Source organism: Aquifex sp., assembly GCF_056494385.1.
The window spans coordinates 1-51,630 of the sequence record NZ_JBSLZM010000033.1 but is presented as its reverse complement, the minus strand read 5'-3'; the positions used below and the strand labels follow the sequence as shown (position 1 = coordinate 51,630).

Annotated in this window: 55 protein-coding genes and 1 tRNA gene; 28 read left to right on the top strand and 28 right to left on the bottom strand. The window is 44.0% G+C overall.

The features are described from left to right. Positions 1 to 1,196 (bottom strand): F0F1 ATP synthase subunit alpha (gene atpA, locus ACWB1W_RS02950; protein ID WP_479369907.1); only part of this gene is annotated, 1,196 nt, incomplete at its 3' end. A gap of 121 nt (positions 1,197 to 1,317) precedes the next feature. On the opposite strand from atpA, the gene ilvB reads away from it, so the two are divergent. After that, positions 1,318 to 3,075: a biosynthetic-type acetolactate synthase large subunit gene (gene ilvB / locus ACWB1W_RS02945; protein ID WP_479369906.1), complete on the top strand. Its 1,758-nt coding sequence runs from the start codon at positions 1,318 to 1,320 to the stop codon at positions 3,073 to 3,075. Here ilvB and ACWB1W_RS02940 read toward each other — a convergent pair. From ACWB1W_RS02940 to oadA, 7 genes are all read right to left on the bottom strand, one after another. Continuing rightward, positions 3,072 to 3,383: a DUF190 domain-containing protein gene (locus ACWB1W_RS02940; RefSeq protein WP_479369905.1), complete on the bottom strand. Its 312-nt coding sequence runs from the start codon at positions 3,381 to 3,383 to the stop codon at positions 3,072 to 3,074. The two genes, ilvB and ACWB1W_RS02940, sit on opposite strands and share 4 nt — an antisense overlap. Continuing rightward, positions 3,380 to 3,754 carry a fluoride efflux transporter CrcB gene (crcB, locus tag ACWB1W_RS02935; RefSeq protein ID WP_479369904.1) on the bottom strand — a complete coding sequence of 125 codons (375 nt, stop codon included), beginning with the start codon at positions 3,752 to 3,754 and terminating at the stop codon, positions 3,380 to 3,382. The genes ACWB1W_RS02940 and crcB overlap by 4 nt, the downstream gene beginning before the upstream one ends. Next, positions 3,751 to 4,854: a glycosyltransferase gene (locus ACWB1W_RS02930; protein ID WP_479369903.1), complete on the bottom strand. Its 1,104-nt coding sequence runs from the start codon at positions 4,852 to 4,854 to the stop codon at positions 3,751 to 3,753. The genes crcB and ACWB1W_RS02930 overlap by 4 nt, the downstream gene beginning before the upstream one ends. Next, positions 4,832 to 5,137, bottom strand: coding sequence for a DUF190 domain-containing protein (locus ACWB1W_RS02925; protein WP_479369902.1), 306 nt, complete (start codon positions 5,135 to 5,137; stop codon positions 4,832 to 4,834). Before ACWB1W_RS02925 ends, ACWB1W_RS02930 begins: the two co-directional genes overlap by 23 nt. Positions 5,138 to 5,162: 25 nt before the next feature. Beyond that, entirely contained in the window at positions 5,163 to 7,040 is a 1,878-nt protein-coding gene (locus ACWB1W_RS02920) for a vWA domain-containing protein (protein WP_479369901.1), read from the bottom strand. A gap of 70 nt (positions 7,041 to 7,110) precedes the next feature. Further along, entirely contained in the window at positions 7,111 to 7,716 is a 606-nt protein-coding gene (gene hisG / locus ACWB1W_RS02915) for an ATP phosphoribosyltransferase (protein WP_479369900.1), read from the bottom strand. Then, a complete protein-coding gene (oadA, locus tag ACWB1W_RS02910; RefSeq protein WP_479369899.1) occupies positions 7,716 to 9,584 on the bottom strand; it encodes a sodium-extruding oxaloacetate decarboxylase subunit alpha in 1,869 nt (622 codons plus the stop codon). The genes hisG and oadA overlap by 1 nt, the downstream gene beginning before the upstream one ends. A 59-nt stretch (positions 9,585 to 9,643) precedes the next feature. Here oadA and ACWB1W_RS02905 point away from each other — a divergent pair, with 59 nt between their 5' ends. The 6 genes from ACWB1W_RS02905 (at position 9,644) to ACWB1W_RS02880 (ending at position 14,643) form a co-directional block, all read left to right on the top strand. Further along, positions 9,644 to 10,870, top strand: coding sequence for a ComEC/Rec2 family competence protein (locus tag ACWB1W_RS02905; protein ID WP_479369898.1), 1,227 nt, complete (start codon positions 9,644 to 9,646; stop codon positions 10,868 to 10,870). 10 nt (positions 10,871 to 10,880) lie between these two features. Beyond that, positions 10,881 to 11,372 (top strand): hypothetical protein, encoded by a 492-nt coding sequence (locus ACWB1W_RS02900; protein ID WP_479369897.1) that lies wholly within the window; start codon positions 10,881 to 10,883, stop codon positions 11,370 to 11,372. A gap of 96 nt (positions 11,373 to 11,468) precedes the next feature. Next, entirely contained in the window at positions 11,469 to 12,623 is a 1,155-nt protein-coding gene (gene sucC / locus ACWB1W_RS02895; protein WP_479369896.1) for an ADP-forming succinate--CoA ligase subunit beta, read from the top strand. Positions 12,624 to 12,638: 15 nt separating this feature from the next. Continuing rightward, on the top strand, positions 12,639 to 13,556 hold the full coding sequence (sucD, locus tag ACWB1W_RS02890; RefSeq protein ID WP_479369895.1) for a succinate--CoA ligase subunit alpha: 918 nt from the start codon (positions 12,639 to 12,641) through the stop codon (positions 13,554 to 13,556). A 64-nt stretch (positions 13,557 to 13,620) separates the two neighbouring features. Continuing rightward, on the top strand, positions 13,621 to 13,851 hold the full coding sequence (locus ACWB1W_RS02885; RefSeq protein WP_479369894.1) for a ferredoxin: 231 nt from the start codon (positions 13,621 to 13,623) through the stop codon (positions 13,849 to 13,851). A 36-nt stretch (positions 13,852 to 13,887) separates the two neighbouring features. Then, the gene (locus ACWB1W_RS02880) at positions 13,888 to 14,643 is read left to right on the top strand and encodes an MBL fold metallo-hydrolase (protein WP_479369893.1); all 756 of its coding nucleotides are present in this window, start codon (positions 13,888 to 13,890) and stop codon (positions 14,641 to 14,643) included. On the opposite strand, the gene ACWB1W_RS02875 is transcribed toward ACWB1W_RS02880, so the two are convergent. Both ACWB1W_RS02875 and mqnC read right to left on the bottom strand, forming a co-directional pair. Then, the gene (locus ACWB1W_RS02875) at positions 14,626 to 15,513 is read right to left on the bottom strand and encodes an AEC family transporter (RefSeq protein WP_479369892.1); all 888 of its coding nucleotides are present in this window, start codon (positions 15,511 to 15,513) and stop codon (positions 14,626 to 14,628) included. The genes ACWB1W_RS02880 and ACWB1W_RS02875 overlap by 18 nt on opposite strands. Beyond that, positions 15,514 to 16,599 carry a cyclic dehypoxanthinyl futalosine synthase gene (mqnC, locus tag ACWB1W_RS02870; protein WP_479369891.1) on the bottom strand — a complete coding sequence of 362 codons (1,086 nt, stop codon included), beginning with the start codon at positions 16,597 to 16,599 and terminating at the stop codon, positions 15,514 to 15,516. Positions 16,600 to 16,640: 41 nt separating this feature from the next. On the opposite strand from mqnC, the gene leuD reads away from it, so the two are divergent. Continuing rightward, positions 16,641 to 17,141 (top strand): 3-isopropylmalate dehydratase small subunit, encoded by a 501-nt coding sequence (gene leuD / locus ACWB1W_RS02865; RefSeq protein WP_479369908.1) that lies wholly within the window; start codon positions 16,641 to 16,643, stop codon positions 17,139 to 17,141. A gap of 2 nt (positions 17,142 to 17,143) precedes the next feature. Further along, the gene (locus ACWB1W_RS02860) at positions 17,144 to 18,898 is read left to right on the top strand and encodes an ATP-dependent DNA ligase (protein WP_479369890.1); all 1,755 of its coding nucleotides are present in this window, start codon (positions 17,144 to 17,146) and stop codon (positions 18,896 to 18,898) included. Positions 18,899 to 19,063: 165 nt separating this feature from the next. Here the strand turns inward: ACWB1W_RS02860 and ACWB1W_RS02855 are convergent, their stop codons facing one another. Genes ACWB1W_RS02855 through ACWB1W_RS02840 form a run of 4 tightly spaced genes read right to left on the bottom strand, consistent with a single transcriptional unit; the run spans position 19,064 to position 21,754 of the window. Then, positions 19,064 to 20,629: a sigma 54-interacting transcriptional regulator gene (locus tag ACWB1W_RS02855; protein WP_479369889.1), complete on the bottom strand. Its 1,566-nt coding sequence runs from the start codon at positions 20,627 to 20,629 to the stop codon at positions 19,064 to 19,066. Positions 20,630 to 20,642: 13 nt separating this feature from the next. After that, positions 20,643 to 21,029: an SCP2 sterol-binding domain-containing protein gene (locus ACWB1W_RS02850; protein WP_479369888.1), complete on the bottom strand. Its 387-nt coding sequence runs from the start codon at positions 21,027 to 21,029 to the stop codon at positions 20,643 to 20,645. Between the two features lie 33 nt (positions 21,030 to 21,062). Beyond that, positions 21,063 to 21,398: a DUF2173 family protein gene (locus ACWB1W_RS02845; protein WP_479369887.1), complete on the bottom strand. Its 336-nt coding sequence runs from the start codon at positions 21,396 to 21,398 to the stop codon at positions 21,063 to 21,065. Positions 21,399 to 21,412: 14 nt separating this feature from the next. After that, on the bottom strand, positions 21,413 to 21,754 hold the full coding sequence (locus ACWB1W_RS02840) for a DUF2173 family protein (RefSeq protein ID WP_479369886.1): 342 nt from the start codon (positions 21,752 to 21,754) through the stop codon (positions 21,413 to 21,415). A 159-nt stretch (positions 21,755 to 21,913) separates the two neighbouring features. On the opposite strand from ACWB1W_RS02840, the gene ACWB1W_RS02835 reads away from it, so the two are divergent. Both ACWB1W_RS02835 and ACWB1W_RS02830 read left to right on the top strand, forming a co-directional pair. Further along, complete coding sequence (locus ACWB1W_RS02835; RefSeq protein WP_479369885.1) at positions 21,914 to 23,419, top strand: NAD(P)H-hydrate dehydratase; 1,506 nt, start codon at positions 21,914 to 21,916, stop codon at positions 23,417 to 23,419. A gap of 3 nt (positions 23,420 to 23,422) precedes the next feature. After that, positions 23,423 to 23,512 (top strand) — tRNA-Ser (locus ACWB1W_RS02830). 2 nt (positions 23,513 to 23,514) lie between these two features. Here ACWB1W_RS02830 and ACWB1W_RS02825 read toward each other — a convergent pair. The 5 genes from ACWB1W_RS02825 to ACWB1W_RS02805 are packed head-to-tail and all read right to left on the bottom strand — an operon-like array spanning position 23,515 to position 27,730. Then, positions 23,515 to 24,642 carry a pyridoxal phosphate-dependent aminotransferase gene (locus ACWB1W_RS02825; RefSeq protein WP_479369884.1) on the bottom strand — a complete coding sequence of 376 codons (1,128 nt, stop codon included), beginning with the start codon at positions 24,640 to 24,642 and terminating at the stop codon, positions 23,515 to 23,517. Between the two features lie 21 nt (positions 24,643 to 24,663). Further along, complete coding sequence (locus ACWB1W_RS02820; RefSeq protein ID WP_479369883.1) at positions 24,664 to 25,377, bottom strand: DsbC family protein; 714 nt, start codon at positions 25,375 to 25,377, stop codon at positions 24,664 to 24,666. Further along, complete coding sequence (locus ACWB1W_RS02815) at positions 25,374 to 25,637, bottom strand: hypothetical protein (protein ID WP_479369882.1); 264 nt, start codon at positions 25,635 to 25,637, stop codon at positions 25,374 to 25,376. The genes ACWB1W_RS02820 and ACWB1W_RS02815 overlap by 4 nt, the downstream gene beginning before the upstream one ends. After that, complete coding sequence (gene leuA, locus ACWB1W_RS02810; protein WP_479369881.1) at positions 25,637 to 27,211, bottom strand: 2-isopropylmalate synthase; 1,575 nt, start codon at positions 27,209 to 27,211, stop codon at positions 25,637 to 25,639. The genes ACWB1W_RS02815 and leuA overlap by 1 nt, the downstream gene beginning before the upstream one ends. Positions 27,212 to 27,253: 42 nt before the next feature. Then, on the bottom strand, positions 27,254 to 27,730 hold the full coding sequence (locus ACWB1W_RS02805) for a hypothetical protein (RefSeq protein WP_479369880.1): 477 nt from the start codon (positions 27,728 to 27,730) through the stop codon (positions 27,254 to 27,256). Positions 27,731 to 27,807: 77 nt separating this feature from the next. On the opposite strand from ACWB1W_RS02805, the gene rplM reads away from it, so the two are divergent. Genes rplM through tilS form a run of 8 tightly spaced genes read left to right on the top strand, consistent with a single transcriptional unit; the run spans position 27,808 to position 33,844 of the window. Further along, positions 27,808 to 28,242, top strand: a complete 435-nt coding sequence (gene rplM, locus ACWB1W_RS02800) for a 50S ribosomal protein L13 (protein ID WP_459774618.1) — start codon at positions 27,808 to 27,810, stop codon at positions 28,240 to 28,242. After that, the gene (gene rpsI / locus ACWB1W_RS02795; protein WP_479369879.1) at positions 28,239 to 28,682 is read left to right on the top strand and encodes a 30S ribosomal protein S9; all 444 of its coding nucleotides are present in this window, start codon (positions 28,239 to 28,241) and stop codon (positions 28,680 to 28,682) included. Before rplM ends, rpsI begins: the two co-directional genes overlap by 4 nt. Next, positions 28,667 to 29,689, top strand: a complete 1,023-nt coding sequence (argC, locus tag ACWB1W_RS02790; protein WP_479369878.1) for an N-acetyl-gamma-glutamyl-phosphate reductase — start codon at positions 28,667 to 28,669, stop codon at positions 29,687 to 29,689. Before rpsI ends, argC begins: the two co-directional genes overlap by 16 nt. Positions 29,690 to 29,711: 22 nt before the next feature. Beyond that, positions 29,712 to 30,803 (top strand): DNA polymerase III subunit beta, encoded by a 1,092-nt coding sequence (dnaN, locus tag ACWB1W_RS02785; protein WP_479369877.1) that lies wholly within the window; start codon positions 29,712 to 29,714, stop codon positions 30,801 to 30,803. 2 nt (positions 30,804 to 30,805) lie between these two features. Next, positions 30,806 to 31,021: a hypothetical protein gene (locus ACWB1W_RS02780; protein ID WP_479369876.1), complete on the top strand. Its 216-nt coding sequence runs from the start codon at positions 30,806 to 30,808 to the stop codon at positions 31,019 to 31,021. A gap of 6 nt (positions 31,022 to 31,027) precedes the next feature. Next, positions 31,028 to 31,780 (top strand): LOG family protein, encoded by a 753-nt coding sequence (locus ACWB1W_RS02775; protein WP_479369875.1) that lies wholly within the window; start codon positions 31,028 to 31,030, stop codon positions 31,778 to 31,780. Continuing rightward, a complete protein-coding gene (sbcD, locus tag ACWB1W_RS02770; RefSeq protein WP_479369874.1) occupies positions 31,758 to 32,894 on the top strand; it encodes an exonuclease subunit SbcD in 1,137 nt (378 codons plus the stop codon). Before ACWB1W_RS02775 ends, sbcD begins: the two co-directional genes overlap by 23 nt. Next, complete coding sequence (gene tilS, locus ACWB1W_RS02765) at positions 32,891 to 33,844, top strand: tRNA lysidine(34) synthetase TilS (protein ID WP_479369873.1); 954 nt, start codon at positions 32,891 to 32,893, stop codon at positions 33,842 to 33,844. The genes sbcD and tilS overlap by 4 nt, the downstream gene beginning before the upstream one ends. On the opposite strand, the gene ACWB1W_RS02760 is transcribed toward tilS, so the two are convergent. From ACWB1W_RS02760 to ACWB1W_RS02750, 3 genes are read right to left on the bottom strand one after another with little or no spacing between them, the layout of a single operon-like run. Then, positions 33,828 to 34,874, bottom strand: coding sequence for a succinate--CoA ligase subunit alpha (locus ACWB1W_RS02760; protein WP_479369872.1), 1,047 nt, complete (start codon positions 34,872 to 34,874; stop codon positions 33,828 to 33,830). The two genes, tilS and ACWB1W_RS02760, sit on opposite strands and share 17 nt — an antisense overlap. 23 nt (positions 34,875 to 34,897) lie before the next feature. Continuing rightward, positions 34,898 to 35,614, bottom strand: coding sequence for an LPS export ABC transporter ATP-binding protein (gene lptB, locus ACWB1W_RS02755; protein WP_479369871.1), 717 nt, complete (start codon positions 35,612 to 35,614; stop codon positions 34,898 to 34,900). 3 nt (positions 35,615 to 35,617) lie between these two features. Continuing rightward, a complete protein-coding gene (locus tag ACWB1W_RS02750) occupies positions 35,618 to 38,095 on the bottom strand; it encodes a CBS domain-containing protein (RefSeq protein WP_479369870.1) in 2,478 nt (825 codons plus the stop codon). 76 nt (positions 38,096 to 38,171) lie between these two features. Here ACWB1W_RS02750 and ACWB1W_RS02745 point away from each other — a divergent pair, with 76 nt between their 5' ends. Next, a complete protein-coding gene (locus ACWB1W_RS02745) occupies positions 38,172 to 38,507 on the top strand; it encodes a (2Fe-2S) ferredoxin domain-containing protein (RefSeq protein ID WP_479369869.1) in 336 nt (111 codons plus the stop codon). On the opposite strand, the gene hfq is transcribed toward ACWB1W_RS02745, so the two are convergent. The 4 genes from hfq to ACWB1W_RS02725 are packed head-to-tail and all read right to left on the bottom strand — an operon-like array spanning position 38,504 to position 41,658. Beyond that, positions 38,504 to 38,746 carry an RNA chaperone Hfq gene (hfq, locus tag ACWB1W_RS02740; protein ID WP_479369868.1) on the bottom strand — a complete coding sequence of 81 codons (243 nt, stop codon included), beginning with the start codon at positions 38,744 to 38,746 and terminating at the stop codon, positions 38,504 to 38,506. The genes ACWB1W_RS02745 and hfq overlap by 4 nt on opposite strands. A 27-nt stretch (positions 38,747 to 38,773) precedes the next feature. Then, on the bottom strand, positions 38,774 to 39,742 hold the full coding sequence (locus ACWB1W_RS02735) for a KpsF/GutQ family sugar-phosphate isomerase (protein WP_479369867.1): 969 nt from the start codon (positions 39,740 to 39,742) through the stop codon (positions 38,774 to 38,776). After that, entirely contained in the window at positions 39,732 to 40,265 is a 534-nt protein-coding gene (ppa, locus tag ACWB1W_RS02730) for an inorganic diphosphatase (RefSeq protein ID WP_479369866.1), read from the bottom strand. Before ppa ends, ACWB1W_RS02735 begins: the two co-directional genes overlap by 11 nt. 19 nt (positions 40,266 to 40,284) lie before the next feature. Continuing rightward, complete coding sequence (locus ACWB1W_RS02725; RefSeq protein ID WP_479369865.1) at positions 40,285 to 41,658, bottom strand: phosphoglucomutase/phosphomannomutase family protein; 1,374 nt, start codon at positions 41,656 to 41,658, stop codon at positions 40,285 to 40,287. Between the two features lie 16 nt (positions 41,659 to 41,674). On the opposite strand from ACWB1W_RS02725, the gene murB reads away from it, so the two are divergent. The 8 genes from murB to ACWB1W_RS02685 all read left to right on the top strand — a co-directional run bounded on the left by murB (position 41,675) and on the right by ACWB1W_RS02685 (position 48,014). Further along, on the top strand, positions 41,675 to 42,562 hold the full coding sequence (murB, locus tag ACWB1W_RS02720) for a UDP-N-acetylmuramate dehydrogenase (protein ID WP_479369864.1): 888 nt from the start codon (positions 41,675 to 41,677) through the stop codon (positions 42,560 to 42,562). Further along, positions 42,543 to 43,412 carry a D-alanine--D-alanine ligase family protein gene (locus tag ACWB1W_RS02715; protein WP_479369863.1) on the top strand — a complete coding sequence of 290 codons (870 nt, stop codon included), beginning with the start codon at positions 42,543 to 42,545 and terminating at the stop codon, positions 43,410 to 43,412. The genes murB and ACWB1W_RS02715 overlap by 20 nt, the downstream gene beginning before the upstream one ends. A gap of 62 nt (positions 43,413 to 43,474) precedes the next feature. After that, positions 43,475 to 44,050, top strand: coding sequence for a cell division protein FtsQ/DivIB (locus ACWB1W_RS02710; protein ID WP_479369862.1), 576 nt, complete (start codon positions 43,475 to 43,477; stop codon positions 44,048 to 44,050). Beyond that, positions 44,047 to 45,294 (top strand): cell division protein FtsA, encoded by a 1,248-nt coding sequence (gene ftsA / locus ACWB1W_RS02705; RefSeq protein ID WP_479369861.1) that lies wholly within the window; start codon positions 44,047 to 44,049, stop codon positions 45,292 to 45,294. Before ACWB1W_RS02710 ends, ftsA begins: the two co-directional genes overlap by 4 nt. Before the next feature lie 14 nt (positions 45,295 to 45,308). Further along, complete coding sequence (ftsZ, locus tag ACWB1W_RS02700; protein ID WP_479369860.1) at positions 45,309 to 46,418, top strand: cell division protein FtsZ; 1,110 nt, start codon at positions 45,309 to 45,311, stop codon at positions 46,416 to 46,418. Then, positions 46,415 to 47,176 (top strand): cyclic pyranopterin monophosphate synthase MoaC, encoded by a 762-nt coding sequence (gene moaC / locus ACWB1W_RS02695; protein WP_479369859.1) that lies wholly within the window; start codon positions 46,415 to 46,417, stop codon positions 47,174 to 47,176. Before ftsZ ends, moaC begins: the two co-directional genes overlap by 4 nt. Next, positions 47,164 to 47,733, top strand: a complete 570-nt coding sequence (locus ACWB1W_RS02690; protein WP_479369858.1) for a UbiX family flavin prenyltransferase — start codon at positions 47,164 to 47,166, stop codon at positions 47,731 to 47,733. Before moaC ends, ACWB1W_RS02690 begins: the two co-directional genes overlap by 13 nt. Further along, the gene (locus ACWB1W_RS02685; protein WP_479369857.1) at positions 47,721 to 48,014 is read left to right on the top strand and encodes a cupin domain-containing protein; all 294 of its coding nucleotides are present in this window, start codon (positions 47,721 to 47,723) and stop codon (positions 48,012 to 48,014) included. The genes ACWB1W_RS02690 and ACWB1W_RS02685 overlap by 13 nt, the downstream gene beginning before the upstream one ends. A 23-nt stretch (positions 48,015 to 48,037) precedes the next feature. Here ACWB1W_RS02685 and ACWB1W_RS02680 read toward each other — a convergent pair whose 3' ends face one another. Together ACWB1W_RS02680 and accC are read right to left on the bottom strand one after the other, a co-directional pair. After that, positions 48,038 to 50,002: a pyruvate/oxaloacetate carboxyltransferase gene (locus ACWB1W_RS02680; protein ID WP_479369856.1), complete on the bottom strand. Its 1,965-nt coding sequence runs from the start codon at positions 50,000 to 50,002 to the stop codon at positions 48,038 to 48,040. Positions 50,003 to 50,050: 48 nt separating this feature from the next. Next, positions 50,051 to 51,469 carry an acetyl-CoA carboxylase biotin carboxylase subunit gene (accC, locus tag ACWB1W_RS02675; RefSeq protein ID WP_479369855.1) on the bottom strand — a complete coding sequence of 473 codons (1,419 nt, stop codon included), beginning with the start codon at positions 51,467 to 51,469 and terminating at the stop codon, positions 50,051 to 50,053. Between the last annotated feature and the right edge of the window lie 161 nt (positions 51,470 to 51,630).

Here is a 51,630-nt window from a genome sequence, read left to right as displayed (position 1 = left end):
AACTGAACGAAAGCTTCAAGCTCTCTGAACTGAGCGAGTTCAAGCCTCAGGGTTCCCGCAACCTGTTTCATAGCCTTAATCTGTGCCGCACCACCGACACGGGAAACGGAAAGCCCTACGTTTATTGCGGGCCTTATACCCTTGTTAAAGAGGTCCGTTTCAAGGTATATCTGTCCGTCGGTTATTGAGATAACGTTCGTGGGAATGTATGCCGCAACGTCACCCGCTTTTGTTTCAATTATGGGAAGTGCGGTAAGTGAACCGGCTCCGAGGTCGTCGTTTAGCTTTGCAGCTCTTTCAAGTAATCTTGAGTGGAGGTAGAAAACGTCACCGGGGTAAGCTTCCCTTCCGGGAGGCCTTCTCATGAGAAGTGAAAGCTGTCTGTAGGCTTCGGCGTGCTTTGATAGGTCGTCGTAAATGATGAGGGCGTGCTTTCCGTTATCCCTGAAGTACTCACCAATAGTACATCCTACGAACGGTGCAAGATACTGTAAGGATGCAGGGTCCGATGCGGAAGCGACAACCACGCAGGTGTATTCCATAGCGCCTTCTCTTTCAAGGAGCTCAACCAATCTCGCTATAGCGGCTCTCTTTTGTCCAATAGCTACGTATATACAGTAAACGTCACTGTTCTTTTGAGCAAGAATAGTGTCTATTGCAACTGTAGTTTTACCCGTTGCCCTATCACCTATTATGAGCTCTCTCTGTCCCCTTCCTATGGGTATCATTGCGTCTATAGCCTTGATACCCGTCTGGAGGGGTTCGTGAACGGGCTTCCTCTTTACAACACCGGGAGCAATTTTTTCAACGGGAGAACGGTATTCGTACTGAATGGGCCCTTTCCCATCAAGAGGATTTCCAAGGGGGTCTATAACCCTTCCTATTAGTCCCTCACCGACGGGAGCGTCAAGAATTCTTCCCGTCCTCTTTACTATATGTCCTTCTTCAATTCCTGTTTCAGAACCGAGGATAATTATACCTACGTTGTCCTCTTCAAGGTTAAAGGCTATTCCCTGCTGACCTCCCTGGAACTCAACTACTTCCATAGCCATTACGTTTTCAAGACCGTAAGCCCTTGCAACACCGTCACCGACGTAGTAAACAACCCCGACCTCTTCCATTTTGGCTTCGGGTTCAAAGTCCTTTATCTGTTGCCTTAGTATCTCAAGGGCTTCCTCATAGGTCAGTGTAGCCATACCTTACCTCCTACCCTTTAATCACTCAGTATTGTATCACAAAGATGCTCTAAACTATTGAAGTTTAAATAAAATTTAACAAATTTATTATTTACCATTATTCAGGAGGTTTTAAGTAAAAATGGCTGCAAAAAAGGGAGCTGATATAGTAATTGAGGTTTTAAAAGAGGAGGGTGTTGAGGTAATATTCGGTCTCCCCGGCGGTGCAATAATGGAAGTATACGATGCCCTCTACAGAATAGGCGGAATAAAACACATTCTCGCAAGACACGAACAGGGTGCCGGTCATATGGCGGAAGGATACGCAAAGGCAACGGGAAAGGTTGGCGTCGTTATGGTAACGTCCGGACCGGGAGCCACGAATCTCGTAACACCTATAGCGGACGCATATATGGACTCGGTTCCAATAGTAGCGATAACAGGACAGGTTCCGACCCATCTCATAGGGAACGATGCTTTCCAAGAAGTTGATATCGTAGGCATAACGAGGCCTATAACGAAGCATAACTTCCTCGTTAAAGATATTAAAGAGCTTCCCCTTATCTTGAGGGAAGCTTTTTACATAGCACGAACGGGAAGACCCGGACCGGTTTTGGTTGACCTTCCGAAGGATATAACTCAGCAGATTGCGGATGTAAGCATACCCTCCGAAGAGGAGGTAAAGAGAGCCCTGCCCGGATACAATCCCCATACGGAGGGAAACCCCGTTCAGATAAAGAAGGCTGCAGAGCTCATAATGTCTGCGAAGAGACCCGTTCTTTACGTTGGCGGTGGTGCGGTAAACTCCGAAGCCCAGGAGGAACTAATAGAACTTGCTGAACTTATGAAAATCCCTGTAACTACTACGACACAAGGAAAGGGGGCATTCCCCGAAACTCATCCCCTTTCTTTGAGAATGCTCGGAATGCACGGAACCTATTACGCAAACATGGCTGTTTACAACTCGGACCTTCTCATAGCGGTCGGTGCAAGGTTTGATGACAGGGTTACGGGTAAGATAGACGAGTTTGCTCCCGAAGCTAAGATAATACACATAGACATAGACCCGGCATCCATATCAAAGAACATAACCGTTGACGTTCCCATCGTAGGAGACGTTAAGGTTGTTCTTAGGAAACTTATAAACGAGTTAAAGAAGAGGGGGGCTAAGATACTTTACCCGGAAGAAAGAAAGAAGTGGCTTGAACAGATTGAAAAGTGGAAGAAACTTCACCCGCTGACCTACAGGAATTCAGATAAAGTGATAAAGCCCCAATACGTTATAGAACAGCTCTGGGAAGCCACAAACGGAGATGCCATAATCGTTCCCGGTGTTGGACAACATCAGATGTGGGCGGCTATGTTTTATAAGTTTAAGTATCCGAGGCAGTTCATAAACTCGGGTGGCCTCGGAACTATGGGATTCGGTCTTCCCGCAGGCATAGGGGCTAAGATAGGAAGGCCCGATAGGGAGGTGTGGGTTGTTGACGGAGACGGCTCTTTCATTATGACGATGCAAGAGATTATAACCGCTGTCCAGTATAAGGTTCCCGTAAAAGTGGCAATAATAAACAACGCTTATCTGGGTATGGTAAGGCAGTGGCAGGAGCTCTTTTACGAAAAGAGGTATTCCGAGGTTGACCTAAGCGTTCAGCCCGATTTTGTAAAGCTCGCAGAGGCGATGGGTGCTGTAGGGCTGAGGGCTAAGAAGCCGAAAGAAGTCAGGGAAGTGATTGAAGAAGCGAGAAAGGTTGAGGACAGACCCGTTATTGTAGATTTCTGGGTTGACAGGGAGGAGAACGTTCTACCTATGGTTCCCGCAGGAAAGTCTTACAGAGATATGATACTTGAAGACGGAAAAGGCAAACACGATGCGGAAACTATGTATCTCGTAGGTTAAAGGTATATAACCTCAACATCCTCCAGGGTTATCAACTCCCCCTCTTTCACTTCTTCTAAAAACTTTTTTATCTTTTCCTCCTCGTCTATTATCTCTATTACTATAGGAAGACTTGAACGAAGTTTAAAAAAACCCTCTTCCCTTAATCTTCCCGTTCTCCCGTATCCCCCTACTCCTCTGAATACGGTCGCACCTTCAAGCCCCTTTTCCTTTGCCTTTTCAAGAACATACTTGTAGTAAGATTTTCCTTCCTTCCTTTTGTCTTCTGAGGTAAATATCCTTAAAAGCTTCTTTTTAACTATTTTCATGATACTTCCCCCACCTTGTAACCTATAAAAACTGCAAGCATTCCAAGTATGTTAGTTCCTAAAAAATAAATAAGAAACCTTATATTTTCCCCTTCTCTAAGGAGCGTTAAACTTTCGTAGGTAAAGGTTGAAAACGTTGTAAACCCTCCCAGGAATCCCGTTATAAAAAGTAACCTATAAACAGGATGAATTCCCAACCTTTCCACAAAAAAGGAGAAGGAAAAACCTATAAGGAAAGCTCCTAGGATATTCACAAGCATAGTCCCTAAGGGGAAACCGAGACCGAGATGCACCTGAACCGTTTTTGAGAAAAAATACCTCAATACGGAGCCGGCAGCACCGCCCAAAGCGACTGCTAAAACGCTCTTCACCTTTTCTTTTCCTCCGTTAACTCTTCAAAGTATTTTAAGAGCTTGTCAGCTACCTTTTCCACCGAAAACTCCGAGGCTTTCTTTAAGGCGTTCCGCCTTATGGTTTCGTAGTATTCCTTATCAGTTAGGAGTTTTATAAGTTCTCTTGCGTAAGCTTCTTCATCGGGATAATCTATGACGGGACAGCATCCGGGAAGTATTTCGGAGGGACCACCTTCTACTTTAAAAGCTACCGGAGGCGTTCCAAGAGCCATAGCCTCGTTAAGGACAAGACCGTACCCCTCCCACAGTGATGTCATGGCGAGAACTTTTGCTTTCCTTACGTAAGGGTAAGGATTCTTTTTCCACCCTAAGAGGTATACACTTCTCTCGAGTTTTAACTCTCTTATAAGTTTTTCAACCTCACCCCTCAGTTCCCCGTCCCCGAGTATAACGAGTTTTGCATCAAGCTCATCTCTTACTCTTCTGAATATCCTTATTAGGTGCGGAAGACCTTTCTGCTTTACGAACCTTGATAGGTTAATTATTACGGGCTTCTCAAATATGCTTTTCTCCTCTTCCGGTATTTCCTCCATTGATAACTCTTTGAGGTTCTCGGTATACACCGGATTGTAAAAAACCTTTACCTTATTCTTTATGAAGTAGGTTCTCTTTAGGTCCTCCTTCACCCCGTTTGAAACTGCAACAATTCCATCAAGCCTTTCAAGAATGAACTTCAGTAAAACCCTGTAGGGAATATATAAAGCTTTCCCGTACTTTATGTAGTTATCGTTATTGCGAATAGAACCTACGAAAATAGTTTCGTGAGAGGGATAAAAGAGCTTGGTTAATCCCATTACCACGGACATCGGTCTCATAAAGCCAAAACAGACATCCGCGTCAATCTCTTTGAGAACCTTTCCGAGCTCAAGGGCCCGCGTTATCTCGTTTTTTCCTTCCAGAAGAATGATTGGAAACTCTTTAGCCCGCTCTATTAAATCCTTCTGGATTATAAAAAATACCTCATTATCTCTCTTTTTGAACTCTCTTGCGAGCATTTCCGCTATTTTTGGTCCGGAGCCCACACTCCAGAGATAATTAAGGTAAAAGGCTATCCTCATAAACCTGTACCTTTTCAAAGGTTATGTAACATTCTTCAAAAAGTTCCGAATTTTCTTCTAGAATACTCAAAAGTTTTTCTCTCTCCCCTACAAGCTCAAGAACTGCGGGAAGTTCATACGAAAGAACCTCTATATCTTCGGAATGGAACTCCCGACCCTTTCCGAAACCGGCTATGCCTTGTAGAACCGCACCTATGTATACTTCCTCATTTTTCAAAACTTCAAGGTAGTTCTTTATGTGTTCCTCCCTTGAGGAGTAAACCCTGAGGAGAACTTTCTCCATAGGGTTTATTTTATAAGGTGTAAGTTCACTTTACGGAAACGAGTCTCTTGAACTGATTCTCCATTACGAAGGAAAAGGTAGACGGTAGTTTTTTAATATCGTCAACGCTTATACCGGTCTTATCAAAATACTCTTTTACCATCCTTGTCGCTTGCCCGACACCTATGGCAACTATCGGGATTCTTAACTTCATCTGTGAAATCATATACCTTAGCTCCTCTCCTTTCAGTCCCTTCGTGGGTTGTCCGTCTGTAAACAGGATTAAAACTCCCTTCTTGTGTTCCTTCTTAGTTATAGTCTCAAGACTTTCAACACCGACGCTTATAGCCTTGCTTAGGTCTGTGCTTCCACCGAGGTTGTTGAGAAGCTCAAATATCCTTCCCTTGGCTGTCTTGTAGTCTTCCTCAAAATCCTTCACCGTGTAAACGTTTTCGTTGAAAGCTTTTACGGAGAATTCCATTCCAAGTTTATCAAGAACCTCGGAAAAGAGTATTAGGGACTTTAGAGCGTTCAGAATCTTTTCTTCCTTCTTCATTGAAGAAGATATATCCATAAGGAGTTCAAAGACAAGCTCCTTCCTCTCGGGAACCTCCCTCTTCATAAATATCCTTCCCCTACCTATGGGAACTTCTGTAGCTATTCTCCTTACGTTTATCCTCTTTCCCCTGTAATATTTTCCGTCCCAGAGCTCGTCCTCCCGAGGTAAGAAGTTGTCAAACTTCCTTTTGAAATGTTCAACGTAGGGGAGAACACTCTTTAAAATAAGCCTGTACCTTTGGAACTCCTTCTGAGTAAGTCCGTGCTCTTTCTTGAACTTCTTATCAAGGTCGGATAACTCTTCTTCCTCTTCTTTTTGTTTCCTTGACTTTAGACTGCTCCCTGCGGATACTTCTTCCCATGCCTTGAATATGAAGCTTACGAAACCTCTATGTTCAACGTCAACCTCCAGGGTTTTAGGAAGAAAGTAATTAAGGAAAGCTATATCTTTTTCAAGTAGGTCTATATAACTCATCTGTTTCATGTAATCCTTCATCCAGTCCGGGATAGAGTCAAAGGCTTTTAGTATGTTCTTTATGACTTCCTTCGGAAGTTCGGAAGCTTTTTTATCTTTATTTTCAATTATGTAGTTCCTTATGTTTTCGGGAAGTTTTGAGAGAATATCCGTCATTATACGGGCTTTATGGCCGTCTTCCCTCTTCCTTCCCTTTGCCTCTTCTATCAGGAGGTCAACGTAGTTAAGTTCCTTTGAGTAATCAACGAGCACACGGAATTTCTGCCATAGATCTTCCATAACTATGTCGTAGGCACTCTGGGGATTTTTCTCCTTAAGGTATTCGTAGAAGCTTTTTTCCATTGTGGTGTGGTAATGCTTTACCTCTTCATCTGCCTCAAACTCTTCGTTTATCCAGGCGTATATAAAAGAGAGGGCAAGCTCGTGGTAAGGGTATGCGGGCTTTATATCCGAGAGTATTTCCTTGTAACGTTTCTTTAAGGAAAGTAGTGCAGAAGGGTTTTCTTCAACTATGTAGTTATCAACCTTAAGGCTCTCAAGAACTGCAAATAACACGAGAAAGGCGGTTGGAACGTATCCCGCTCTGAATACCTCTCTCTGGCCGAACCTCCAGTGCGGGAAGTATGTATGTAGGAGTAGAGTTATCTCGTGTCTCACGCTGTTTACCGTGTAGTCTTCACTTTTTCTCATAAAGTCAACTACGTTGTATAGGATACCCCTCGGTTTTCTTACACCGGGGGGAACTTCCTCAACCTCTCCCTTTGACCACATCTCAAGGAGGGGAAGGTATTTGGGGTCGTATCCTGCTCCCCATCCTTCGTAGGAGGGACTTACTTCTATGTCAAACTCCTCTTCCAATAAGTTTGCTATAGCTTTCCACTTCTCCTTCACAAGATTTGAAACTATTGAAGATTCAGTATCATTTGCAATATAAATTTCTTATAAAGATTTAATGATATTCTTATGAAAGCCTTTTTAGGAAATCAAGCACTTCTTTATTCTTTATTCTGTAACTGTCCCTGTTGGATATAAGCCATGCTGTTGATTCCCCAACTTCTTCTATAACAACCAGCCCGTTTTCCTTCAGGGTTCTTCCCGTCTGAACAAGGTCAAGTATGAACTCGGAAAGTCCCACAAGGGGGGCGAGCTCAACCGAACCGCTAAGATAGTATATCTCAGCCTTTATTCCCTTCCTCTTGAAAAAGTCATAGGCTATGTTGGGATATTTCGTAGCTACGCTTATACGAGTTGAAGAGAAATACTTCTCCTCACTCTCGGGTTTTCCCGCTATCGCTATCTTACAGTATCCTATCCCGAGGTTAACGAGTTTATACACATTGGGTTTTCTCTCAAGGTAAACGTCGTAACCGCATATACCAAGGTCCGCAACACCCCTTTCTACGTAGACGGGAACGTCGGAGGGTTTCACAAGGTAAAAGGTGTAACCGTTCTCCTCAAGGATTAACTTCCTTCCCTCCTTTAGCTCCCTCTCTATAATCCCTTTTTCCATAAGAAGGTTTACACTTTCCCCGAAGAGCCTTCCCTTTGGTAATGCAATCTTCAGCATTACTTTCTCTTCTTTCTCCTTACCTTCTTGGGCTTAATTCTTATAAGGACCTCGTCGGGATTCACCGTTTCACCTACCCTTACGAATATCTCTTCAACAATACCGTCAATTGGGCTGTGTATCTCGTTTTCCATCTTCATGGCCTCAACGACCAGAAGAACGTCCCCTTCCTTTACTTCGTCTCCTACGTTCACTTTTATATTTACAACCTTACCGGTTATGGGTGAGGTAACGTCCCCTACTCCCTTGGGTTTAGGTCTCTTGCTTACTACTGTTCCCCCTTCCGTTGCCTCGGTTGTAAACTCTTCCGATACAGCCGCCTCCCTTATGGGCTGGAGATGAACCTCTTCAAGTTGTCCGTCAAGCCTTATGAAGAAGGTTCTCTTATTGGGTTCTTCTTCTCCTTTACCCGCTATCTGGACGTGATACTGTTCTCCGTGAACGGTTATATAAAACTCTACCGGGGCCTTGCACTCTCTTGTTTCAACCGGTTCCTCAAGGGGAACGGGTGGAACTTCTCCTTTTTCAACCTTTTCCCTCCATTCAAAGAACTCTTTTGCAACAACAGGGAACAATGCGTAAGAAAGTATGTCCTCCTCGCTTCTTGCTCCCGCTTCTATCGCCTCGTCCCTTATCTTATCAAGCTCCGGCTCAAGGAGGTCAGCAGGCCTAATATCGTAAATAGGCTTTTCATCTCCGAGAATCTTCCTTATTATTTCCTCCTTTATCGGTGCGGGAGGTCTTCCGTATAGTCCCTTAACGTAGTCCTTTGTTTCCTTTGTAACGACCTTATAACGTTCCCCGTGAAGAACGTTTAAGAAAGCCTGGGTTCCTACAATCTGACTTGTAGGTGTAACGAGAGGAGGATATCCCAGGTCTTCTCTTACCCTCTTTACCTCTTCAAGAACTTCCTCAAGTTTATCCTCAAGATTCTGCTCCCTCAGCTGGGAGATGAAGTTAGATATCATCCCGCCGGGGATTTGATGTATCAGAACCTCAACGTCGGGATAAGGAGGAAGAACGTCATACTTCTTGTATTTCTTCCTAACCTCCCTCATCACGTCTCCCGCTTTTTTATACAGCTCCGTATTTACGTTTACCTGATAACCGAACTCCCTCAGAACGTATATCATCGTCTCCCCGGGCGGGTGGGATGTTTGTCCCGAAAGGGAGTAACAAGCGGTATCAATCATCTCCGCTCCTGCTTCTATGCCTTTTAGCTGTGCCATCTCAGCAAGGTCGGCGGTGGTCTGGGTATGAAGATGAACAGGGTGTTTAGGAAACTCAGACTTCAGAGCGGAAACAAGTTCGTAGCATACCTTCGGTGATAAAATCCCCGCCTGGTCTTTTATGGAAATAATATCAACTCCCATATCAACGAGTTCCCTTGCCACGTTTACGTAATACTCAACGGTGTGAACAGGGCTAATCGTGTAGGAGAGAACACCCTTAACTATAGCTCCCACCTTCTTTGCAGTTTCTATAGCCTTTCTCATATTGCGGGTATCGTTAAGGGCATCAAAAATCCTAAAAACTTCTATACCGTTGTCGTAAGCCTTCTTTACGAAAGCCTCAACCACGTCGTCCGGGTAGTGCCTGTATCCTACTACGTTTTGACCTCTTAAAAGCATCTCAAGTTTTGTGTTCTTAGCTCTGTCCTTGAACTTTCTAAGTCTTTCCCACGGGTCTTCTTTCAGATATCTAAGGCAAACGTCAAAGGTTGCCCCTCCCCAAACTTCCAGAGACCAAAAGCCGCACTTATCAAGTATTTCTATAGCCTCAAGCATATCCTCGGTTCTTACCCTCGTAGCGAGGAGGCTCTGAATTCCATCCCTGAGGGATACGTCAGTAACTTTAATCTCTTTCATAGTTTCACCTCGCTTCCTAAAAAACTTAATAATATAATAACGAACCTCTTCTTGGAAGCATGTTTAGGGGGAAAGTAATTATACACTTTCTCTTTTTTCTCCTTTCCCTTGTATATGCTTATAAAAAAGCTTACCTTCCCAACTTTAAGGAATATACCGTTTATTTAAAACTTGAAATCACCGGCCAGTGGGAGATTGAGGGAAACAAAGCAGTGGCAACGGTAAGGATTGAAAAATCGGAAATTAAAGAACTTGAAGGAAGGAACGGAGTAATTATCCTAAGGAAACCTTTTTACATTCCCGAGTCAAGGAGGATAGAAATTTTCGGAAATGTCAGCGTTAAGAATAACAGCATTTTTGTAACAACTTACCCCTGGGAGGTTGAGGAACTACCTCCAAAAAATGAAATTAGGGAGTTATTCATAAGACGCTTTGAGAAAGTTGTAAAAGACGAAAAGTTAAGAGCATTGGGACTTGCCTTTATATTCGGTGAGAGTAAGAGAAACCTACCCGTTGAACTTGAAAGGGCCTTCTTACATACAGGCTTAATTCATGTTCTCGTTGTTTCAGGGCTCCACGTAGGACTCGTCTTTCTTATTCTCTCAAAACTTCTTCCGAAACTAAAGGGGGAGTTTATAGGCCTATTAGGCGTATTACTTTACGCTTACTTTCTCGTTCCCCACAACCCTCCCGTTCTAAGGGCTACACTAATGTTCACACTTTACGTTTTTTCTTTACTCTCCTTCAGAAAATACTGCTCCCTCTGTTCCCTCTTTTTCGTTTCAACACTTTTATTAGTCCTATTTCCCCATTTTGCATTCTCCTACTCCTTCTGGCTTTCCTTCTTTGCGGTTCTCTACATAATTCTCATTCTGAAAGAGCTTGAAACCACTAATTTAGTTAAGGGGTTCCTGGTTTCCTTCTCAGCCTTCACCGGGACAGCTCCGCTCGTAGGGAGTTTTTCCTTCATAACGCACTTTTCCGTTTTGCTCACGCCTATTCTTTCTCCGCTCATACTCTCTTATGCCTTGTTTTCCGTATTGTCGCTTATAACCCTTTTTAGCTTTCCTCCGAGCGTTATATTTATGGACCTGAGCGGAAAGCTAATACTTCTCATAGTTCAGAGTTTTTCTGAATTCTCACCCTTAATACTTACGAACTTAAGTAAAGAGGAAGCCTTTATTTTAAGCGTAGCGGGTGCGGTAGGTTTAGTTTTAACAAGAGGTTACTACAGGCTAATTCCTTTAATCCTTGTAAATATGTATCTTTTAGTTAAAAGCCTTTAGAATAAGAGGTATGGAAGGAGTAAAGTTTTTAAGCGGAGAAATAGAAAATCTGAGGGAGAGAATAGAAAAGATTGAGGAAGGTCTAAGACACATACCAAGGGAACTTGGAGAGCTTGAGAGGGAGCTTGAAAAGGTAAGGAGGGAGCTAACAAGGAAAGAGGAGGAAGCCCTTGCAATCGCAAGGAAGATAAGGGAAAAAGAACATGAGTTTACAGAATTAAAGCAAAAGATATCCTATCACGACAAGTATTTGAGAAGAGCAGACTCCCCCAGGGAATACGAGAGATTGATGGAGGAAAGAAATAAGCTTGTTGAAAAAGCCTTTAAACTAAGTGAAGAGATAAATAACCTAAGGAGTGAATACGAGAAGGTAAAGGGGGAGGAAATAGAACTCTTTAAGAAAGAGCAGGAGCTTGAGAGGGAGATACACAGACTGAGGAAAGATACAGGGCTCTCCTTAACGAGCTCAGAGGTCTTATGCAGCTACTTGAGAGGAAGATAACGGAAGTGGAAGAGAAGTACGCTCTCTAATCTCTTCTCTTTTTTTATTTAAAATAAAATAAACTTTTGTTTTATTCATAAGCACAGGAGGTGCTCTATGAAGCTTCACGAGCATCAGGCTAAAGAGATATTTGCAAAATACGGAATACCTGTTCCCGAAGGAAAGGTTGCTTTTTCCCTTAAGGAGGCAAGAGAGGTTGCAGAAGAACTGGGTGAATTTCCACTTGTCGTGAAAGCCCAGATTCACTGCGGAGGAAGAGGTAAGGCGGGAGGTGTTAAGGTAGTAAAGGATATGGATGAGCTTGAGAAAGCTGTTGATGGAATGCTCGGAAAGGTTTTAAAGACTTTCCAGTGTCCTGACGGAAAACCCGTAAACAGGGTTCTCATAGAAAAGGCTACGAACATAGATAAGGAGTATTATCTTGCGATAACCCTTGACAGGTCAAAGTCAAAGCCCGTGATAATGGTTTCAGCAGCCGGAGGGATGGAGATAGAAGAGATAGTTAAGGAAAATCCTGATGCGATAATCATAGAAACGGTAGACCCGGAACTCGGCCTTATGCCTTACCAAGCGAGGGAGCTTGCCTTCAGGTTAAACCTTCCGGTTAAGGAGTTTGCAAACATAGCCTTAAAGCTTTATAAGATTTACTCGGACCTTGACGCTTCCCTCGTTGAGATAAATCCCCTCGTTCTCACAAAGGAAGGAAATCTAATAGCCCTTGACGCAAAGGTTGACATAGATGATAACGCCCTATTTAGACACAAGGACCTTGAAGAAATGGAAGATGAGAGCCAGATTCCCGAGCTTGAAGCTGAGGCAAGGAAATACGGCCTCAATTACATAAAACTAAACGGAAATATAGGTTGTATGGTAAACGGAGCGGGGCTCGCTATGGCAACTATGGACATAATAAAGCTTGCGGGAGGTGAACCTGCTAACTTCCTCGATGTGGGTGGAGGCGCGAACGTAGAACAGATAGCCAACGCGTTCAGAATTCTAATGGCTGACCCCGACGTTAAAGCGGTGTTCATAAACATATTCGGTGGAATACTGAGGGTTGACAGGCTCGCCCAGGGACTCATAGAGGCGTCAAAGATGGTTGAACTGAAAGTTCCCGTAGTGGTAAGACTTGAGGGAACAAACGTAGAAGAAGGAAAGAAGATGCTCCAAGAGTCCGGACTAAACTTTATCACCGCAGAAGATATGTGGGACGGCGCTAAGAAAGCTGTTGAACTTGCGAATAAACAGTAAGGGAGGTTATTAAGTATGGCTATACTGGTGAATAAAGATACCAAAGTTGTAGTTCAAGGTATTACGGGAAAAGAAGGCTCTTTTCACGCAAAGCAGTGTAAGGAATACGGAACAAAGATTGTAGCAGGAGTCACGCCCGGTAAAGGTGGACAGGAAGTTGAGGGTATACCCGTTTTTAACACCGTAAAGGAGGCGGTAAGGGAAACGGGAGCGAACTGTTCCCTCATATTCGTTCCCGCTCCCTTTGCGGCGGACGCTATAGTTGAAGCACTGGATAGCGGTATAGAGCTTGTCGTGTGCATAACTGAGGGTATACCCGTTAAGGATATGATGATGGTAAAGGACTACATGGTAAAGAACTATCCGAACGCCAAACTTATAGGACCGAACTGCCCCGGAGTTATAACCCCCGGAGAAGCAAAGGTAGGTATAATGCCCGGACACATATTCAAGAGGGGAAAGATAGGTATAGTCTCAAGGAGCGGAACACTAACCTATGAGGCCGCACACCAGCTTACGAAATACGGACTGGGACAATCAACGGCGGTAGGGATAGGAGGGGACCCCGTTCACGGACTTACCCACAGGGACGTAATAGAGATGTTTAACAAGGACCCCGAGACCGAGGCCATACTCATGATAGGTGAGATTGGGGGAACGGAAGAGGAAGAGGCTGCGGAATACATAGAAAAGGAAGTTGAAAAACCCGTTTTCGCCTACATTGCCGGAATTACCGCACCGCCCGGCAAGAGAATGGGACACGCGGGAGCAATAATCACGGGAGGTAAGGGAACCGCAAAGGCCAAGATGGAAGCCCTTGAAAAGGCAGGAGCTTACGTAATAGAAAACCCCGCAAAGATTGGAGAAACGGTTGCGAGGATTCTGAGGGTTGTTGAACTTGAAGAGGAAGAAAGAACATACGAAGCTGAGTAAGATTATATTAATATTTTCTTATTCGCATTATCTTTAAGAAAAACTCTTAAAGGAGGTAAGTGCCATGGGACTGAAGGTTAGAGTAGACCAAGATACTTGCACCGCTTGCGAGCTTTGTTACGATAGAATTCCCGAAGTCTTCAAGAACGCAGGAGACGGCATAGCGGACGTCGTAAGGTGCGACATAGAGGACGACGAAGGATGCTGGATGAGGGTTCCCGAAGGACTGGAAGATGAAGTCCGGGAAGTCGCAGACGAATGCCCCAGCGGTTCCATAATCGTAGAGGAAGAATAATCCCCTTCCCTTTCCTTTTTATAAATTTTTTTTGCCTTGGCTGAGAAGCTTATCTTTCTCGGAACGGCCGGCGGAAGAATTGTAACCTTTAACCTCATAAGACGCTCCGGGGGTTTCCTTATAGAAAAGAACGGCGGTTATCTTCACGTAGACCCGGGACCCGGAGCATTTGTATACCTACACCAGTTGGGTATAGACTACAGAAAGATAGACCTGGTTATTCTATCTCACTACCATTTGGACCACTCCGCTGACCTCAACACCGTTCTTGAGGCTGCAACAAACGGCGGGAAGTATAGGAACGTTTCCCTGTTTGCACCGAAAAGTGCGGTTATAGGAGAGGATAGGGTTTTACTCCCTTATCTCAGAAAGAGGCTCGTTAAGGAGGAGTTTTTCTCTGAAGGTTCGGAACACACCTATAAAGACTGGAAGGTTAAAGCGGTAATAAGGCATAAACACCACGGAACGGAGACTTACGGTCTCTTCATAAACGATAAAGTTGTTTACGTCTCCTGTGCGGGATTCGAAGAAAGGATGCTTGAGCTATACCCGAAAGAACCGGAGGTTATGATAATAAACACAACTTTTTACAAAAAAAGAAACCATATAGAACATCTCTCCGTGGAAGATGCGGAGATACTCATACGTGAGTTAAGACCCAAAAAAGCTGTAATAACTCATTACTCCATGGAGATGCTTGAAATGGACCCCGAAAAAGCGGCAAAGGAGCTTTCGGATAAAACGGGGGTTAAAGTAATTTCCGCTAAAGATAACTTAGTTATGGAAATTTAGAAGCTTCACAAAAAGGGGGACGGTAAGAAAGCTGAGCATTATACCGAGCGTTATTGAGGAAAAGGCTAGTTTGTAGTTTAGCTCGTATTTAAGAGCCAATACACCTGCAAAAACCATGGGAGGCATGGCTGTTTCCATTAAAGCTACCCTGTAGGGAAGGCCTTTAAGATTAAGAGCTTTAAACAGGATAAGAAGAATAAATGGAGTTAAAACCATCTTTATAAGAAGGGAGAGAAAAAGTGCCTTAATGTCATAGGACATACCGCTAAAATTAAGACGAAGTCCCAGAGAGAACAGAATTACGGGAATGAGAGAAAGGGAAACAACTTCTATACTGTATTCAAGAAACTCGGGAAAATGCCTATTGTGAAAAATAAGAGAAAATATAAGGGCTATGAAGGGCGGAAAGGTAATAAGCTCCCTTATACTCATCCTTCCTATCGCTATAAATAAACCGACGGTTATTACCATAAGGAAAGAACCGAGTTGGTCGTAAATAATTGCATACTTGAGTCCCTCCTTTCCTTCAAATACAAAAACGAAGGGATATCCCATAAAGGCTGTATTTCCGAAGGTTGATACCAGGAGAAAAGCCTTAAAGCTCTTTTTATCAAGACCGAGAAGCTTTCCCGTGAGAAATGCCAAGAGAAGGGCTGTGATTATTGAAAACCAAGCGATTAGAGGTATTACAAGAGTATCACTGTTTATCTCTGTGAACCTTAAGTTCTGAATAACCGCAGAGGGAAGTGCAAAGTATATAACGTAGTTTATAAAAGCCTTTGAGTCTTCTTCTTTAAAAAGGTTTAGGCGTTTAAAAAAGTAGGCGGAAAAGAGAACGAGGAGTATAAAGAGGGTTTTTTCTAATAACATTCAGTTGAATATCTTAATAATGTTGTAGTAGGTGTCCCTCTGGGCAGGAATAAATCCGGCGGACTTAATAGCCCTTACCATATCTTCAACCTTCGGAATTCTAACCTTAAAGCTCGTTGAGGATATCACGTTTTCCTCTATCATGACACTACCCAGGTCATTAGCTCCGAAGTGAAGACCTATTAGACCTACAGGCATAGTCTGGGTTACGTGAGAAGACTGAACGTTTTTAAAGTTATCAAGGTAAATCCTTGAAAGAGCAAGAACCTTAAGGTAGTAAGTGGTCGTCGCTTCCTCAACGTGGTCAAGCTCCGTATTTCCCTTTTTAAAGGTCCAAGGTATGAACGCTGTAAAGCCTCCCGTTTCGTCCTGAATTCTCCTTACCCTATCAAGGTGTTCAACAATGTGTTCAATACTTTCAACGTGTCCGAACATCATCGTCGCCGTCGTTGTCATACCGAGCTTATGGGCTGTTCTGTGAACCTCTTCCCATTCCTCAACGGTGCACTTACCCGGAGAGATTATATCCCTCACCTCTTGGGACAGTATCTCGGCACCCCCTCCCGGAACCGACATAAGCCCTGCTTTTTTAAGTCTTCTTAAAACCTCCTCAACACTCAGTTTTTCTTTCTTTGCTATGTAAGCTATCTCCGGTGCGGAAAAACAGTGAATCTGAACTTGAGGAAAAGCCTTTTTTATACGGGATATCATATCCTCGTAGAACTCTAAGGGAAGGTCGGGATTTATCCCACCCTGCATAAGAAGGGTCGTTCCTCCCCACTCAACAAGCTCCCTGACTTTATTAAGAATCGTGTCCATATCGAGGACGTAAGCGTCCTCGTCGGATTTTCTCCTGTAAAAGGCACAGAACTTACACCCAGCTATACAAACGTTCGTGTAGTTAACGTTCCTGTCTATAACAAAGGTTACAATGTTATCGGGATGTAGCTTCTTCCTTACATAGTTTGCAAGGTTTCCGAGAAGGACGAAATCGGCATTCTCCCAGAGATAAAGGGCTTCCTCCGGATAAATTCTTTCTCCCCGGAGGATTTTAGTTTTTATCTCATCTATAGATAAAGTTTTCATTCTAATACCTCCTCTAGAGGTTAATATTAAATATTATGCAGATGAAGATTAGAGGTAGGGTTTGGAAGTTCGGAGACAACGTAGATACCGACCAGATAATTCCCGCAAGGTATCTCAACACATCCGACCCCTACGAGCTTGCGAAGCACGTTATGGAAGACAGCGAACACCCCAACTTTGCAAATGAACACAAGGAAGGGGATATAATCGTAGCCGGAAGGAACTTCGGTTCTGGCTCTTCAAGGGAGCACGCACCCATAGCGATAAAGTATGCGGGCGTTCCGGTGGTGGTTGCAAAGTCCTTCGCCAGGATATTCTTCAGAAATGCGATAAACATAGGTCTTCCCATAGTTGAAGCTCCGGAGGCGGTAGACGAAATACAGCATGGTGATGAGATAGAAGTTGACCTTGAGAAGGGGATAGTTAAAAACTTAAGAACGGGTAAGGAATACAAAGCTACCAAGTTTCCCGAAACCCTTCAAAATATCCTTAAGGCGGGAGGCCTCATGGCTTACGCTAAAGAGAAACTCGCAAAGAAGTAATCATGGAATATAGACTCCTCGCGGAGTTTTACGAGAGGATAGAGAAAACAACAAGCAGACTTGAAATGGTTAAACACCTAGTTGAACTTTTCCGCAGCACCCCTAAGGAGTTAATAGATAAGGTCGTTTACCTCTCAACAGGTAAGATAGCTCCCGAATACACGGGGCTTGAGTATAACTTCGGGGAAAAGCTTGCCATACGTGCCCTATCAAGAGTTTTAAAGATTCCCGCATCTGAAATAGAAGAGAAAGTCAGGGAGAAAGGAGACCTTGGAGAGGCGGGAAAAGAACTTTACGAACAATTGGGCTTTAAACCGGAAGGTAAGCTTACCGTTGAGGAGGTTTACAAGGGACTTCTCGGTATAGCAAAAGCTGTAGGGATAGGCTCCCAAGAGAGGAAGATAAGGATATTTACAGAGCTCTTGAAGAAGGCAACACCTGTTGAGGTTAAGTATCTTCTCAGGACTATAACCGAGCGGTTGAGATTGGGGATAGGAGACAGCACAATCCTGGATGCCCTCGCTCAGGCTTTTACGGGAAGCTCCTTAAACAGGGAGCTCCTTGAGAGGGCTTACAACCTGTGTTCAGACCTCGGATACGTCGCAAAGGTCCTGGCGGATAAGGGCCTTGAAGGTGTAAAGGCTATAAAGATAGAAGTCGGAAGACCTGTTAGGCCTATGCTCGCTGAAAGAATGTCAAGTTCCGTCTTAATCCTTAGAAAGTTGGGAGGAAGGTGCGGAGCAGAGTATAAATACGACGGGGAGAGGATACAGGCTCACAGGAAAGGAGATAACTTTTATCTCTTTTCAAGGAGACTTGAGAATATAACTCACCAGTATCCGGACCTTATAGAGTTCCTTAAAGAGGCAATAGACCGCGACTTTATTGTAGAACTTGAAGCAGTTGTTATAGACCCTGTAAGCGGTGAGATAAAGCCCTTTCAGGAACTTATGCACAGGAAGGTGAAATACGTAACGAGGTATCACCTCCGGAAGTATCCCGTTGCCGGCTACCTTTTTGACATAATATACCTTGACGGTGAAGATTTGACTCTCAAGCCCTACCCCGAAAGGCGGAAAATACTGGAGGAAGTTGTTAAAAGAACAGAGCGCATAGACCTTGTTCCGAGAAAGGTAGTCCGGACTCCCGAAGAGCTTGAGGATTTCTTTTACAGTGCCATTGAGGAAGGTTGTGAGGGACTCGTTTGTAAGTCCCTTGCTCCCGATTCCGTATACCAGGCGGGAAAAAGGGGCTTTCTCTGGATAAAGTATAAGAGGGATTACAAGTCCGTTCTTGCGGACACCCTTGACCTGGTGGTTGTAGGCGGATTCTGGGGTAAAGGGCAGAGAAAGGGAACTTTCGGAGCCCTCCTTATGGCCTGTTACGACCCCGAGAGTGATACCTTTAAAACCGTTACGAAAGTTGGAACGGGGTTCACCGAAGATGACTTCAAGAAACTTGAGGAGATACTTATGCCCAGAAAACTTGACCACAGACACCCGAGAATCAACTCCATACTTGAGGCTGATATGTGGTTTGAGCCTTACCTCGTTCTTGAGATAGCTGGAGCAGAGCTTACCTTAAGCCCCGTTCATACCTGCGGTTGGGGAAAGGTAGCGCCGAGCAGGGGAATAGGTTTAAGATTTCCCCGCTTTACGGGAAGGTACAGGTTTGATAAGAGACCCGAAGATGCTACAACGGAACAGGAAATAATAGAGATGTATAAGATACAGAGAAAGGTAAGGGTTATCTCCTGAATTTCTTTTAGAAAGGGCCTCCCGGGCGGGAGGCCAAAAATCGGTGGAGGGAGGTGGGGGGAGGGAGGGGCTTTCTCAACTCCTTCCTTCTTTTTTTCCTCCATCCCCGTTTCTTTATAATTATATTATTATATCCTTCACAAGGAAATAGGATTTAAATCATATTTACGAGAGCCCGTATTCCTTTAGCTTTCTCCATAGGGTGGTTCTGTGCATACCGAGAAGTTTCGCGGCTAAACTCTTGTTTCCCTTAGCTTTCCTCAGTGCTTCAAGAATTCTTTCCTTCTCACCGATTTCCTCACTCTCTATCTTACACCTTTTTACGTCTTGGGGTAAATCCTCTTCCGTTATAAATCTACCCTCGCAGGTAACAACACAGCTCTCAATTATGTTTTCCAGCTCTCTTACGTTTCCCGGGTAGTCGTATGAGAGAAGAACTTTCATAGCTCCCGGTGTTAAGCCCTCAACTTTCTTGCCGTATTTCTTAGTAAATTTCTTGAGAAAGTAATCAACAAGGTGAGGGATATCCTCTTTCCTTTCCCTTAAGGGGGGAATTTCAACGTTAACAACGTTAAGCCTGTAGTACAGGTCTTCCCTGAACTTACCTTCTTTAACGAGCTTTTTAAGGTCTTTATTGGTTGCGGCGATTATTCTCACATCAACCTTTCTCGGTTTCAGGTCTCCTATTCTCTCAAACTCTCTTTCCTGTATGAAGTGGAGAAGCTTTACCTGAAGGTGTAACGGAAGTTCCCCTATCTCATCAAGAAAAAGGGTCCCTCCGTTTGCGAGCTCAACCTTTCCCGGTTTGTCCCTTACCGCTCCCGTAAAAGCACCCTTGTTATACCCGAAAAGCTCTGCTTCAAGTAGGTTCTCGGGTATAGCACCGCAGTTTATCTTTACGAACGGGTTATCCCTCCGCGGTGAAAGGAGGTGAATATACCTGGCCAGTAGGGTTTTTCCCGTTCCGGTCTCTCCCGTTATGAGTATATTCACATCAAGTTCGGCAACGCTTTTTATTTTCTCAAGAACCTTTATAAACTTAGGACTTTTCGTTATTATTCTGAAATCTTCCTTCTCCGTTATAAAGAGTTCAGGGACAACGTAAAAAGATAAAACGTATCCCTTTCCTACGGAAAGCCGTGATACAAGAACGGAAGCCTTTTGCTTACCGCAAGGAGTCTTTACGTAAATGTCTACCCGTTCTCCTTCGGAAGGAAGCTCCGTAACCGATAACCCTATTATCTCCTTTATATTTTTCCCTTTTATCTCGCCCAGCTCACTGCATAAAACCCTTTTTGCGGAGCTGTTGTGCTCAAGAACGTTTCCCTTTTCGTCTGTAACTATAACCGCTTCAACGATAGAGTTAAGTATAACCTCTACGAACTCCTTCTGTTTCTTTACTTCTTGCATGTAATGGATTACCTTGCTAACATCCCTGAATATCTCAATTACTCCCGAAAAGCTTCCCTTATCGTAGTTAGGGGACATACTGAGACATACGTGCTTTCCGTTCTTAGTAATAACGTCGTATACCTGAACCCCCCTCTCTTCTTCTTCAACAAGTTCAAGGGGGCAGTTTTTACATATGGAGAAGAGGCCATAACAAGAAGCCCCCTCCTTTACCTCCTCCCCGAGCATCTCACGGGCTTTCTTATTTGCATAAACAATTTTTCGCTCCTTATTTATAACGAGAACGCAATCAAAAAAATTGTCAAAGAGCCTGTAATCCATTTCTGTAATTAAGTTAATCCCAGTTTGTAGGAACTTTTCCCATCAGCCTTAAGGACTCTTCAAAGGCACCCATATACCTCATTGCGGTTATCATAGACCCCTTGAACTTCAGCCTTTTTGTAAGCATAGCTGCTCTTGGGCCCATCTCACCGCTTGCGAGCTTTTTCCAGTTTTCAAGACTGGCCCAAAGCTCAAAGTCATACCCGTCTTTAGAAGCCTTTCCGGCGGATACCGCTTTTCCGTTCTTTACTATAAGCTCAACCGCTTCCTCAGGATTTCCTTCTACATAATACTTTATGGAAGCGGAAAAATCCTTAAGGCTATTCTTTAACTTCTCGTTTTCGTTCCAGAGCTTTGCATACTCTTTAATCCATTCTTCCGAAAGAAATCTGTATCCCATAAGCCAACTCCGGAAAAGGTATAAAAAGAGGGCTTAAAGCCCCGCTTCTTCTCTTAGAGCTTTAAACACTTCGTTGAAGGATACTTCGTCGTTTTTAACGAAAACACCCACGTTTCCCACAACGCATACGGAGAACTTAGGTCCCGTAAGTGCCCAGCCTATTAAAGGTGTCCATTCCTGTCCCGAGAAAGCGGTATAACCGTCACACTGCATCTTTGCCATTGCGTTATTTGCCGCACACATCTCCGCAGCCATGGCCGCCTCTTCTTCCGTTATATCTCCTTTGTAAGCTACGAGTTTTCCGTCGTCCGAGAACTCACCCGCAGCAAAAACTCCCTTGATTTGTAAAAGCTTATCAAGGTTCGCCATATCACCACCTCCTCTTAGATGTATTTAGAAAGGGTTTCAAAAATCTTGTCAAAGTCCGCCTTCTCAAGCTCAACGAATACACCGACGTTTCCCATTATGCATGCAGCGTATTTACCGCCCGCAACCGCAAAACCTACGACGGGGTAAAAGCCGTCTTTACCCGTATAGGCACTCCATCCCTTCGCCTGCATATTCCCCATAAGCTTATTTGCGGCACACATCATAGCGGCTATTTCCGCAGACCTCTCGTCAATGTTACCGTAGTAAGCAAGTAGTCTCCCGTCGTCCGAAAACTCCCCCGCGGCCACAGCACCGGGAATGGACATAAGTTCTTTTAGCTTGCTAAGGGTAGCCATCTTCTCACCTCCTAAGTGGTTTTTTCGTAAAAATTCCTTGCAAACTTCGTGCCGGAATACCTGCGTGTTAATCAGCGGGGTTATTAAAAAGGAAGTGTTGCATGTTGCAACACTGTTGCATCGTGTGTTTCAACACCGAAAAAAATAGAATGTAAGAGTATGAAGGTTCTGAAAGCCGAAGAAATGGCGAAGATTGACAGAATAACTATAGAAGAGATAGGTATTCCCTCCTTGGTTCTTATGGAGAACGCAGGAAGGGGGGTTTACGAGGAGATTCTTAAACACTTTCCCGAAATTAAGAAGGTTTTAATAGTTGCGGGAAAGGGGAATAACGGAGGGGATGGGATAGTCGCGGGAAGGCATCTATTTCTGAATGGATACGAGGTTGATATCTTTCCCGTCTTCGGAGAGGTTAAAGGAGATGCTAAGGTTCAGCTTGATATAGCACAAAGGCTCGGGATAAGAGTTCTGAAGGAAAAACCCGATTTTAATAAATACGACCTCATAATTGACGGCATTTTCGGAACAGGATTTAAGCCTCCCGTGAAGGGAAGCACAGGGGAGATAATTAAGGAAATTAACAAAAGCGGTGTAAGGGTTGTTAGCGTTGATATACCTTCGGGTTTAAGTGCTGATACAGGGGAGATTTTTGAACCGTCCGTAAAAGCAGACCTCACGGTTACCTTCCAGTTTCCCAAGGTTTGCCACGTTATCTTTCCCTCTGCAAAGCTGTGCGGAAAGATTGTCGTTAAGGATATATCAATTCCCGAGTTTCTTGCAAAGGATATAAAAAGAAACCTGCTCTTTGATAAGGAGCTAAAGCTATACAGAAGGGAAGAAGACACTTACAAAACGAGAGAGGGACACGTCTTGATAGTGGGGGGGAGTGCGGGAAAGACGGGAGCGGTTGTTATGTCTGCAAAGGCAGCAACGAGAACGGGAGCGGGACTCGTGAGCGTAGGTGTTCCCGAAGGTTTGAATCCCATCGTTGAGAGCTTGATAATTGAGGAGATGAGTATACCCCTTAAGGGGAGGGATAGACTCTCTGTTTTCTGTGTGAAACAAATTCTTGAGCTTCAGGATAGACACCATATCCTCGCTCTCGGTATGGGTATGGACAGGTATGAGGAGGGACAGGATATTGTCATAACCCTTCTTGAAAGGTGGGAAAAGCCCTTACTTCTTGATGCAGACGGATTAAACAACCTTGCGGATTACGGAGACTACACACCCCTGAAGGAAAGGAGGATTCCTGCTGTTCTCACACCTCACATAGGCGAGTTCTCAAGGCTTACTGGCTATGATACCAAAACAATAACCTGTAATCAGATAGACCTCGCATCCGAGTTTGCCGATAAAAATAACTGCTACGTTGTCCTTAAAGGCGGAAGAACGGTTATATCAACTCCCTCGGGTGATGCTTACGTATTTACAGAGGGAACACCGGCGCTCGCAAAGGGCGGAACGGGGGACGTTTTATCGGGCATACTTTCAGCACTCATCCCTAAGATGGAAACCCTTGAAGCCTTAAAACTCGGTGTCTTTCTTCACGGAACCGCAGGAAAGTTGGCGGAAACTAAGTTTCACAGGGAAAGTGTTAAAGCCCTTGACGTGGTTGAGTGTATACCCGAGGCTTACAGAGAACTTGAAGCTAAAATTAATTAATTAGACGGGGTGGCCGAGCGGACTAAGGCGGGGGACTCGAAATCCCCTGGCGGGTTTACCGCCCGCCCGTGGGTTCGAATCCCACCCCCGTCGTTCTAAGAGATACTCTCAAGAAACTTCTTTATCCTCTCTACACCCTCTTTCAGTTCCTCAACACTTCTCGTATACGCAAACCTTACGTATTTTTCCGTTTTGTTCTTTCCGAAATCAACACCCGGGGTTACAGCTACCTTAGCCTTTTGCAAAAGTTCAAGAGAAAACCTGTAAGAATCCTCTGAGAAATCACTTATATCCGCCCAGATGTAAAAAGCTCCTTGGGGTTTTGCCCTTATCTTGAAAAGTTTTTTTAGCTCACCGTAAAGGAAGTCTCTTCTTTCCTTAAAGACCTTCTTAACGTCCTCAAGGTATTCATAGTCAAAAGCTCCGAGTGCCGCATACTGGCTCAGTGTCGGTGCCGATATAAAAACGTTTTGAATAATAATTTCAGCCTTTCTCACGAGATTTTCGGGGAGTATCATCCATCCTATGCGGAAGCCCGGCATACAGAAGAACTTTGAAAATCCGTTTATAACTACTACGTTATCCGAAAACTCAAGGGCTGTATGTTCCTTTTCTTCGTAAACGAGTCCGTGATATATCTCGTCCGAGATGAGGGCTATACCTCTTTCTTCGCAAAACTCAACCAGCCCTTTAAGGCTTTCTTCCGAGTAAAGGGTCCCCGTTGGGTTTTGGGGTGAAGAAATGTGAACGGCCTGAGCGTTTAAACCTTTAATCATCTCGGGTATTATCTCGTAATTTGTTTCCTCATCAACGTTTACGAAAATGGGATTCACATCAAGCAGGTAGGCAAAATTCTTATAACAAGGGTAAGAGGGGTCCGGAAGGATTATTCTATCCCCTTCGTTCAACAGAAGCGCGTAAGCAACGAGAAAGGCTCCGGACGTTCCCGTAGTTATAGCTACCCTCTCGGGTGAAACCTCAACTCCGTATTTTTTATAGTAAAATTCGCTAACCTTTTCTCTTAGTTCCCACAGTCCAAGAGCAGGAGTGTAAAAGAACTTTCTCTCTTTTACAGCCCTCTCAAGCTCCTCAATCACCTTCGGTGATGGGTCAAGGTCCGGCTCCCCTATCTCCATATGTATTACGTCTTCATACTTCTTTGCCTCTGATAATATGTCCATAACGATGAAAGGGGATAGTTTATCAACGCGGTTCTTTCCCATAAGGAAAATTTTAAGAAAGGCTCATTTTATGAGTCTGTCTAAATCCTTCTCACTCCTGGGAAGACCCACCTGAACTTTTCCGTTCATACCTATAAGCGTAGGTGTTCCGCTAACACCCAGCTTGGAGAGAAACTCTATGTTTTTCTCAACCTTTTCTTTCCCCTTTTTACACAGGTTCTTAGGTTCAAAGTCCTTATGAACGTATTCGTAACCCTTACCGCTACATATTATGTCTATAGCCTTATCCTTAGCCTTGGGGTGTATCGGAAGGGGATAGAATATATGCCTTATCTGAACATCGTTTTTATTTGCCCACTCCTTTAAAATGGGCTCAAGCCTTCTGCAGAAGGGACAATCGGGGTCCGAGATAAAGTAGACGTATTTATCCCCCTCTCCGTATATTAGGTCCGTTAACTTCTCAAGCTCCTTAAGGGTTTTTTCGTCAACCTTTGCAAACTTGTCCTGAGCTTCCGCGGTTAGGTTCTTCATATTTTTTAGGTCAAAAACGTTTCCGATAATTAGGTAGTTCATATTCTCGTTAACGTATAAAACCACGGGTCTCAATCCGTTCTTAACGACTACTTGGCATAGATTTAGGTCCTTAACGGGGGATACGTTAATCACTTCCATGTTCTTTCTGAATAGTCTGTCTACCAGGTTTTTAATGTCCTTTTCGGGGGGACAAGTTGCGAAAACAAAGCTTCCGATAAGACCCAAAAAGAAAAGCTTTTTCATACCACCCTCCTGAAAAACACCTTTAGTTTTTCAAAAGCTCTATTCATAAGTATACCTATAAAGATTAATATAAGGATTTCCAGAAAAACCAAGAAAACACCCAAAAGCGGGTTTTCCTTTAGAAGCTTTAGAGTGTTTACGAAAACCCAGGTGTAAGTTATGCCAAAGAGAGCCCAGAGGACGAAAAACCCGAAAACGAGAGCCAGAAGAGGAACGAAAATAAAGCGCCAGAAAAATCGGGTTATGAAAATTCTCCACATTAAACGGTTCCCTCTTCCCTAATCTCCTCTCTCTGGAGTATGTATTCCTTTCTAACTATAGCCCTGTTTAGAGCATCCGTAAACGCTTTAACACTCGCCTTAATTATGTCCGTATCAACTCCCATTCCCGAGGCCTTCACACCGTCAAGCTCAAGAACCACACGTGCTTCCGCTTGTGCATCCGTATTCGGTGTAAGAGCTTTTATGGAGTAGTCAAGAAGCCTCGGCTCTATACCGAGGGCTTTCTGTATGGCCTTTATTGTTGCGTCAACGGGTCCGTTCCCCGTAGAGGTTGCTTCCCTTTCCTCCCCTTTGAAGAGGAGCTTTACCGTAGCGGTCGGTATCATGTTATCCCCGCTCTGAACTTGGAAGTGGAGAATCTTTAAAGGTTCTTGGTCTTCTATCTTCATAAACTCCTGGTATATGAGGGCTTCAAGGTCCTCGTCGTAAACCTCTTTCTTCCTGTCCGCGAGTTCCTTGAACTTCTCAAATATCTTGTCAAGCTCTTCCTTTGTAAACTTAAAGCCGAGTTCCTCAAGCCTTCTTTTGAGTGCGTGTCTTCCGCTGTGTTTCCCGAGAACTATCCTGCTCATGGGGAATCCCACGTCCTCGGGGTTCATAATTTCGTAAGTCATCCTGTGGCTAAGGACCCCGTGCTGGTGTATTCCGCTCTCGTGGGCAAAGGCGTTATCCCCGACTATTGCCTTATTGGGCTGGACAAAGTTACCCGTAATCCTGCAAAGGAGTCTTGAGGTTTTGTATATCTCCCTTGTATTTACTTCGGTGTATAGGTCCCCGAAGAAGTCTTTCCTTACCTTTAATGCCATAACTACTTCTTCAAGGGCAGCGTTGCCCGCCCTTTCACCTATTCCGTTTATGGTGCACTCAACCTGTCTCGCTCCGTGTTTTACCGCGGTTAGTGAGTTTGCGGTTGCAAGTCCAAGGTCGTCATGACAGTGAACGCTGAGTATAACCTTGTCTATGTTCGGAACGTTGTTCATTATATCCTCTATGAGCTGTCCGAACTCCTCCGGGATTGCGTAACCCACCGTGTCGGGTATGTTTATAACGGTAGCTCCGTGCTTAATGGCGGTCTCTATAGCTCTGTAGAGAAACTCCCTCTCGCTTCTCGTTGCATCTTCACAGGAAAACTCAACGTCATCGGTGAAGTTTCTCGCAAAGGATACAGCTTTCCGAATTCTCTCCAGAACCTGGTCGGGTGTCATCCTGAGCTTATACTCCATGTGGATAGGGGAGGTTGCTATGAAGGTGTGAATCCTCTTTTTTTCGGCCGGTTCAAGGGCTTTTGCAGCAATCTCTATATCACTTTCAAGTGCCCTTGCAAGGGAGCATATAACGGGACCTTTTACCTCGCTCGCTATTCTCCTTACTGCTTCAAAGTCTCCTTTTGAGGCTGCAGCAAATCCGGCCTCTATTATATCAACACGGAGTTTTGCAAGCTGGTGTGCCATCTGGAGTTTTTCCTCTGTCGTCATGGAGAATCCCGGTGCCTGTTCTCCGTCCCTCAGCGTGGTGTCAAATATGTAAACTTTTTCTCCCATTCTTTCCTCCATAATGAATTGAAAATAATTCTCAAATAAGAAAAGTCAACGAAATTACCCTACCTTCTCCTTTACCCTCCTCTCAAGGTATTTCTTGTAGGGGTTGCAATTCTTCACATAATCCTCAAGGGTAAGCTTTCCATCCTCGGGATACTTAAGGTTGTTAAGTGCGTTCTCGAGTCTTTTCTTAGTTTCTTCCGAGGGGAACTTCTTGTATACATTCGTTGCAGCTTCAAACTCTTTGACCCTCTTTTTTATCTCCAGACCTTTGGATAGGGTTTCTTCCGCACTCTTTAAAGCTTCTTCCGCTTTTGCCTTTACCTCATCGGATAGTTTTTTTACGTTAGGAAGAACTTCTTTTAACTCCTTAATCTTCTCTTGGAGCTTGTTTGTCGTCTTTAAAACGAGGCCTCCGCTTGCACATATCTCTTTACCCTCATAAAAAGCTTTCTTTATGTAGCCTTCAAGTGCCTGGGTGAGGTTTCTAACGTCGTTTGTGAGAACTTTTACCTTCCCTTCTGTGAATTTCATTCCTCAACCTCCTTCTTTAACGCTGAAAATATTTTATAGTATAATTACTTATTCGCTAATACGGAGAGGTGAAAGGGATGAAAACTTACAGGATTAAGCCCAACGAGGTAGAACGCAAGTGGTGGGTTGTTGACGCCACGGGTAAAACCCTCGGAAGACTTGCAAGCGAGATAGCGAAAATTTTAAGGGGAAAACATAAGCCCTATTATCAGCCCGACGTTGATTGCGGAGACTTCGTCATAGTAATTAACGCGGAAAAGATAAGGGTTACGGGCAAAAAACTGGAACAGAAAAAGTATTACTGGCACAGCAGGTATCCGGGAGGACTGAAAGAGAGAACACTAAAGTGGATGCTTGAGAACAAGCCCGAAGAGGTTATAAGACTTGCGGTAAAAAGAATGCTTCCGAAAAACAGGCTCGGCCACAGGATGCTTAAGAAGTTAAAGGTTTACAGGGGTCCCGAGCATCCCCACCAAGCTCAAAAACCCGAACCTCTGGAGGTTGAAGCATGATGGAAAAGTTAAAGGACTTTAAGATAACCCCCGAGAATTCCTATTACGCAACCGGAAAGAGAAAAGAAGCGGTCGCAAGGGTTTGGCTTCTCAGGGACCACCCTAACACCTTCATAGTTCGTTCCGACAAGACGAAGAAGGAGTATAACTTAAGGGACTACGTTCAGAGGGAAACACTCTTTAACAAGATTATGTATCCCTTCAAGCTCACGGGGCACGAGGGTAAGTTCGGCATATACGCAACCGTAAGAGGAGGAGGCATATCCGCCCAAGCGGAAGCTATAATGTACGGCATTGCCAAAGCACTTCTCCAACACAACCCCGACCTCCGACAAACCCTTAAGAAGGCAGGACTCCTCACAAGGGACGCAAGGGAGAAGGAAAGGAAGAAATACGGTCAGATGGGTGCGAGAGCAAAATACAGATGGAGCAAACGTTAAGGATTGTTGTATTCGGTGCCACCGGTTATACCGGCATAGAACTCCTTCGTTCCCTTCTTTCCCACCCCTACGTTGATATAAAAGCCCTTGTTTCCCGGACTTATAAGGGAAAGAAGGTAGGAGAGGTTCTCCCTTTCTTGGGTGACACCTACATATCGGAGCTTGAGTTTACCGATAAGCCCCCGGAGGATTACGAACTTGCCTTTTTATGCCTGCCTCATGAGGTATCCTACGAACTGGTTCCCGAACTTTTAAAAAAGGGAAAAAAAGTAATAGACCTTTCGGGTGCATACAGGATAAAGAAACGTGAGGTTTACGAAGAGTTTTACGGTTTTGAACACCAAAGGGAGGATATTTTAAAAGAGGCGGTTTACGGTCTTACTGAAGTGTTCAGGGAGGAGATAAAGAAAGCTTCCTTGGTTGCAAACCCCGGTTGTTATCCTACAGCTACCCTTCTCGCGGTTTACCCTTTCCTGAAGGAAAATTTAAAGCTTGAAAACGTAATCGTTCATGCCCTTTCGGGAGTAAGCGGTGCGGGAAGAAAGCCGAAACAACACTTTCACTTTCCCGAGATGACCGAAAACTTCTTTAACTACGCTGTAGAAAAACACAGGCACATCCCGGAGATGGAAGACGTAATAAGTAGGATAACGGGAAAGGAGTTAAAGCTTCGTTTCACCCCTACCGTCGTTCCCGCATCAAGGGGAATGATATCCACCGTTTACCTGAAATCCGAAAAGGTTAACGTAAGGGAGCTTTTTGAGGAAACTTATAAAAACGAGATATTCGTAAGAATTTTAGACGTTCCGCCCCACACCAAGTGGGTTCTCGGGACGAATTACTGCCTCATACATCCCCATTACGATGAGAGAACGGATACATACGTGATAATATCCTGTATAGACAACCTCGGTAAGGGTGCCTCCCTTCAAGCGGTTCAGAATATGAACGTAATGTTCGGTTTTGAGGAGAATGCCGGTCTCTTTCACACTCCATTGTTTCCCTGAGGTGTTATACTAAATTATCAACATGAAAGTTAAGGTGGACAGGGAGGAGCTTGAGGACGTCCTAAAAAAAGCAAGGGAAAGCACGGAAAAGAAAAGTGCCCTCCCTATACTCGCAAACTTCCTTATAGAAGCCTCGGAAGATAAACTCACGGTTAAGGCAACAGACCTTGAGAACTACCTCGTAGTTTCCCTAAAAGTGGATGTTGAAGAGGAAGGGGTCATTTGTGTTCACTCTCAGAAACTTTACGATATAGTTAAGAACCTGAGTTCCGCCTACGCATATCTAAAAACCGAAGGTGAAAAGCTCGTTGTTGAGGGGGGAAGGAGCGTTTACAAGCTCCCCGTAGCCCCCCCCGAGGATTTTCCCGAGTTTCCCGAGTTTATGGAAGAAGGGGAAAGCCTTTCGGGAACTTTCCTGCTTAACGGTATAGACAAGGTTGAGTATGCGATATCAAAGGAAGAAGGAAATATAGCCCTTCAAGGTATGTATATGAGGGGATACGAAGACAGGATTCACTTCGTGGGTTCCGACGGACACAGGTTAGCCTTATACGAACCCGAGGGAAACTTCTCCTCAGAGCTCTTAATTCCGAGAAAGAGTTTAAAGGTTTTGAAGAAGCTCGTTACCGGTATTGAGGACGTTAAGGTGGCAAAGTCCGAAGAAGAAAGTTTCGGATACTTTATAACCTCCGAGTGGAAACTTGCGGTTAGACTCCTTGAGGGGGAGTTTCCCGACTACATAAGCGTAATTCCTCAGGAGTTTACCGCAGAGGTTCTGTTCGCAGCTGAAGAGGTTTTAAAGGTGTTGAAAAGACTAAAATCTCTCTCGGAGGGAAAGGCCTTTCCCATAAAGATAACCCTTACCGATAACCTTGCCATCTTTGAGTTTGCGGACCCCGAGTTCGGTGAAGCGAGGGAAGAGCTGGACGTTGAGTATACCGGGGAACCCTTTGAGATAGGCTTTAACGGAAAGTATTTAATGGATGCCCTTGACGCCTTTGACAGCGAAAGGGTCTGGTTTAAGTTCACTTCTCCCGATACAGCAACCCTTATTGAGGCTGAAGAATACGAAAAAGACCCTTATAAATGTATAATTATGCCGATGAGGGTATAAGTATGAGGAGGTGGGTTTTATTACTTCTTTTAGGTGTTTTAATGCTCCCTCTTTTCTCCGAAGCAAAACCCAAGAAGAAGAAGTATTACGCCTACAAAAATAAGTATTACAAGAAGTATAAGAGAAAGTATCGCATAAGGAGGTATCCCTACAAGGCTAACATAAGGGTTAACGCGGAAAAACTAAAGCTCAAGGAGATGATGGAGGAGTTATTTTAAGAGAGTATGGATAAAGACAGCTTAAGGATTATAGAAGAGCTAAAGATTAGACAAGGGGATACCTGGAGAGTATTCAAGATAATGAGTGAGTTCGTTTACGGATTTGACGAACTTGCAGATGTAGGTCCTGCGATAACGTTCTTCGGAAGCTCCAGGGCTAAGGAAACCGACAAGTATTACAGACTTGCCTACGAAACCGCATTTAATTTGGGAAAGCTGGGTTTTACCATAATAACGGGGGGAGGTCCGGGCATAATGGAGGCGGCAAACAGGGGGGCATACGATAGCGGAACCGAAAGCATAGGCCTTAACATAGACATACCCAGGGAACAAGTTCCCAACAGATACCAAACTAAAAACCTTAAGTTTAAATACTTCTTCGTAAGGAAGGTTATGCTCCTGAAATACGCTATGGCCTACGTTATATTTCCGGGAGGTTTCGGAACCTTTGACGAGCTCTTTGAGGCCCTTACACTTATACAGACGGGAAAGAGTCATAAATTTCCCCTTATACTCTTCGGAAGTGAGTATTACTCAAGACTTCTTGATTTTATGAAGGAGGTTATGGTCGAACACGGAACTATAAACCGGGAGGACCTTAACCTTATGGTTCTCGTTGATGAACCGAAGGAGGTGATAAAACACATAATGGAGAAGGCAAGGGAGAAGTACAACATCCTCAAAAGGTTCGGGGAGACACCTTTCCTTCACAAACTTGAGAAAATAATTAAGAGATATGAGACTGTTACATCTCTCTGACGTTCACGCAGGGAAAAGTCTTGGAAGAATATCAAGAAACGAAGACGTATCTTACGCACTCTCCCAGGTTATTGATTTTTGTAAGGAAAGCAGACCGGACCTCGTTCTCGTAGCAGGAGACCTCTTTGATAAGGCAAATCCCGATAACGAGGCTAAGGAGGTAGTCTTTGATTTCTTCCTGAAACTCCACTCGTTGAACGTTCCGACTGTGGTAATATCGGGAAACCACGACAGTTACGAGTTTATGAAAAGTATAGGAAAGCTCCTTAAGGTTATAAACGTTCACGTATTCCACAAGCCTGACCTTGAGAACGGTGTATTTGAGTTCGGAGACCTAAAAGTAGCTTGCCTTCCTTACCCCTCCGAAAGGGTTATAACAACCGCGGGGAGCGAGTCAAAACTCTCTTACGCCCTTGCGGTTGAGAAGGCGATTAAGTATTTATACAAAAAGATTATAGACGCAAAGTTTAAGGTTCTCCTTTCCCACCTTTTCATAGCAGGTTCAAAGTTTACAAAGACGGAAAGAGAAGCGAGTATATCCCGGTATTACGCTGTTGAGCCGAGTTCCATACCTGAGGGATTTGATTACGTCGCTCTGGGACACGTCCATAGATACCAGAGAGTAGAGAAAGTTCCAACATATGCATACTATACAGGCTCTCTGTTCCAGCTTGATTTCTCGGAAGCGGGAAGTGATAAGTTTTTTAACTTCGTTGAGCTGAAGGAAAACTCACCTCCCCGCATTGAAGCGATAAAGCTCACCCTGAAAAATCCCCTTCACGAGGTTGAGATAGACCAGGGGGACTACCTGAAAAGCTTAGATGAGTTAAGAAGTATACAGGGATACCTTAAGGTAAGGATAAAGGTGAGAGACAAAACCAGGTTAAACTTCGTTATGGAAAGGGTAAGAGAAGTTCTCGGGGATAAGTTAATAAAGATTGAGTTAATAGAAAGCCTAACGCTTAATAGACCGCAATCTCCGAGGAAAGAGGAATCTTTAAACATCCTTGAGCTTTATAAAAGCTACTTCAAGGAAACTTATAAAAAGGATGCTCCCGATGAGGTTTTAAAAACCCTTATCGGCCTATACGAAGCGGTTCACGGGAAAGAATGAGTCCCGAGACACTCGTTATAAGGAAGGTTTTAAAGCTCCAGAACGATGAGAAAATATTCTCAGGAGAAAGACGCATCCTTATAGCCTTTTCCGGGGGAATTGACTCGGTAGTTTTAACGGATATTCTCTTAAAGCTCAGAGATTACTTCGGCTTTGAGGAATTGTCCCTTGCCCACTTTAACCATATGTTAAGAGAGACCGCAAAAAGGGATGAGGAGTTTTCAAGGGAGTTTGCGAAAAAAAGGGGGTTGAAGATTTTTGTTGATAGGGAAAACGTTAAAGATTTTGCGAAAAGGGAAAAGCTAAGCGTTGAGGAAGCGGCAAGACTTCTCAGGTACAAATTCCTGAAGGAGGTAAAGCAAAAGGAAGGATACGACGCAATAGTTACGGCACACCACCTTAACGACCTGGTTGAGACGATTATTCTCTTTCTTACAAGGGGAACGGGAACGGAGGGATTAACAGGCTTTCTGCCCAGGGAAGGGGATATAGTTAGACCTTTATATTACGTAAAGAAGGAAGAGATAATAAACTACGCGAAATTTAAAAATCTATCCTGGGTTGTAGACGAAACGAATTACGACATTAACATACCGAGAAACAGGATAAGGCACAGGGTTATTCCCGAGCTAAAAAAAATAAACCCGAGCCTTGAAGAAAATGTTCTCACAACCGTTAAGATTTTAAGGGATGAGAATAAATACCTTAACGAGGTAAGCGAAAGGGTTCTCTCTTCATCACGTGAGGGAAACTGCTTAAGAGTTGAGCTCCTTATAAAAGAAAATGTTGCGGTTCAGAGGAGAGTCCTCAGAAAGTTTATAGGGGAAAAGGACTTCAAGAAGGTTGAACTTGTTAGAAGACTTCTTTATAAGGGAGGAGAGGTAAACCTGGGAAAGGGAAAGATTGTAAGAAGGAAGGGAAAAAAACTCTGTATTACTCTTGAGGCTTGAACTCACAGGTTTCCGGGTCAATCGTTCTGTAGAGAGGCTCAACCCTTCCGCCGGGCGTTGTGTCTTCAAAGTCCCTCGGAACTCCGAGCTCCTCTATGCAGTTAACGAGGTCGTGGTAAAACTCCGCAACCTTTACGAGGCCCGTTTCCTTTCCGACCTCGTTGAACATCCTTATCTTATCGGTTGCCTTACCCTTACCCCTCTCAACTATCGCACCCGCGTGTCCGAAGGATACACCTTCCATCTTTTCCTGGAACTTACCCGCAACAAAAGCCGCAACCGGCTTGTTCCACCTTCCCTCCTTGTAAAGTCTTAGGATAGTTTCCGCTGCTTGTTCTTCGTAGGTTCCTCCCACCTCTCCCTGTATGACAACCCCTTTCACGTTGGGGTCATCCGCTATCTCCTCAAGAACGTCCGCAAAGGTTGTGCAGGATATGACGTCTCCTCCTAGTGCCAACGCCATGTAAACACCCCATCCCCTCCTTTTGAACATTTCCGCCGTGGTCGTTGTAAGACCTCCGGATTTTGAGAGTATTACGAGACCTCCGTCCGCGTAAGCTATTGAGGGATTCTTACCCCCTATCGCTCCTATTCTCGCCGGAATTCTGGGAACTATACACCCGAGGGATGTAGGTCCTACAATTGTAACACCCCTTTCTTTTGCGTAGTGGTAGAAGTAAACTGTATCCCTTATAGGAACGTGCTCCGTAACTATGTAGATTAGCTTAATTCCCGCATCAATGAGCTCTATTACCGCGTCTTTAACCGATGCAGGAGGAACGTAAACGAGACCGGTGTTAACGTCCTTCCCTTCGGGTGAGGATAAGGCTTCCTTTACCGTGTTGAATACGGGAATGCCCGCTACTTCCATGCCCCCTTTCCCGGGTGTGACACCGACCTTTATGAACCCCGGGTAGAGGGCTTCACTTTCCGCAACTACCTGAGAAGCTTCCCTTCCCGTGATACCAACGACAATTATGCGGGTTTTATCGTTCAGGTATTTCGTTCCTACACTCCAGTTCTTTTCCATAATTTGGATATTATAACAAGGTTTTAAAGCTCAAAATCCTCTCCGAGGTAGTTCTTTTTAACCGCTTCAACCTTAACAACGTCTTCGGGATAACCTTTCGCTATTATCCTCCCTTCGGAGATTATGTAAACCCTGTCAACCATCCTTATGGTTTCCCTTACGTTGTGGTCCGTTATGAGTATGCCTATGTTGTTTCCCTTGAGTCTTAAAATGAGTTTCCTTATTTCGGATACGATTATAGGGTCAAGACCCGCAAAGGGTTCGTCAAAAAGTATATACTTGGGATTAGTAATAAGGGAACGAGCTATCTCAAGACGCCTTTTCTGTCCTCCGGAGAGTGCGTAAGCCTTTTGGTCCTTAAGTTCTATAAGTCCAAAGTCCTTAAGAAGGGTTTCCGCTTTCGTTAACGCTTCGTTTCTGTCCTTCGTAAAGAATTCAAGGAATATTAGGAGGTTTTCAAGAACCGTAAGGTCCTCAAAAAGAGAGTGTTCCTGAGGAAGAAAGGAGAGCCCCTTTTTAGCCCTCCTGAAGGGAGGAAGATGTGTAACGTCTTCACCGTTTATCTTTATGCTCCCTCTGTCCGTGCTTACAAACCCTATTATTGTGTTAAATAGCGTCGTTTTTCCTGCACCGTTCGGCCCCAGAAGCCCCACAACTTCCCCGTTATTAACCTCAAGGGATACCCCCTTAAGGATTTGCCTCTTTTTAAAGCTTTTAAAAACTTCTTTTACTTCAAGCATACTTCACTCCATGAGAGCTTTTTTTAGCTCCTCTATCTTCTTTCCGAGTTTCTTGCCCGTGAAACCCATTTTCTTGAGCTCCTCAACTTTCTCCTTCGGAATCTTAACGTATCTCAGCTTTTCCATAAAGGTTCTTACCCTTTCCCTTACCTCTTCATCAAGCATAAGAAGGAGTAAAACCGAAGGGTGAAGTCCTTTTAACACTTTATAAACCTCGTAATTGTTCCTTGCTTCTTTCAGGGATTTCACTACGCTGTGTTTCTTGAAGAACAGGAACTTGAATGCTTCTCTCACCCAAGAGGGTGCGGATATCTCCTCCAGGAACGTTCTTCCCGTTTCGTAGTCAAGGCCGGAAAGTATAAGGAGGAGATATATCCATCCGTAATCTATCTTTTCTTCTTTAAACTCAAGGGAGTGCCAGTTTACAATCTTCCTGAGTTCTTCCAGTTTCTGGTATAGTTTCTCACTCCACCTAAATCCGTGAATTATTTCCTCAAGTATTCTGTACTTTCTGTATAACTCAAGTATCTCAAGGAACTTCTCTTCCCTTAGGGCTAACTTAACCTCGTTCACGAGCCTCCCGCGGGGTGCTTCCGAAAGAACTCCCATATTCACAGCCTGTTTTAGAAGTTTTTCCGTGCTTCTTGAGAGCTTAAATCCGAGCCTTCCCGCAAATCTGAGAGCTCTAAGTATCCTTACGGGGTCTTCTACAAAGCTAACAGGGTGAAGAACTCTTATTATCCCCTCCTTCAGGTCGCTTAAACCGCCGAAGTAGTCTATAAGGGTTCCGAAGTCTTCGGGATTTACGGATATAGCCATCGCGTTTATGGTGAAGTCCCTTCTTACGAGGTCCTCCTTCAAGCTTGCAGGTTCAACCTTCGGGTATGCTCCCGGCCTGGGATAGGTCTCCCTCCTTGCGGTTGCAAGCTCAACCTTCAGCTTACCTATCTTTAGGTGTGCTGTTCCGAACTCGGGAAAAGGGTGGAGGTTAACCCCGTGTTTCTTTGCGAGTTCCTCTCCCAGCTTTATGGCATTTCCCTCAATTACGAAATCAACATCCCACACCTCTTTACCCAGAAGAATATCCCTAACAACCCCTCCGACTATGTAAGCTTTGTAACTAAGGCTTTTTGCTATTCGGCCAACCTCCAGAGCTAACTCCCTTATGTTCTCCGGAAGCTTCAGCTTCCTTCTTTTTTCTTTTAGCTTAGTCAGGTCCTCCCTCAACGCTTGAATGAGATCAAGCCTTGTGATAACACCTACTACAGTTCCATCCTCAACCACGGGGATAAGTTTCTGGCCAAATTTCGTGAGTATCTCCTCAGCTTCCCATACAAAAGCGTCGGGTGAGAGGGTAAGGAAATCTCTGTTCATAAAGTCCTCTATGGGTCTATCAGGAAAGTGTCTTACTACCTTAAGCAATGACTTTTTTGAAACTATTCCTACGAGCTTTCCTTCCTTGTTTATAACAGGAGCGTTGGCTATTCCCCTCTGGCTCATTTCGTAAAGTGCATCCTTCACACTCAGGTGTTCCGATAAAACGAAAGGCGGAGTGCTCATGATATCTCTAACCCTGAGTTTAACAAACTTTCTCGTGAGAAGGCCTTTCAGTATCTCCTTCACCCTTTCCGCCGGAACGTTCTCAAGCTTTGCAGCTCCCGCTTCCCTGTGGCCTCCCCCTCCTATGTATGAGAGTATTTCTCCTGTGTCTATATCCTCACTCTGGGAACGCCCGAAAACGTAAGTCTTCCCCTCCGCTTCAAGGATTACGAAGAAGGCGTCCGATTCCTTTAGGTCCTTTATCTCGTAAAGAAGAGTGTTTATATCGGGCTGGTATTTCTCAAGAACCGCGGTTGCTATACTTATCCTCTTCCCGTTTAAAAAGAGCTTTTCTATGGAGTTAACTATCTTGCTTACCGCTTCTATCTGCTCCTGTGTGTAAGTTTCCATAACAACCTCTCTTATCTTCCTCAGGGTTGCCCCTCTCTCAAGAAGCCAGGCGACAGCCTTTGCATCTCTCGGTGTAGTCCCCTCGTAAGTTAAGTTTCCCGTATCCTCGTATATCCCGAAGGCGAGAAGAGTTGCCTCCTCGGGTGTAAGGGAAACGTTGCTCTTCATCAGCTCCTCAACAACGAGAGTTGTTGCAGCACCCACCTTCTCTACCTTTCCCTTGAAGTTTTTAACGTCACCCATGGGGTGGTGGTCGTAAACGATAATCTCCCTTATCTTTTCTTTTGGGATGTTTTCGGGCATGTAGTGGGTATCAACGAGAACCAGGTCAAAGCATTCGGGAAGCTCCTCGGTTATCCTGAAAAGTTTCCTGAACTCTTTGAAAACTTCTCCTGCTTTTTTTGAAAGATATCTCGGCTTTAAGAGATATGCATCAGGGAAGAGCTTGAGAACTCCGAAGGCTGCGGAAAGGCTGTCAAGGTCCGCACCTTCAGATAGAACCACGAGCTTTTTACAATTACTATTCCTCATTCTTGATATACTTCATTTTAAGCCTGTAAAAGATTGTGTATGATTGTGAACAAAACTTTAAAAGGAGGTAAAGGAAATGGCGGAGTTCAAACACGTGTTTGTATGCGTGCAGGATAGACCGCCCGGACATCCTCAGGGTTCTTGTGCTCAAAGGGGTTCAAGGGAAGTCTTCCAGGCCTTTATGGAGAAGATTCAAACCGACCCCCAACTCTTTATGTCAACGGTAATAACACCTACGGGTTGTATGAACGCCTGTATGATGGGCCCTGTAGTTGTTGTTTATCCCGACGGTATCTGGTATGGACAGGTAAAACCCGAGGACGTTGATGAGATAGTTGAGAAACACCTGAAGGGTGGTGAACCCGTTGAAAGACTGGTTATATCAAAGGGGAAACCGCCGGGAATGCTTTAACCCTGTCCCGGCACCCCTGCCTCTTCAAACTCTATCTCAAGTCTTTCGTGGGGAACTATGGTTGTAATTGCGTGCTTATAAACTAAGGTTTGTTGTTTTCCATCTTCCAAAAGAATCGTAAATAAATCAAAGGATCTAATTTTTCCCTGAAGCCTTACTCCATTCACAAGGTATATGGAAACCTTTACCCTTCTTTTCCTCGCTGTGTTGAGAAAGCTCTCTTGCAGTTTGTAAGGCATCTTCTACCTCCTGTTTTTCATTCAATTTTAAACGATTTCCGCCTTAAGAATGTCGTGCATATGTATTATACCTACTGGTTTGTTCTTTTCGTCAACGACAATGAGCACGGTTATATTATGGTCCTCCATCTTCTTAAGTGCGGAAAGGGCAAGCTCATCGGGGGAGATAGTTTTAGGATTTGTGGTCATTACGTCCTTTGCCCTTGTATTCTCAAAACTCCCTCCCCTGTTTACAAAACGTCTCAGGTCACCATCGGTTATTATCCCTACGAGCTTTCCCTCGTCGTTCACAACCGCGGTTGCACCAAAACCTTTTGCGGTCATCTCTATTATCACTTCCTTCATGGGTGTTTCTTCCCTTACGACGGGAAGTTCCTCGCCCGTGTGGTAAAGGTCCTTAACGAGCCTCAATTTTCTCCCAAGTGCTCCCGCGGGATGTCTGAGGGCAAAATCCTCCTTTGTGAACCCCCTCAGCTCCATAACCGTCATTGCGAGAGCATCTCCCAAAACAAGTGTAGCTGTTGAACTGGTCGTAGGTGCAAGCTCAAGAGGACAAGCTTCCCTTTCAACGTTAAGATCAAGAACAACGTCGCTATGCTTTGCAAGTGTAGAACGAGGGTTGTTCGTTATTGCTATTATGGGAACTCCCTGGAGCTTTATGTAGGGGATTAACGCGAGAACCTCACCGCTCTCCCCGCTGTTTGATATGGCTATAACGATATCCTTCTTATCCACTATACCGAGGTCACCGTGGAGGGCTTCAGCCGGGTGTAAAAAAACGGAAGGGGTTCCGGTACTTGAGAATGTTGATGCTATCTTTCGGGCCACATGTCCCGATTTCCCTATCCCCGTGAGTATTACCTTACCCTCACAGGAAAGGATAAGCTCAACAGCTTTAGAAAAGTTTTCATCAAGGGAGGAGAGGAGCCTCTCAAGCCCCCTTATCTCCTCGGATATAACCCTCTTTCCGAGCTCTAATACTTTTTTACTTTCCACCTTTTTTGTAGTTCTCAATACCCTTCTTTATCTCCTCTATTGCGTCTTGGAGACCTCTCCAGTTTTCAACCTTAACCCACTTTCCGGGTTCAAGCTCCTTGTAGTGTTCAAAGAAGTGCTTAATCTTCTCCCTTATAATTTCGGGAAGCTGGTCAACTGTTTTTATATCGCTGTAGGTAGGGTCAAGCTTCTCGTGAGGAACCGCTATAAGTTTCGTATCTATACCTTCCTCGTCCCTCATCTCAAGCATGCCTATTGGTCTACACCTCATAACGCTTCCGGGAGCTACGGGCTCCCTTGATATAACGAGAACGTCAACGGGGTCACCATCGTCCGCAAGGGTTTGAGGAATAAACCCGTAGTTGAAGGGGTAATACATAGCGGTGAATAAGAAGCGGTCCACAAATATAACACCGGTATCCTTGTCAAGCTCATACTTAATTCCGCTACCCTGGGGAATTTCAATCACTACGTATATATCCTCCGGGGGATTCTTTCCCGGGGGTAAATCCTTGTATCCCATCATTCACCTCCGGCTAAATTTATTTTAAAAGCTCAACACCCGCCTCAAGAAGCTTTTTAACCTCTTCCTCGGAAGGAGCTTCCGCGTACACCCTTATAAGGGGCTCCGTTCCCGAGGGTCTCATCAAGAGCCACGAGTCATTCTCAAATACAAACTTAACCCCGTCTATCCTCTTTACATCCCTAACGCTCATACCTTTTAACTTCTCGGGGGGATTTTCCCTCAGCTCTTCAATCTTTTTCTTCACCTTTTCCTCAACCCTAAGGTCTATCCTTTTGTAATAGGCTGTTCCGAATCGTTTGAATATCTCCTCTATCACACCCGAAAGGGTTTTATCCTTAAGGTATAGGAGCTCGAGGATGTTCAGTGCGGAGAATACTCCGTCCCTCTCGGGAAGGTATTCGGGTATGCCGTAACCTCCCGACTCCTCACCCCCGAATATAACACCCCCTTCTTTAAGAATTATCTCGTTTATGTTTTTAAAACCTACACCTACCTCTATCAAGGGAACACCGAACTCCTTACATATGCGGTCCGCAAGGTATGTTGTTGAGACCGTTTTCACAACCTTTCCCCTTTTTCCCTTGTTTTCAAGAATGTGAAGAAGTAGCATAGCGTATATGAGCTGGGTGTTAACGTAGTTTCCCTTTTCGTCAACGAGGGCTATACGGTCCCCGTCCCCGTCGTTTGCAACTCCAAGGTCCGCCTTTAGGCTTCTTACCTTTTCCTTCGTTATCTCCATATATTTTTCTATGGGCTCGGGAGGATTTCCACCGAAAAGGGTGTCCCTGTTTTTCCTTATGTTTACAACGCTGACCTTTGTATCCCTCAAGACGTATTCAAGGAGTCCGGAAGTAGTTCCGTGCATTGAATCGTGAACGATTAAGGTTTCCCTCTCCCTCAAAAGGTCAATGTTTATGAGGTTTCTTAACTTCTCAACGTAATACTTCCTAACCTCTCGGAACTCGGGTTCGTATTCCTTAAAGTCTATCTTCTCGTATTTTATTCTTCCCTCAACTTCCCTCACAAACTCGGGAGTTGCAGAACCCCCGAAACTTTCCTTAATCTTATACCCGTTGTATACCGGTGGGTTGTGGGAAGCGGTTATCATAACTCCCCCGTCGTATCCCATATACTTTACTCCGAAGGATACCATAGGAGTTGTGCACGCACTACCAACGAGTTTAACTTCAAGCCCCTCCGTTTTCATAACGTCGTAAACGGCCTTTGCAAAGTCCTCGGAACGAAATCTCCAGTCGTATCCTATGAGGACTTTATTTAATCCTTTTTCTTTCAGAACTTCCGCATGGGCTTTTGCAACTCTTCTTATGTTCTCAAAGTTAAACTCCTCGGCTATCCTCGCCCTCCACCCGTCCGTTCCGAACTTTACCATAATATTAAAGGTTAACATGGAAGTTTATAGGGATTTTCCTCTAAGGGAGCTAACAACCATAAAGGTAGGGGGAAAAGCTCTCTACTACGTAGAACCGAGAACATTTCGGGAACTGAGGGAAGCGATAAAGCTTTCGAGGATTAACGATATTCCTATTTTCATCCTCGGAAACGGCTCAAACACCATTTTCGGAGAGGTTAAGGGAGTTGTTTTAAACACATCAAGACTGAGGGGAGCAAGTGTAAGAAATAAAGGGGAGTTCTTTTTTATTGAAGCCCTTTGTGGAACACCTCTTAAGGAAGTTATAAGGGTTTCTCTTTCGGAAAATCTCGGAGGTATTTATAAGCTTTTGGGATTCCCTGCAAGCGTTGGGGGAGCTGTTTCTATGAATGCGGGAGCTTTCGGTGTGGAAATATCTGATTTCCTTGAAGAGGTTTACGTTCTGAACTGGGAAGGGGAACTCGTAAGGTATAAAAGGGAAGAGATAAATTTTTCATATAGGAAGTCTCCCTTTCCCGAAAAGGGAGTAGTGTTTAAGGCTGTCTTCCGCTTAAAAAAGTCAGATGAGGACATAAAAAAGGAGTATTTACGAATAAGGAACATAAGGAGACGTAAACAACCTATAAACCTTCCGACCAGCGGTTCAACCTTTAAAAATCCAAAAGGAAGCTATGCGGGAAAACTCCTTGAAGGGGCAGGGCTGAAAGGTTTTAAGCTGAAAAATGCGGGATTTTCAGAGAAACACGCAAACTTCCTTATAAATTACGGGAACGCAAGTTTCTCCGAAATTAAAGAATTAATAGAAATAGGCAAGGAAAAAGTTTACGAGCGGTTCGGTATAAAGCTTACGGAGGAGGTGAAATTAGTTGAAAGTTGCGGTAATAATGGGTGGAAAATCCTCTGAAAGGGAGATATCCCTGAAAACGGGGGAGGCGATAGTAAGAGCTCTAAAAGAGCTCGGGCATAAGGTTTACACCTTTGACCTATCTTCCGACCTTCCCTGTAAGCTCCTTGAGTTAAAACCCGATAAGGTTTTCATAGCACTTCACGGAAGACCCGGAGAAGACGGAACAGTTCAGGGTATGTTGGAGCTTCTCGGAATACCCTACACGGGTTCTGATACCATAGCTTCTGCAGTATGCATAGACAAAGACTTTACAAAGAGAATTCTCCAAAAGGAAGGTGTAAAAACACCAAGATGGAAAGTAGTATATGAAAAAAATGACTTAGAAAACTTCAAGTGGGAAAAATTCCCTGCGGTCATAAAACCTGCGAGGGAAGGTTCAAGCATAGGGCTAAAAGTTGTGGATAGTTTAGAAAACCTGAAGGAATACGTAGGAGAACTTCTCAAAAGAACGGATAAGGTTATGGTTGAGGAGTTTATAAAGGGAAGAGACATAACGGTGGGAATTCTTAAGGGAAAACCCCTTCCCGTGATAGAGATAAAGCCTAAAAAAGGTGTATACGATTACGAGAGTAAGTATACGAAAGGAATGAGCGAATACGTAATAATTGAAGATGAAACTTTAACCGAAAAACTTCACAAAATCTCAAAAAAAATATACAAAGTTTTATCCTTAAAAGATTTTGCACGCATTGATTTTCGCCTTTCAGAAGAGGGAGAAATATACTTTCTGGAGGTGAATACGATACCCGGAATGACAGAACTTAGTTTACTTCCCATGGCTGCAAAAGCAGAGGGGATGAACTTTCGGAAGTTGATAAATATAATTATTTCAGAGAGGGGAATTTGAGGAGTTTATTAAGTGGTATCTTAGGAACACTCATCCTTATATACATATTATCAATAGGAGTTATGAAACTACCCTTTCTGACGGTTCATTCTGTAACACTTGAAGGAATAAGGGAAGGTGAATTTAAAAAGATAAAGCCTGTTATTACTTCCCTCGGAAAAAAACTTATTTTCGTGGGGGAAGGGGAACTACTCACTCAGATAAACCGGCATCTTGGGAACAGATTCAGGAAGCTTGAGATAAACAGGGAGTTTACGAAAGAGGGAATAAACCTAAGTATACGCCTTATAAGGAGAAAAGCGGTAGCAAAAGCTTTCATTGATGGAAAGGCATACCTTTTGAGTGAGAACGGAAAACTATTTTGGGATGAGAACCAAAAGGTTAATAAATACGTTTACTTCAGAGGTATTAATCGCGTTAATAAAAAGGTTATAAATCTACTAAGGTATGCGGATAAGATATACGTTTACAAAAACGGCTTAAAGTTAAAACTGGGGGATAAAACGGTTTTCCTTCCGCTGAATTTTTCCCGGAGGGAAATAAGCTTACTTGAAAGTATTATAAGAAATGATGAAAGTAATTATAAGGAGGTGGATTTAAGGTATAAAAGATTTATACTTTTAAGGAAGAAGCTATGAATAGATTGGCTGCTTTGGATGTTGGTTCCGAAAAAGTTGTATACCTAATCGGAGAAAGGGATAGTTACGGGGATATCCACGTAATAGGTTTCGGAGAAGTTCCATCAAAGGGAATAAAAAAGGGAATTATAAACGACCTCGGGGAGGCTAAAAGGAGCATTCTCGCGGCGGTAAGAGAAGCAGAAGAAATGGCAGGAGTAAAGGTAAGGGACATCATATACGGGGTTTCCGGCGGAACGACAAAAGGAGCGGGAATTAAAAGCCAGAATGTAAAGGACACCATAAGTATACCCTCAACAGCCAGGGAGATAGACGAGAGTCACGTAAGCAGGCTCATAGACAGGTGTTTAATGAAGAGTAAGGAAGACGGTTATGAGATTATATACTACACTCCCAGAAAATACGTCCTCGATGAACATATGGAGGTGGAAAGTCCTTTAGGAATGGAAGGCTCAAAACTTTCTGTGGAAGTTCATGTAGTAAAGGCAAGCCTCACAATATTGAGAAACCTTGAGAAAGCCATAATGGAGATTGGTTTAAACCCCGTAATGAGGTCGTCAAGTGCTATAGCCTCCGCGGAGGCGGTTTTAACGCGGGAGGAAAAAGAGGAAGGAGTTCTCCTCATAGATATGGGAGCGGGATTGACAGACTACACGCTTTACTTGGAAGGGAGTCCTTACATAACCGGTGTTGTTCCCTTCGGAGGAATGAATATAACAAAAGACCTTAGCTTTATGCTCAAAATAAATGTAGAAGCAGCGGAAAAGTTAAAAAAGGAGATAGGGGAAGCCTTCCTTAAGAGTGAAGAAGACGAAATTATAAACATAAAGCCAAAGGGAGAGGATACGGAAATACCTAAGAGTAAAAAGGAAATAGTTGAGATAATATACAGCCGGGTTGAGGAGATAATTGAATACGTAATAAAAGATGTGAAGGGAAAAGGGGGAAGATTAGAACTTATCAACAACGGGATAGTCATAACGGGGGGAAGTGCTAAGTTAAAAGGGCTTCGTGAGGCGGTAGAATACATAACGGGTCTTCCGGTAAGGATAGCCTTACCCCAGGGAATAATAGGCCTAAAAGAGAAGATTAACGACCCTAAGTATTCTACTGCGGTAGGACTCTTAAAGCAGGGGCTACTTTCTCGTGCAACGGACGTAAGCCCGGAAACGAATGCCAAACAGAACGGCTTTTTTGAAAGTATTAAGACGAAGATAAAGAACCTCTTTGAGGAACTTTTGTAAGGGAGGTTATAAACATGGAAAGTGTTTTAAACAATCCCTGTAGGATAAAGGTTATCGGTGTGGGAGGAGGAGGAAGTAACGCGGTAAATAGAATGTATGAGGACGGAATAGAAGGGGTTGAACTTTTCGTAGTCAATACAGACGTTCAGCATTTAAACAGTCTAAAGGTTCCCAATAAGATTCAGATAGGGGAAAAGGTAACGAGAGGACTGGGAGCGGGAGCGAGACCGGAAATAGGAGAAGAGGCTGCCCTTGAGGATATAGACAAGATTAAAGAAATGCTTTCCGGTGCGGATATGGTGTTTATCGCTACTGGTCTGGGCGGCGGAACGGGAACGGGAGCGGCTCCGGTTATAGCAAAAACAGCAAAGGAAATGGGCATTCTTACGGTGGCGGTTGCAACCCTTCCTTTCAAGTTTGAAGGAAAAAGAAAGATGGATGTAGCACTTAAGGGGCTTGAAAGACTAAAGGAGTCTGCAGACGCATACATAGTTATTCATAACCAAAAAGTTAGCGAACTATCCAACAAAATGCTCAGTATAAAAGACGCATTTAAGGAAGTTGACGCTGTTCTCTCAAGGGCGGTAAGGGGAATAACGAGTATAGTTGTTACGGAAGCGGTTATTAACGTAGACTTTGCGGACATAAGGACAACCCTTGAAGAGGGAGGTCTCTCCATAATCGGTATGGGAGAAGGTGAAGGCGAAGGTAAAGAAGAAACCGCAATAGAAAGAGCTCTAACAAATCCCCTTTTAGAAGGAAATTCCATAGAGGGAGCTCAAAGGGCGCTGGTAACACTCTGGACTTCCGAAGACATACCTTACTCCGTAATTGAAGACATAATGGAAAGAATAAGTGAAAGGCTTCATGAAGATGCCCAGATAATATTCGGTGCGGTTCTTGAAGGTGATAAAAGCGATTTTATAAGAGTTGCAATAGTTGCAACGGACTTTCCGGAAGAAAAGTTCTCCGTAGAAGGTAAGGAGGTATCTTTCAAGGTGATAAAAAACGAAAGAACTAAAGAAAAGCAACCTGAGGAAGTTATACAGAAAAGGGCAGAGCCCTCGGATGTTGTTGAGGATATTCCTTCAATTTTGAGAAGAAAGAAAAAGGGTAATATATGAGAACAGTTGATATATCTTCGAAAATAGAAACGCTAAGGGAAGCGAAGGCTTACGGGAGAATAAGACTAAAAAGGGAAACGGTAGAGAGAATTAAGAACAATCAGATACCTAAGGGAAACCTTATAGAGGCGACAAAACTGAGCGGTATATTTGGAGCTAAAAGAACAGGGGAACTTCTCCCTTTCTGTCATCCGATACCTTTGGACTACGTTTCCTTAGAGATTAAGGTAAACGAGGATAACCTTGAGATTTTCTCAACAGTAAGAGGAATAGCAAGAACAGGTTACGAGATGGAAGCCTTAACTGCTGTGAGTATCGCACTCCTGAACGTTTACGACATGTGTAAAGGCATTGACGATAGTATGGTAATAGAAGAAATAAAACTCCTTGAAAAGAAGGGTGGAAAGAGTGATTGGTTTAAGGACCTTAAAGGTGTAAAGGTAAAGGTTAATGCCAAAGAACCCATGAAGGGAATTATAGAAAATTACCTAAAGGAACTCGGAGCGGAGTTCTCGGAAAATGCCGAGCTATACATATCCGTAGGAGAAAACATTCCTTACGACAGATTTTTGAACGGACTTGAGTCTATTGTTGCCTTTTACGACTTCACACAGAACCCAAAGGAAGTTACTCAAGAGATAAAAATTGGTAAAACGGATACATATGTTGTGATAATACTTCCTGAGAATGAGAGAAAGATAAGGTTCTTTTTTGAAACGTTTGGCGGGATAATCGGACACCTTACATGCGGAAGGTAGCGGTCTGCATAACGGGTGCGAGCGGTGTAATTTACGGTGTATACCTCGTAAAAGCTTTATCGGAACTTTCCTACAGGGTTGACCTTGTAATTTCAAGTAATGCAAGGATAGTTTTGAAGGAAGAGCATGGAAAAACCTTTGAGGAATACTTAAATGGTCTTAAAAACGTTTTCCTTCACGATGAAAAAGATTTTACTTCTCCTCTTGCGAGCGGTTCGGTTCTCGTAAAGTATAAAGGGGTTTATATAGCTCCCTGTTCAACGAGCACCTTATCTTACATAGCAAACGGGATAAATAAGAACCTAATTCACAGAATAGGAGAAGTTGCCCTAAAAGAGAGGGTTCCCTTAGTTTTGCTTATTAGGGAAGCCCCTTACAGCAGGATACACCTTGAGAATATGCTGAAAATAACAGAAGCCGGAGGGATAATCGTTCCGGCAAGTCCCGCATTTTACCATAAGCCTGAAAGCCTTGAAGATATGATTAACTTCGTTGTAGGTAAGCTTCTGGATGTTCTCAGGATAGAGCATAATCTATATAAGAGATGGAAAGAGTAAAAGTAGAGAGGACGGGAGTTAAGGATAAATCGGAGATTTACAGGATATTGAGGGATAAGGGATACAGCGTTTACGAATGGTATGACCCTCCCGGAACTTATTACCCCACCCATACCCATCCGGATAAAGAAGTGAGGTGGGTTATTGAGGGTGAGGTTGTTATAGGAACTGAGGGAAGAGAAATAACCCTAAAAGAGGGGGATATGATAGAGCTTGAACCCGAAACCCCCCATTGGGCTAAAACTGATAAAGGGGTTCGTTATATCTGTGGTTCAAAATAAGTAAAAGAAAAGGAAGGGAAAAATCACTGATAGCTGTTGTCTTCCTTGTGGGGAACTATTCTCAGTAGAGCCTGGTCGGGGTTTACCTGGTCTCCGGGTTTTACGAAAATCTTCTTAACGATACCGTCTATAGGAGCGTGAACCTCGTTTTCCATCTTCATGGCTTCAACAGTCGCAACCGTTTGCCCTTGTTGAACGGGCTCACCCTCTTTTACGAGAATCTTTACAACTTTTCCGGGCATAGGAGGTGTAACATCTCCCGGCTCGGTAGCCTTCGGTATTCCTTCCTCCTCCGTAGTGGTTTGCGTAACCGCACCGCTGCCCTGGGGAACAGCTTCCTTGAAGGGTTTGAGTTGTATTTCTTCAAGTCTGTTGTTTATCCTTACGTAATACTTCCTGGGCTTTCCGCTTTCCGCATCTACGGATACACCTTCAATCTTTACTTTGAACTTCTCACCGTGGTATGTGACTTCAAACTCTATAGGTGCAGCACCTGGAACTTCTCCCGGTTTTGTTTCCGCAACTTCGGGGAGCTCAGCGTCAACGGGTTCGGGATGAAGCTCTCCTTTTTCTCTGAGTTCAAAGAACTCCTTAGCCTGCATCGGGAAGAGTATGTAAAGGAGAACCTCCTCATCTGTGGGTTCTCTTCCGAATAGCTCTTCAAGTTCTTTCTTTGCCCTATCCCACTCATGTGGGTCTGCGTAGTCGGCAGCTCTTGTGGAAAAATCGGGCTCCTTTCCGGGACCGAGTATCTTTTCAACGAGCTCTTTAGATATAGGTCCGGGGGGCTTACCGTATTTTCCTTCAACGTAGTCCCTAACTTCCTTGGTTATAACTTTATACCTTTCTCCCGTTATAACGTTGAGAACCGCCTGAACACCTACTATCTGGGAGGAAGGTGTTAAAAGCGGTGGGTATCCGAGATCCTTTTCAACCCTCGGAACTTCCTCAAGGGCTTCCTCAATCTTGTCAAGGGCGTTTGCTTCCATAAGCTGTGCAACCATGTTGGATATCATTCCACCGGGTATCTTGTGTATGAGAACCTTAGCGTTAACCCCCGCATACTCGGTTTCATACTTCTTATACTTCTTCTTTATCTTCTTCGCTATCTCCGCAGCCTCGGATATCTTTTGAAGGTCAAGTTCCGTATCGTAAGGTGTTCCCTCAAGAGCTGCAACTATTGTTTCCGTCGCCGGGTGAGATGAACCGAAGGCTAATGGTGAGAGAACTGTATCAAGCATGTCAACTCCTGCAAGAACAGCCATTATGTGGTTCATCGTTGCCATTCCGCTCATATCGTGGTTGTGGAGAAGAACAGGTATCTTTCCGCTGGTAACTTCCTTTATTCCCTTGATGATCTGATAACATTCAAAGGGTTGCATTATTCCCGTGGCATCTTTGAAGGATATCCAATCCGGTTCCATCTCTGCGAGCTCTTGAGCGTATCTCATCCACAGGTCGTAAGTGTGTATAGGGCTTCTCGTGTAGGATATCTCTGCGTGAACCTCTCCCCCGAACTCTTTTATGGCCTTAACCGCTGTTTCTATATTTCTGTTATCGTTTAAGGAGTCAAACACTCTGAAAACCGTTATCCCGTTTTCTATGGCTTTTTCAATGAACTTCTTAACAACATAGTCGCTTCTTGGCTTGTATCCGACAATATTCTGTCCTCTGAAGAGCATCTGGAGTTTCGTGTTCGGCATTACTTCCTTTATCCTTCTTAACCTTTCCCAGGGGTCTTCCTTTAGGTATCTAAGGCATACGTCGTAGGTAGCTCCACCCCAAACTTCAACCGCGTAAAATCCGCATTTGTCAAGGGCTTCACATAAAGGAAGGAGGTCGTCCGTTCTTACACGTGTTGCAAGTTTACACTGCTGGCCATCTCTGGGGGTAAGGTCGGTTATGAGAATCTTCTTTTTAAAGCCTTTATTCTTTACTTCCTTTAGCTTCTCCCTAATCTCCTCTATAACCTCAGGGTTCACCACCATTTAAAACACCTCCTTGAGTATGTTTTATTCTATACGTAAAACATCGTTTTACAACCCGTGATATGCGGCTATTGCCGCAGATATGAAAGCTACAAAGTCTTCCTTGTCCCTGTGCTCCGAGTAATCAAAGACTTCGGGATGTTCTTCAAGGTATTTAGTTGTGAACTTTCCGCTTCTGAAGTCTTTTTCCTTCATTATGTTTATGAGAAGAGGGATTGTGGTCTTCACTCCCGTTATCTCGTAAGTCTCAAGGGCTGCCTTCATTCTATCAACCGCTTCCTCCCACGTGGGTGCCCAGGTTATGAGCTTCGCTATCATTGAGTCGTAGTAAGGTGTTACTTCAAATCCTCTGGCTGCCGCGTGTTCAACCCTTATTCCGAATCCACCGGGAACGTAATATCTCTCTATTACTCCGGTGGAGGGTGCAAAGTTATTCTTGGGGTCTTCAGCATTTATACGGCACTCTATAGCATACCCGTTAAACTTAATGTCTTCCTGTTTTATCGTTAGCTTCTCCCCTGCCGCTATCTTTATCTGCCACTTTACTATGTCTATACCGGTTATCATCTCGCTTACAGGGTGTTCAACCTGTATACGTGTGTTCATCTCAATGAAGTATAAGTTTCCTTCTCGGTCTGCTATAAATTCCATCGTTCCCGCATTGTAGTAGCCTATTTCTTTTGCTGCTTTTGTGACTATGTTTCCGTAATGCTCTCTCTTTTCGGGTGTAAGTATTAGAGAGGGTGCTATCTCAACGAGCTTCTGGTTCCTCCTCTGTATTGAACAATCCCTCTCACCGAGGTGTATTACGTTTCCGTATTTATCACCGAGGATTTGATACTCTATGTGCTTTGGATTTTCTATAAACTTCTCAAGGAGTAGGTCTCCCCTTCCGAAGGCTTTTTCCGCCTCCCTTGAAGCCTGATCGTAATTCTTAACAAGTTCCTCCTCATTTCTGCATATCCTTATTCCCCTTCCTCCACCGCCTGCGGTAGCCTTAAGGAGAACGGGATAGCCTATCTCCCTCGCAAGGGCTTTGGCCTCCTCAAGACTTTTTAGAACACCATCCGAACCGGGAACTACTGGAACACCTGCTTTTTTCATAACTTCCTTTGAACGGGCTTTGTCTCCCATAAGTTCTATAACCTTCCAGTGGGGGCCTATGAAGGTTATTCCCGCCTCTTCGCACATTTTTGCAAATTCCGCATTCTCAGCCAGGAATCCGTATCCCGGGTGTATAGCATCCGCTCCCACTTCAAGAGCGAGGTCTATAATCCTTTGTTTGTTGAGATAAGTATCTAATGGGTCAACCCCTATCATATAAGCCTCGTCTGCAAGCTTTACATGTCTTGCTGTGCTTTCAACCTCGTTGTAAATGGCAACCGTCGGAATTCCGAGCTCCTTACAAGCTCTTATAATTCTTACGGCTATTTCCCCTCTGTTAGCCACTAGAACTTTATTGAACATCATCAAACCTCCTCAGAGTATTTTTTCAAAATTTCGTTTAAGTTAACTTTTATGTTGTCAATTACTTCAAAATCATCTTTCCAGTCCTGAACTATCCACTTTTTGCCTTTTTCCGCAATCATTACTTTCTTAGTTTTGGTAAAAATCCATATTACTTTTTC

Coding starts and splice junctions, on each gene's coding strand:
- ACWB1W_RS02840 (WP_479369886.1), bottom strand. CDS start 21,754: ATGGCTACCCTTAGCAAGCTAAAAGAACTTATGTCCATTCCCGGTGCT.
- ACWB1W_RS02775 (WP_479369875.1), top strand. CDS start 31,028: ATGGATAAAGACAGCTTAAGGATTATAGAAGAGCTAAAGATTAGACAA.
- ACWB1W_RS02860 (WP_479369890.1), top strand. CDS start 17,144: ATGGAATATAGACTCCTCGCGGAGTTTTACGAGAGGATAGAGAAAACA.
- ACWB1W_RS02900 (WP_479369897.1), top strand. CDS start 10,881: ATGGAAGGAGTAAAGTTTTTAAGCGGAGAAATAGAAAATCTGAGGGAG.
- ACWB1W_RS02805 (WP_479369880.1), bottom strand. CDS start 27,730: ATGAAATTCACAGAAGGGAAGGTAAAAGTTCTCACAAACGACGTTAGA.
- oadA (WP_479369899.1), bottom strand. CDS start 9,584: ATGAAAGAGATTAAAGTTACTGACGTATCCCTCAGGGATGGAATTCAG.
- leuA (WP_479369881.1), bottom strand. CDS start 27,211: ATGGAGGAAAGAATGGGAGAAAAAGTTTACATATTTGACACCACGCTG.
- ACWB1W_RS02885 (WP_479369894.1), top strand. CDS start 13,621: ATGGGACTGAAGGTTAGAGTAGACCAAGATACTTGCACCGCTTGCGAG.
- ACWB1W_RS02835 (WP_479369885.1), top strand. CDS start 21,914: ATGAAGGTTCTGAAAGCCGAAGAAATGGCGAAGATTGACAGAATAACT.
- ACWB1W_RS02760 (WP_479369872.1), bottom strand. CDS start 34,874: ATGGAAAAGAACTGGAGTGTAGGAACGAAATACCTGAACGATAAAACC.
- ACWB1W_RS02820 (WP_479369883.1), bottom strand. CDS start 25,377: ATGAAAAAGCTTTTCTTTTTGGGTCTTATCGGAAGCTTTGTTTTCGCA.
- ACWB1W_RS02925 (WP_479369902.1), bottom strand. CDS start 5,137: ATGGAGAAAGTTCTCCTCAGGGTTTACTCCTCAAGGGAGGAACACATA.
- ACWB1W_RS02725 (WP_479369865.1), bottom strand. CDS start 41,658: ATGGTAAAGTTCGGAACGGACGGGTGGAGGGCGAGGATAGCCGAGGAG.
- leuD (WP_479369908.1), top strand. CDS start 16,641: ATGAAGATTAGAGGTAGGGTTTGGAAGTTCGGAGACAACGTAGATACC.
- sbcD (WP_479369874.1), top strand. CDS start 31,758: ATGAGACTGTTACATCTCTCTGACGTTCACGCAGGGAAAAGTCTTGGA.
- ACWB1W_RS02825 (WP_479369884.1), bottom strand. CDS start 24,642: ATGGGAAAGAACCGCGTTGATAAACTATCCCCTTTCATCGTTATGGAC.
- lptB (WP_479369871.1), bottom strand. CDS start 35,614: ATGCTTGAAGTAAAAGAAGTTTTTAAAAGCTTTAAAAAGAGGCAAATC.
- dnaN (WP_479369877.1), top strand. CDS start 29,712: ATGAAAGTTAAGGTGGACAGGGAGGAGCTTGAGGACGTCCTAAAAAAA.
- ACWB1W_RS02715 (WP_479369863.1), top strand. CDS start 42,543: ATGGGTGGAAAATCCTCTGAAAGGGAGATATCCCTGAAAACGGGGGAG.
- ppa (WP_479369866.1), bottom strand. CDS start 40,265: ATGGGATACAAGGATTTACCCCCGGGAAAGAATCCCCCGGAGGATATA.
- ftsZ (WP_479369860.1), top strand. CDS start 45,309: ATGGAAAGTGTTTTAAACAATCCCTGTAGGATAAAGGTTATCGGTGTG.
- accC (WP_479369855.1), bottom strand. CDS start 51,469: ATGTTCAATAAAGTTCTAGTGGCTAACAGAGGGGAAATAGCCGTAAGA.
- rplM (WP_459774618.1), top strand. CDS start 27,808: ATGAAAACTTACAGGATTAAGCCCAACGAGGTAGAACGCAAGTGGTGG.
- ACWB1W_RS02690 (WP_479369858.1), top strand. CDS start 47,164: ATGCGGAAGGTAGCGGTCTGCATAACGGGTGCGAGCGGTGTAATTTAC.
- ACWB1W_RS02850 (WP_479369888.1), bottom strand. CDS start 21,029: ATGGGATACAGATTTCTTTCGGAAGAATGGATTAAAGAGTATGCAAAG.
- ACWB1W_RS02930 (WP_479369903.1), bottom strand. CDS start 4,854: ATGAGGATAGCCTTTTACCTTAATTATCTCTGGAGTGTGGGCTCCGGA.
- ACWB1W_RS02940 (WP_479369905.1), bottom strand. CDS start 3,383: ATGAAAATAGTTAAAAAGAAGCTTTTAAGGATATTTACCTCAGAAGAC.
- ACWB1W_RS02875 (WP_479369892.1), bottom strand. CDS start 15,513: ATGTTATTAGAAAAAACCCTCTTTATACTCCTCGTTCTCTTTTCCGCC.
- rpsI (WP_479369879.1), top strand. CDS start 28,239: ATGATGGAAAAGTTAAAGGACTTTAAGATAACCCCCGAGAATTCCTAT.
- ACWB1W_RS02750 (WP_479369870.1), bottom strand. CDS start 38,095: ATGAGGAATAGTAATTGTAAAAAGCTCGTGGTTCTATCTGAAGGTGCG.
- hfq (WP_479369868.1), bottom strand. CDS start 38,746: ATGCCTTACAAACTGCAAGAGAGCTTTCTCAACACAGCGAGGAAAAGA.
- ACWB1W_RS02685 (WP_479369857.1), top strand. CDS start 47,721: ATGGAAAGAGTAAAAGTAGAGAGGACGGGAGTTAAGGATAAATCGGAG.
- mqnC (WP_479369891.1), bottom strand. CDS start 16,599: ATGAAAACTTTATCTATAGATGAGATAAAAACTAAAATCCTCCGGGGA.
- ACWB1W_RS02815 (WP_479369882.1), bottom strand. CDS start 25,637: ATGTGGAGAATTTTCATAACCCGATTTTTCTGGCGCTTTATTTTCGTT.
- tilS (WP_479369873.1), top strand. CDS start 32,891: ATGAGTCCCGAGACACTCGTTATAAGGAAGGTTTTAAAGCTCCAGAAC.
- sucD (WP_479369895.1), top strand. CDS start 12,639: ATGGCTATACTGGTGAATAAAGATACCAAAGTTGTAGTTCAAGGTATT.
- murB (WP_479369864.1), top strand. CDS start 41,675: ATGGAAGTTTATAGGGATTTTCCTCTAAGGGAGCTAACAACCATAAAG.
- ftsA (WP_479369861.1), top strand. CDS start 44,047: ATGAATAGATTGGCTGCTTTGGATGTTGGTTCCGAAAAAGTTGTATAC.
- hisG (WP_479369900.1), bottom strand. CDS start 7,716: ATGCTGAAGATTGCATTACCAAAGGGAAGGCTCTTCGGGGAAAGTGTA.
- ACWB1W_RS02845 (WP_479369887.1), bottom strand. CDS start 21,398: ATGGCGAACCTTGATAAGCTTTTACAAATCAAGGGAGTTTTTGCTGCG.
- ACWB1W_RS02855 (WP_479369889.1), bottom strand. CDS start 20,629: ATGGATTACAGGCTCTTTGACAATTTTTTTGATTGCGTTCTCGTTATA.
- ilvB (WP_479369906.1), top strand. CDS start 1,318: ATGGCTGCAAAAAAGGGAGCTGATATAGTAATTGAGGTTTTAAAAGAG.
- ACWB1W_RS02905 (WP_479369898.1), top strand. CDS start 9,644: ATGTTTAGGGGGAAAGTAATTATACACTTTCTCTTTTTTCTCCTTTCC.
- ACWB1W_RS02780 (WP_479369876.1), top strand. CDS start 30,806: ATGAGGAGGTGGGTTTTATTACTTCTTTTAGGTGTTTTAATGCTCCCT.
- moaC (WP_479369859.1), top strand. CDS start 46,415: ATGAGAACAGTTGATATATCTTCGAAAATAGAAACGCTAAGGGAAGCG.
- ACWB1W_RS02710 (WP_479369862.1), top strand. CDS start 43,475: ATGAAACTACCCTTTCTGACGGTTCATTCTGTAACACTTGAAGGAATA.
- sucC (WP_479369896.1), top strand. CDS start 11,469: ATGAAGCTTCACGAGCATCAGGCTAAAGAGATATTTGCAAAATACGGA.
- argC (WP_479369878.1), top strand. CDS start 28,667: ATGGAGCAAACGTTAAGGATTGTTGTATTCGGTGCCACCGGTTATACC.
- ACWB1W_RS02745 (WP_479369869.1), top strand. CDS start 38,172: ATGGCGGAGTTCAAACACGTGTTTGTATGCGTGCAGGATAGACCGCCC.
- ACWB1W_RS02680 (WP_479369856.1), bottom strand. CDS start 50,002: ATGGTGGTGAACCCTGAGGTTATAGAGGAGATTAGGGAGAAGCTAAAG.